The sequence below is a fragment of the Halorientalis pallida genome (assembly GCF_004118325.1).
GTDB lineage: Archaea > Halobacteriota > Halobacteria > Halobacteriales > Haloarculaceae > Halorientalis > Halorientalis pallida.
Genome location: NZ_RDFA01000009.1, coordinates 54228 through 111632, shown reverse-complemented (window position 1 = coordinate 111632; position 57405 = coordinate 54228). Strand labels below are relative to the sequence as shown.

Below are 57405 nucleotides of genomic sequence, written 5' to 3'. Positions count from 1 at the left end.
CACGTCGTCGATCAGGTCGACCGGATGGAGGACGTCGACCCGGTAGGGCGGGACCTCGATCCGGTAGGCCGCCGCACCGTCGTCGGTCTCGGTGGGTTCGGCGTCCATCCCCGCCCGCTCGATCAGGTCGACCACGTCCCGTTCGTCCAGGTCGACGCCGAGCATGGTCTCGATGTCGCCGTGGACGACGGTCTTGGTCTTGGTCACCAGATCCGGCCGGAGCAGTTCGCTCCCTGCCTCGGGCGTCACCGGCGCGTCGTCGGTGTACTCCACGTTGACTTCCTCGACTCGCCCGCCCCGGGCGTCCAGGGCGTAGCAGACGATGTTCAACATCTTGTCGACCGTCCACTGGTCGGTGCCGGTCATCTCGATGAACAGGTCCCGCGAGTCGGCCGAGACTTCCGTCCGGCGGCCGTTGACCACCGGCGGGAACGAGAACAGCCCGATCTCGTCGTAGATCGCGGGCATCGACTCGTAGTCGGCCACGAGGTCGGCGTACTCCTGCCCGATGTGGTGAACGTCGAGCACTTCCCGCAGTGTCAGTTCCTGGTCGCCTTCGAGGGGCACCATCGTCTCCTCGTCCGCGTCGACGCCGGTGTAGGTGACCGACTTCGCGCTGTCGTCGTCTTCTTTCAGCGTCTCACCCTTCAGCATGGTCAGGTCGTGGACGCCGATGGCCCCCTTCGCACGCTGGCGGCCCATCGTCGCGTGGAGCTTCTCCTGGACCTGGATCAGCGATTCGAGGGCCGCGTCGTCCATGTCCAGCCCCCGGACGATGGCACCCGTCACGTACGGGCGGTCCTCGGGCACGTCCGCGACGCGAATCGTCCACTCGGCGTCGTTCGTGCTGGGGACGTACACCCCGCGGTCGTCGCCGTACTGGTAGCGCAGCGAGCGGGCGACACCCTCCACGGAGAGGCGGTCGAGTCGGTCGGGGGCGAACTCCAGTTCGAACTCGCCGTCGTCGGTCTCACCCTCGAATTCGAGGCCGAGGCCGAACAGGTCCTCTCTCAACGCTGCGTCGTCTTTCTCGTCGTGGCCGGTCAGGCGGCGGAGTTCGTCGGGATCGATTTCGACGGTTGGCATCAGTAGGTCACCTCCTCTTCCCGCAGGAATTCGAGATCGACCAGCGTCCCGTGCACGTCGCGGATGTCTTCGGCTCCAGTCGCGAGCATGAACAGCCGTTCCAGCGCCAGTCCCCACGCCATCACGTCGCAGTCGACGCCGAGCGGTTCCAGCATCTCGGGCCGGAAGAGGCCCGAGTTGCCGATCTCGATCATCTCGCCCGTCTCCGGGTGGCGGCCGAACAGCTCGAAGCTGGGCTCCGTGTAGGGGTTGTAGTGGGGCTTGAACTCGATGTCCGTGATCCCGAACTGCTCGTAGAACTCGGTGAACGTCCCCATCAGGTCACGCACCGAGAGGTCCTCGGCCATCACCCAGCCCTCGATCTGGAAGAACTCCAGCAGGTGGGTCGCGTCCAGCGTGTCGTTGCGGTAGGCCTTCTCGATGGAGAAAAAGCGCTGGGGCGGCTCCAGGTCGCCCATCGCCTCGCCCGAGAGGTGCCGAGCGGTGAGCGAGGTGGTGTGACCCCGCAGGGCCAGCGCCTTGGCGAAGTCCAGATCCCACGGCGAGTGGTAGCCCTCGCCGTCCGGCCCGACGCCCTCGCGGTGGGCGCTCTCGACGCGCTCGACGAGGTCTTCGGGGAGTTCGTCGATGGCTTCCGGACTCTCCAGCGCGAACCGGTCCCAGTGGTTGCGCGCCGGGTGGTCCTGGGGCATGAACAGGCAGTCGTTGATCCAGAAGTCGGCGTCGACGTGGGGGCCCTGCATCTCCTGGAAACCCATCCCCACCAGCACGTCCGTGACGCGTTCGGCCATCTCCCGGAGGGCGTGCTTGCGGCCGGGGACGACCCGCTCGGCGTCGGCCTCGACGTTGTACTCGGCGAACTCCACCTCGGCCCACTCGCCGCTGGTGAGCATCTCGGAGGTGACCTGGCCGACGGTCTCGGCCGTCTCGATGCCGGCCATCAACTCGGTGACCCCGTCGTCGGTCAGCGTCACCGACCGGATCACGGTCTCGGTCTGCTCGATCAATCCGCGGTTGTCCAGATCCTCCAGTGCCGTCTCGCGAGCGTACGCGCCGGCACCCTCGGCGAGGGCGTCCAGCGCGGTCGCCTCGTCGTCGGCGTCGGGGTCGGCCTCGGGGTCGGCAGCGATCTCGCCGCTGTCGATCTCGCCGTATCCCTTCCGGGCGTAGTTCGACAGCGCGATGTCGACGGCGTCGCCTTCCAGCCCGGACGCGCCGATGACCTGCCCCATCCCGACGGGTTCCTCGTCGGCCCCGGCCTCGACGGCGGCCTCGTAGAGTCGGAGTTCCGGCAGCCCCGCCTCGACGTAGCGCTCGGCCTCCTCGGTCAGTTCCACGTCGCTCGTGGTGCGTTCGGTCACCTCCAGCAGGCCCGCGTCGTCGAGTTCGAAGGCCGCGCGCGTGGCGGTCTCGGGCTTGAGGTCGGTGGCCTCGGCGATGCGGTCGATGGTTCGTTGCTCGTCTGCGCTCGCGGCCTCCAACACCGCGACCTGTGCCTGTGGCAGTTTCATGCGTGGGTAGTCGTTGTTACGTACCGCGCGGGTCGGTCAGTTAACGGTTCTCACTCGTGGCTCGCGGGTCACACCGCTAGAAACGCGTCCCGCGTGCGACCGGTTTCGTTCGCCCGGCGGGTCCCCCCGCCGCCCGAACTCCGCCGGACTCAGGCGGCGAAAAAGAAGTCGAACCCCGCTCTCGGGACTCCCTGGCGCACGACCGACCGGCAGTGGGGCTCGGATGCCATGTGCGAGCGATTGTGATGGGGCGCCAAAAACGTACCGTTGTCGCCCGCGAGCGCAAGACCTAAGCGATATTCTGTAGCCACAGTCACACATGGGAGATCGTGACTCACGGGACCGGAACCGGGACACCGTCGTCGACCTGCTGTCGGAGGCGGTGCCGCTGGCCGACCCGACGCCGCTGACCGACGTGGCCATCGAACTGCAGGACGGACTGGCGGACTTCGGACTGGGACCGTCGGCCATCGAGCGCGTCCTCGACGGCACCAGCCTCCCGGAGGCCGGCGAACTGGACGTGTCGACAGTCACGCAACCGGACGCGAGCATCGCCGAAGAACGGGCCGACGCAGTCGTCGACGTCGGCGGACAGGCCGCCGAGGTGATGATCGAGGGCAGCGGCGAGGCGGCGAGAGTCCTCGTCGACACCGGCGGTGACGTGGTCGAGATCACGACCGAGGGCGGCGAGGTGGCCGCCGAGGCGACCGCGGAGTTGCTCGTCGCGGCGCTGGACGGCGTGTGAGGGGCAACGACGGCCTACCCCGTCAGTCGCCGCTCGCTCGCTTCCGATCCGAGTCGAACTCGAAGTCCAGCTCGTCCAGCTTGTCTTCCCACTCCTCGCGTTTCTCCTGGTGGTCCTCCAGGAACTGCTCCATCAACTCGGCGGCCTGCTCTTTGCACCCGCCACAGAGGCGTTCGCCGCCGACGCACTCCTCGTAGACCTCCTTGGCGAACTCGTCGTCGTCGCCCGACAGCAGGTAGGCGTACAGTTCGTAGACCGGACACTCGTCGGCCTTGCCGCCTTTCTCGCGCTGTTCCTCGGCCGTCTCCCGGCCACCGGTGGTCGCCGCCTTCACCTTGTCGTACCCCTCCTCGGGGTCGTCGAGCAGGCTGATGTGACTCGCCGGGATCGACGAGGACATCTTCCCGCCCGTCAGCCCCGTCATGAACCGGTGGTAGATCGAGGACGGTGGGATGAACCCGTAGCCGCCGTGGTCGACCTCGACCTGCCGGGCGAGTTCCTCGGCTTCGGCGTGATCCAGGTCGAACGCGTCGACGTGGGCCTCGTAGCGGCGCTTCTCGCCGTCGATCTCCTCGACCAGCGCGTCGAAGGCCGCGTCGGTGGCGTTGCGGTCGAGGAAACGGGTCCGGGGCCGGAGGGGTTCCTTGCCGGCGTTGTCGAGTTTCTCGACCGCCGCATCGCGGGCCTCGCCGGCGCTCGTCTCGTAGTCGGCCAGCCACTCGCCGGCCTCGCCACACCGGGGCTGGTCGAGGTCCTCGGCGTACTCCTCGCGGTGGTCGTAGGCGATGGCAACCAGTTCCCGCTCGGTGTCGGTCAACTCGAAACTGGCGAACGCGTCTGTCACCTTGAAGTAGCGCATCCGGGTCGACAGGTCCCGCGCGAACCGCATGTGCGGGTCCTGGTCCGGTCCGACCGGGATGACGGTGGGTTTGGGCTCGTCCAGCTGGGGATAGAGGATGTCGGCCATCTGGGTGACGACCGACTGCATGTGGGACACGTCGGTCTCCCCGTCGAAGCCGTAGATGGCCTGGAACTCCGAGAAGTTCGCCTCGATGCCGAGTTCGAAAGCCAGGTCCTGGACTTCGCGGTTGGTCGACTGTCGATAGAGGTCGCCCGCCTCGGGGTCGAACCCCAGCGCGAGCAGGCTCAGGATGTAGTTGCGCGTGTGCTCGTCGATCTCGTCCCAGGAGAGCCCGCGAGCGCTGTGGGCCTCCAGATCCGCGATCAGGGCGTAGGCGTCCCCGCCCTGCTGCTGGTGCCAGATGATCTCGTCGAAGACCATCTTGTGGCCGATGTGGGGATCGCCGGTCGGCATGAACCCCGAGAGGGCGGCCCAGGGGTCGTCGTCTCGCATGGCGCGAGCGACGGCGCGATAGTCGCGGTGGCCGAAGATCACGCCCCGGCGCATCAGGTAGTGCGGGTCGGGCACCTCGTCTAAGACTTCCTCGAACTGCTCGATGCCGAACTCCTCGAACAGTTTGCGGTAGTCCGAAACCGTGGAGGAGCCCCACGGGTCCAGCGCCACGTCGTCGGCGCCAGTGGCGCCACCGTCCGGCAGCGGGTCCTGTCGAGTCGCGTCAGTGTCCGCGCCGTCCGCGGTCGGTTCGTCCGTGTCGGTGTCGGGTTCGCGTGTCATCTGTATCGTATCCAGTGTCTGTCTGTCGGGCACTCGAAAAGCGAAGGGAGCAACGCCACCGCGGCCGCCGTCACCGGGCGGCCGGGGTCACGAGACTGTCCGCTTCCGGAGGGTTCTGCCAGCGCCAGCGCCATCCGTCGGAAGCGGCCATCTTGGGTGAACGTAACCGCGAGCAGGTGTTTAACCGTTTCCACTCACGGCGTCAGCCGTTCGGCCGAGAGCCACTCGATCCCCGCGGCCGTGAGCGCGAACACCATCCGCTTGCGCACGCCGCCGGCCAGCCGCACGTCCAGCGCGAGGTCCCGCGGCGCGAACCCGTGGCCGTCGGGCACCACCCGCACCAGCAACTCCGAGTGGCTGAGTTCCGACACCGACTCCACGTCCGCGTAGGTCCGGAAGTCCGCGCCGAACTTGTAGCCGGTCTTTGGCACCACGCCGGCCTCCCGGAGCGCCGAGTAGACCCGGAGTCGTCGGTCGAACCGGTCGCCTTCGACGGTTCGGCCCCTGTCGAGGACAGCCGTCTCGTCGTCCCCGTCGGTCGCCAGTACGAGCGCATTCTGTCGAACGAGGTAGGCGGCTTCTACCAGCGAGAGCTGGAGAGTCTCGACGGTCTCGCCGTCCCGGTCCAGCGGCTGGCCGTAGAACCCCCGCTCGTAGAGGTCGGCAGGTGGGTCCCAGACCAGTACGCGGTCGTCCAAGAGGGAGCCCGGCGTGTCGCCGGGCGGGCCGTAGTCGGTCGCTCCCGACACGTCGGGCCGGTCGGTTTCGAGGTAGGTGATCTCGCTCTCCTCGTCGACGACCGCAAGCACCACGTCGCCCAGGTCGGCGGCGGGCACCGTCGCGCGCTCGCTGACGACCCGCACGCGGTAGGCGATCTCGTCGTCCCAGGGCCCCTTTCCGCGCGGGTAGACCACCAGGTCGGTCTGTCCGTAGTCCTCGACCCAGTCGACGCCGGTCGGCGAGAGGTAGAAGCCCCGGTCCCGGAGGTCCTTGTACACGAGAAAGTGCAGGTCCGGGCAGGCCGCCGAGGCCAGGAATTCCCGAAATCCCATGCCGTCGACTGCATCGAGGTCGCCGCGGTAGAGCAGGTGGGCGGCCTCGACCGGTGCGAGGCGAACCCCCTCGCCGTCGGGGTCGCCGTAGCCACGAGCGTCGTGGAACTGCTCGCGGGCCTGGCGACCGGCACGAACCACGCCCGAAGACAGCGTCGCGTCCATACCGCTTCTCGCCCGCGCGGCGACAAAGCCCCCACGGTCTCGACGGCACAGTCACGACGGGGATGCCTTCGCTCGGTCCGTCTCTTGACAGCCGCTGTCCAGACACCGCTGGCCGCCCGCCGTCTCGAAGACCGGCAGGCCACAGGCACACTCGTCGACGACGGTGCCGGTCGGGATGCCCCACCCAGTCTCGCAGTCGGGGTAGTGCTCACAGCCAGCGAGGAGGCCGCCCCGTCGGAGAATCCGGAGGTCGCCGTCGCAGTTCGGACAGTTCCACTGGCGGTCGAAGGCGGTCCGTACCGCCTCGTCCAGCGACTCGCACTCCCTGTTGATGCAGACCTCGAACGCGCGCCCGCGTCGGACGCGCATCCGCGGGCACCCACAGTCGCACGCCGACTCGGTCAGTATCGTCGCGTCCCGCGGGAATCCGTACGCCGTCCGGCAGTCGAGGCAGGTCACCGTCCCGTCGTCCCGAACCAGACGGCCGTCACAGTCCGGGCAGTCACCGACCGGAATCCCGACGTTCGCGAGGGGATAGCCGTCGTCGGCGTACGTCTCGTGGATTTCGACGCGGAGCAACTGGTCGCCGTCGGTGGCGGTGAGGACGCCGTCGGCGGCGGTCACGGTCTCGGCGCGGGTGAGCCACGCGACCGGCTGGTACCCCTCGGCCCCGTGAACCAGCACGGTATCGTCGGGCTTGCGGACGACGATTACGTCGCCACGGCGGTCGTCGGGTTCGGTGTCGTCGCGGATGGTACACTCGCCGGCCAGCACGCGGGTTTCTTCGGGCATACTCCGGGCTGGTCGTGGTCTGGTACATAAATATCCGGACGCGTCGGTGGGAGAGACGGATCGGGCGGGCGGCCCGATCCGGAGGGTGGGGGAGTGGGGGTGGTCCCGTCGGCTTCGGCGTCGGCGGAGACGGGTGGAGGGCAGTGGAGACGGGTTCGGGGACCGTGGGGCAGGCGAGCCCACGCGTCCACGGCGTCAGTCGCGGTTGTAGTCCCGGCCCAGGACCGCGCCGGCGAGGTTCGCGACGACCAGCGCCGCGAACAGCGGGAGGTACTCGCCGGCCAGTCCCGAGACCATCATCGGGAACAACACGAGCGGGAGGACGACCGCGCTCCAGAAGCCCAGAAACCGCACTGGCGCCAGGAGCTTGCGGCCGGCATCTTTGCGGGCGGTCCAGTCGGCGAAGCCGTCGAACGTGGAGGTCGATTGCGTGGACATCGTGGGGTCTCCCTGCACTCACTCCTTGGACGGATACCTCCATATAACGGGTCGACGCTTGCCGAGAATTCGCCTCGTTTTTGCGAGTTTCCCCTTCTTCAGTCGCGTTTTACCGGCGGACTGTCTCCGGTCGTGGGACGCTCTAACGTTTTAGGACGTGTCGAGAGACATTTAGAACTTTTATCGGCTGCTCTACAACCGTTTCGGTGAATCGATCACTCGATGCGGACCGTACGGGAGGCAGAAACCGGCGCGAGCGGCAGATCCGGGAAGTGGACTTCGGTGGTGTAGGTCAGCGTGTCGGCGTCGCCGCCGAACACGCCGACCGGGAGCGTCGTCGTGCCGAGGTACCCGTCGGTCGTGGTCATCTCGTGCCCGTTGACGGTGACGCGGACGCCCGCCCGCGCGCCGTCGCCCTGGTTGGTGACGGTCACCTCACACATCTCGTTGCCGCCGCTCGCGACCGATTCGGGGAACTCGCCCCAGTCGAACCGGAGGTCGGGCAGTGACTGGGCGCTCCCGACGACCTGTTTCGCGACGCCCTCGGAGAGGCCGGCCTCGACGAGCCCCGACACGCCAGCCTCGCGCACGTCGGCCGGAGACTGCAGCCCCTTCGTGGCCAGCCGGGACGCGCGGCCGGAGCCGACGCCGTCGAGCGCGGTCAGCCCGACCGCGTCTTCGCTGACGCCGTGTTCGATGCGGGCCTCGACCCGGGCGGCGAGGTTGGCCGCGGCGGCGGTCCCCAGGTGATCGAGGAAGGCCCGGAGCGCCGCGAGCAGGCGGAGCGCGTTCTGTCGGATCACCCACGCGTCGCTCCGGAGTTCCGCCGGCGTGGCCGAGTCCATGCTCGAATCCAAAATCGCGAGGACCTTCCGCGGGCCGGGGTCGAGGTCGCGCTCGCGGTCGCCCAGCACGGCGCGCACGGCGTCGCGTTCGTCCTTGCGGGCGCTCGCGCTGTCGAACTCCGCGGCCGTCGCGACCGCCCGCAACACGTCGTCGGTCGTGAGTTCCGTCGCGGTCCCGTCGCCGCCGTCGGCCCGGCGCGCCAGGTCGGCGAACTCCCGGGCGGTGTCCAGCCGCAGGTAGAACTTCGAGGCGAGGCGGCCGAGACGAGTCGGCGAGAGCGACAGGCCGTCGCGCTCGACGAACCCGCGGTCGACCAGTTGCTCTAGCGTGTCGCTAACGCGGTCGCGCAACTGGCCGTCCGAATCGTAGCGGTCGGGCGCCGACCGGGCCCGCACGGCGTAGAAGGTCGTCTCGATCCAGTCGAGTACGTCGTCGATGTCCCGAACCGTGCCCAGCACGATCTCGGCGTTGAGGTGGGCGTCCAGGTCCGTGGCCAGCCGCGACTCGATCTCTTTGCCGTCCCGGAGCAACTGGCGGTACTTGTCGGCGTCCGACCGGTCACAGACGACCCAGGCATAGCCCTGATCGTCGTATCCCGGCCGCCCCGCTCGCCCGAGCATCTGGAGCACGTCCAGCGGGCTCATGTCCACCTCCCCTTCCAGCGGGTCGTGGAGCTTCGTGTCCCGGATCACGACACAGCGGGCGGGGAGGTTGACACCCCACGCCAGCGTCGAGGTCGAAAAGAGGAGGCCCAGCGTTCCCTCGCGGAACCAGCGCTCGACGAGGGTCTTGTCGTCCTTCGAGAGCCCGGCGTGGTGAAAGCCCACGCCGTCCAGCACGGACTTCCGGAGGGTCTCGTTTTGCAGTTGTTCGGCTTCCTGATGGAAGTCGTAGTCCCCGCGGGCACCCATCGGCACGTCCCGCTCGGCCAACTCGTCGCGGGTCTTCTTCGCGGCCTGTACCGTGTCCTGGCGCGAGGAGACGAAGACGAGTCCCTGACCGTCCTCGCGGAGGTGCGGTTCCACCAGATCCAGCGCCCGGTAGAGCCGGCGGTACTTGTCGGCGAAGGCGTTCTCGCCGTGGCTGTAGGTCTTGACGCCGGCCTCCAGCGGGACGGGGCGGTACTCCTCGCCGAAGGCGAAGGTCGTCTCGGCGGGGGCGTCGAGCCACTCGGCCACGTCGTCCACGTTGGGCATCGTCGCCGAGAGCGCGACGATGCGGGGGTCACAGAGCCGTCGGAGTCGCGAAATCGTGACTTCCAGCACCGAGCCACGGCGGTCCGAGTCCAGCAGGTGGACCTCGTCGATGATACAGCAGTCCACGTCGGTGACGAAGCCGTAACGTGGCGAATCGTGTTTGCGGGTGGCCGAGTCGGCCTTCTCCGGGGTCATCACGAGGATGTCGGCCCGCTCCGCTCGTCTGGGGTTCAGGTCGCGCTCGCCGGTGACGACGTACACCGAGTAGCCCAGGTCCTCGAAGCGCTCCCACTCGCTTTCCTTCTCGTTGGTGAGGGCTCGCAGCGGAGCGAGAAAGAGGGCGGTCCCGTCGGCCTCGAGGGCCCGGCAGATCGCGACCTCGGCGATCGCGGTCTTGCCGCTGGCGGTCGGCGCGCTGACGACGACGTTGTCGTCGCGCTCCAGAAGCGCCGGCAGGGCCTCCGACTGCATCCGGTTGAACGACTCGAACGGAAAGGCGTCGGCGAACTCGGGGAGGACCTCGTCGATGGCCACCTGCGGCTCGTGATCTACGCTCCCTGGCACGACAGCAACCGGGGGTGCCGAGAGTATAGGCGTTTCCGTCGCGGCCGACACCGTGGCTCGGCCGCCAGGGCGACAGGAAGTGCACTACACTTTCCTTAGTCAAGCGACGTGTCGGTAGTATGCGACGACGGACGTACGTAGCGACGGTGGGGACCGCGCTGTTCGGCGGCTGTCTCGGCTCCGGCGGGCGTGAGGGCAGGAAGAGCGACGCCGGCACGGGGACGCCGACCGGGACAGCCGGATCCGGTGGGGACCGGCCGGTCGGGTTCGAGCGCCAGTGGAAGGCCGATCTCGGGATCGACCGGATCGGCGGCGTCGACATTCCGTTGGCGATGCAGGACGAGACCGTCTATACGACGTACGAACGCGGGCTGGCGGCACTCGGACTGGCCGACGGGACGAAACGCTGGTCGGGCCCGACACCCGAGCGCCTGGACGGGCTGACTGCCGACGCGGACGGTCTCTACGCCATGGACACGACGGGACAGTTGATACGGATCGACGCGGGAGACGGCAGCGTCAGGTGGGAGCGTGATGGTGGCGGGCAGGAGACGCTGGCCTACAGCCAACTATTCACGACGAGCGATCACGTCGGGGCGAAGACGCCGGATGGGATCGTCGTCCACGAGAAGGCGGGTGGACGCCGGACCGCGACGCTCGCCGAGAGCGGTCACCTGCTCGGGGCGTACGACGGGCAGTTCGTCGTCGACGACGGGTTCGACCTCGCGGCGTCCGGTCCCGACGGCACGACTTCCTGGCGTATCGACTCGGTCGGCCTCTCGTCGACCGCGACCACGACCGAGTCGACACTCCTCGGCCCGGGGTACGACGGAGTCGTGGCCGTCGACCTGGCGGCCGGCGAGAAACGGTGGGAGACACCGGTCGACGCCGACTTGCTCAACGCCGACGCGGTCTCGACCAACGAGACTGCGCTCGTCAACGCCGGCTTCGAGGGGGAGCCGATGTACGCCTTCGACGTGACTTCGGGGGACGTACTGTGGCAACACAGCAACGAAGGCCTGGAATCGTTCCCGAGCGTGGCGCTGGACTCCGCGTTCGTCGTCGAGGACGGCGGAGAGGCACAGGCCCGGGACCACCGGACCGGCGAGGTCCGCGATTCGTTCTCGACGAGGGGATTCGCCGGGACAGTGGGTCGAGGCCGCACGTTCGTGGGTACCGACTTCGACGTCGAAGCGTACCGCGTTTGACCGACACTGCCGCTGTCGGGTCAGAGCCTGACCGGCCCCGGAACCCCAGGCTTTTCTCCCGACGGCCCCTTCTGTCTGGTAATGAGTCGCGCCCGCAAACCCGACTGGCTCAAGATGGCGCCCCCGTCGGGCGAGCGCTTCACCGATATCAAAGAGACCCTGCGCGAGCACGACCTCCACACCGTCTGCGAGGAGGCCAACTGCCCCAATCTCGGGGAGTGCTGGTCGGGCAGAGACGGTCCGGGCACCGCGACATTCATGCTCATGGGCGAGCGCTGTTCGCGGGGCTGTAACTTCTGTGACGTGCAGACTGGCGGGATGGAGCCGCTGGACCCCGAGGAACCCCAGCAGGTCGCCGACGCCGTCGCCGAGATCGGACTGGACTACGTCGTCCTCACCTCCGTCGACCGCGACGACCTGCCCGATCAGGGCGCGGGCCACTTCGCCGAGACGATCCGTGCGATCAAAGAGCGCCACCCCGGCATCCTGGTGGAGTGTCTAATTCCCGATTTCCAGGGCGACCCCGAGCTGGTCCAGAAGATCGTCGACGCCGAACCCGACGTGATCGCTCACAATATCGAGACCGTCGACCGCCTCCAGTGGCCCGTCCGGGACCGTCGGGCCGGCTACGAGCAATCCCTCTCGGTCCTCCGGCAGGTCGATCGGGAATCGGACATCTACACCAAGACCAGCCTCATGCTCGGTGTCGGCGAGTACGACCACGAGATCTACCAGACCCTGCGGGACCTCAAGACGGTCGGCGTCGACGTGGTGACACTCGGCCAGTACCTCCAGCCCTCGCGCTCGCACCTGGAAGTGAGCGAGTACGTCCACCCCGACGCCTTCGACACCTGGCAGCGCGTCGCCGAGGAGGAACTGGGCTTTCTCTACTGTGCCTCGGGGCCGATGGTCCGGTCGTCGTATCGAGCCGGCGAGTTGTTCGTCGAGGCCGTGCTGGATGGCAAGGACCCGGCCGCGGCGCGCGAGCGGGCGCGAGCGAGCGAGTAGTTAGTGTTCGTCGTCGGGAACCAGCCCCAGCGCCGGCACGCGCCGCGAAACGTTCGTCCACTTCTGCACCCAGTCCACACCTGAAAGTTCCAGAATACACAGCCCTGAGCGCCCGAGCGCGGAGTCGCGCGGGCAAGATTGCGTGGTAACGAAAGCTATTTGGCAAAAGCCTATTACCGAGCGACGCGACGTGTATGGTATGTGTTGTCGGAGGTCAGTATGAGTACCCTACAGCGTGACCCGGGTGATCGGGTCGAGATCCTCGACGAGGACGGGCAGGTCCGGGAGGGCGCGACGGTGCCGGATCTGGGTGACGAGGAACTCGTCGAAATGTACCGTGAGATCAGATTAGCCCGCCACTTCGACCAGCGGGCTGTGTCCCTCCAGCGGCAGGGTCGGATGGGTACGTACCCACCACTGTCGGGCCAGGAGGCCTCGCAGGTCGGGAGCGCCCACGCGCTGGACGCCGAGGACTGGCTGTTCCCGAGCTACCGGGAGGCCGGGGCGGCGCTGATCCGTGGCGTCCCCCTCAAACGGATCCTGCTGTTCTGGATGGGCCACGAGGGTGGCAACGCCGTCCCCGAGGAGATCAACATGTTCACGATGGCGGTCCCCATCGCCACGCAGGTCCCTCACGCGACGGGGGCGGCCTGGGCCTCGAAGCTGAAGGGCGAGCGCAAGGCCTTCCTCTGTTACTTCGGGGACGGCGCGACCAGCGAGGGCGACTTCCACGAGGGCATGAACTTCGCCGGCGTGTTCGACACACCCACCGTCTTCTTCTGTAACAACAACCAGTGGGCGATCTCGGTGCCCCGCGAGCGTCAGACCGCGAGCGCGACGCTGGCCCAGAAGGCCCACGCCTACGGCTTCGAGGGCGTGCAGGTCGACGGGATGGACCCGCTGGCCGTCTACCAGGTCACCCGCGATGCCGTCGAGAAGGCAAAAGACCCCGGCGAGGGCGAGTTGCGGCCGACGATGATCGAGGCCGTCCAGTACCGCTTCGGGGCCCACACCACCGCCGACGATCCCTCGGTCTACCGGGACGACGACGAGGTCGAGGAGTGGAAGCGCAGAGACTCCATCCCGCGGCTGGAGACGTTCCTCCGGGAGCGCGGCCTGCTGGACGACGAAGCCGTCAGCGCCATCGAGCAGGCGAACACCGATGCGGTGGCCGAAGCCATCGACGCGGCGGAGTCGGTCGAGCGCCCCGAACCCGAAGAGCTGTTCGCCCACGTCTACGCGGAGATGCCCCAACGCTTACAGCAACAGCTCGAGTACTTCGATCGCATCAGGGAGCGACACGGCGACGACGCCCTCCTCGAATAACATGAGTCAGGCAACCGACACCGAGACTGAGGCACAGGATCTCACGCTGGTACAGGCCGTTCGGGACGGCCTCTACGGCGAGATGCAACGGGACGACGACGTCCTCGTGATGGGCGAGGACGTGGGCGAGAACGGCGGCGTCTTCCGGGCCACGCAGGGCCTCATCGAAGAGTTCGGCGACGACCGAGTGATCGACACGCCGCTGGCCGAATCCGGCATCGTCGGCACCGCCGTCGGCATGGCCGCCTACGGCCTCCGCCCGGTGACCGAGATCCAGTTCATGGGGTTCATCTACCCCGCGTTCGACCAGATCGTTTCCCACGCCGCACGCCTGCGCACCCGAAGCCGGGGGCGCTTTACCTGCCCGCTCGTGGTGCGGGCCCCCTACGGTGGCGGCATCCGTGCACCCGAACACCACTCCGAGTCCAAGGAGGCCTTCTTCGTCCACGAGGCCGGCCTCAAGGTCGTCATCCCCTCGACCCCCTACGACACGAAGGGACTGCTCGCGAGCGCCATCCGCGATCCGGACCCGGTGATCTTCCTCGAACCCAAACTCATCTACCGGGCGTTCCGCGAGGAAGTGCCCGACGAGCCCTACACCGTGCCGCTGGGCGAGGCCGCGGTCCGCCGGGAGGGGACGGACGTGTCCGTGTTCACCTGGGGCGCGATGACTCGGCCGACGATGGAGGCCGCCGAGAACCTGGCCGAGGAGGGGATCGACTGCGAGGTGGTCGACCTCCGGACGCTCTCGCCGATGGACGAAGCGGCCATCGTCGAGTCGTTCAAGAAGACCGGGCGCGCGGTCGTCGTCCACGAGGCCCCCAAGACGGGCGGCCTCGCGGGGGAGATCATCGCCACCATCCAGGAGGACGTCCTGCTCTACCAGGAGGCCCCCATCAACCGGGTGACGGGCTTCGACACGCCCTACCCGCTGTACGCGCTGGAGGATTACTACCTGCCCGAGGCCGCGCGCATCGAGGACGGCATCCGCGAGACCGTGGAGTTCTAGGATGGTCCGCGAGTTCAAACTCCCCGACGTGGGCGAGGGCGTCGCCGAGGGCGAGATCGTCCAGTGGCTCGTCGGCCCCGGCGATCCCGTCTCGGAGGACCAGCCCGTCGCCGAGGTCGAGACCGACAAGGCCGTCGTCGAGGTCCCCTCGCCGGTGAACGGGACGGTCAAAGAACTGCGCGCCGAGGCCGGCGACGTGGTCCCCGTCGGCGAGGTCATCATCGTGTTCAACGTCGAGGGTGAGGCCGCCGAGGAGGCCGGCGAGGCGGCGGCACCCGAGCCAGCGGAGGGCGGTGAAACAGCCGAGGACCCCGCAGCCCCGAGTACGAACGGCGAGTCGGGCGGTCGGGTGTTCGCCGCGCCCAGCGCCCGGCGACTGGCCCGCGAACTCGGCGTCGATCTCGCCGCCGTCGACGGGTCGGGCCCCGGCGGTCGCATCACGGAGATGGACGTGCACACCGCGGCCGAGGCCGACGCGGACGAACCCGAGGAAGCCGAACCGACCGCCGAGAGGGAGACAGCCGATGCCGACGCGACGGCTGTCGGCGACGAAGCCGAGGCCGCCATCGCCGAGGCGGAGGAACCGCTGGGTGGCGCACAGCCGACCGTCGTCGAGGGAAGTCAGCCGACGACGGAGAGCGCGGCGGCCCCGACGGAGACCGAGCCGGTCGACCGCGACCGGACGCTGGCGACTCCGGCGACCCGTGGCGTGGCCGAGGAACTCGACGTGGACATCGACGCGGTGCCCGCGACCGAGGAACGCGACGGCGAGGCCGTCGTGACGACCGAGGCCGTCCAGCAGTACGCCGAGTCCCAGCGGGCGGCCCAGCGAGCGGACGCCGAGGCGGTTTCGGCGGGCGGCGGGGGCGGGGCGGCCCAGGCGGCCGAGCCGGATCGCGCCGAAGTCGCGGCCGGCACCGAAGAGCGGGTGCCCTACCGCGGGGTGCGCCGGACCATCGGCCAGCAGATGGAGCAGTCGAAGTTCACCGCGCCCCACGTGACCCACCACGATCAGGTCGACGTGACCCGGCTGGTCGAGACCCGCGAGGATCTCGCGGAGCGAGCCGAAGAGCGGGGTATCAAACTCACGTACCTGCCCTTCGTCGTGAAGGCCGTCGTCGCCGCGCTCCGGGAGTACCCGATTCTCAACTCCCAACTGGACGAAGACAATGAGGAGATCGTCAAGCGGGGCGACTACAACGTCGGCATCGCCACCGCCACCGACGCCGGGCTGATGGTTCCGGTCCTGGACGGGGCGGGCGAGAAGTCGCTCCTGTCCATCGCCAGCGAGGCCAACGAACTCGTCGCGCGGGCGCGCGACCGCTCGATCGCCCGCGAGGAGATGCAGGGCGGCACCTTCACCATCACCAACTTCGGGGCCATCGGCGGCGAGTACGCCACACCGATCATCAACTACCCCGAGACCGCCATCCTCGGACTCGGAGCCATCGAGAAACGGCCGTGGGTCGTGGAGCGCGAGGACGGTGAGGACGAAGTCGTCCCCCGCCACGTCATGACCCTCTCGCTCTCGATCGACCACCGCGTGATCGACGGCGCGGAGGCCGCCCGGTTCACGAACACGCTGAAGGAGTACCTGCGGGACCCGACCCTGCTCCTGCTGGAGTAGCGATCCCGCGGATCGACGCTACTCCTCGATCTCCACGTCGGCACCGGGTGCGTTGCGCTGGACGCTCTCCAGGCCGTTCACCGCGTCCTTGCGGCGGGCGTATCCCTCCCCGCTGTCGGCGACGATGTTGCCGTTGCGGTGGCGGAGCCGCCAGCGCCACTCGTCGGCCTTGTCCCGGAACAACTCGAAGGTGGCCTGCGAGGCGGGCCCGGGTTCGGCGGCCGCCCGGCCCGTCGGATTCGTGGTCGAGTCGGTGGTGACCGTGCCGTCCGGGTCGTTGGTTCCGGTGCTCTCGCCGGACTCGTCGGTCCGTCCCGCGGTCACGGGGCGCTCGTCGTCGGGGCCCCACACCAGTTCGACCTCCAGTTCGAGTTGCTCGGCGTCGGTGTCGCGGTCGAGTTCGACGTCGACGGTCATCCCGGTCGGGACGCCGACGTCGAGGGTTTCGCCGGCAAGCGCGTCGAAGCCGGTCCCCGATTCGAGGTCGTCGGCGAGCGAGCGCAACAGGGCGGCCGTCTCGGCGGCGTCGCGCTCGTCGGTCTGTTTGAACAGGCGTTCCTCCATACTCCGATTCGTCGGCCCGGCGAGGAATAAAGCCAACCCGCACACTCAAAGTCCGGGGGTGCGTTGCCGTGGTATGGTCGTCGGCGATATCGCGACTGGCACCGACGTACTGGTAATCGGCGCGGGCCCCGGCGGGTACGTGGCGGCGATCCGGGCCGCCCAGCTCGATCTGGACGTGACCCTCGTCGAAAAGGACGCCTACGGCGGGACCTGTCTCAATCACGGCTGTATTCCCTCGAAGGCACTCGTCTCGGCAACGGACGTGGCCCACGAGGCCCGCGAGGCCGAACACATGGGCGTCCACGCCGACCCCGCCATCGACATGGCCGGCATGACCGCCTGGAAAGACGGGGTGGTCGACCAGCTCACCACCGGCGTCGAACGGCTCTGCAAGGGCAACGGCGTCAACCTCGTGGACGGCACCGCCGAATTCGCCGACGAGAATACAGCGAGAGTGGCCCACGGTGGTGAGGGGCAGGGTTCGGAATCCATCGAGTTCGAACACGCCGTCGTCGCGACGGGGAGCCGGCCGGTCGAACTCCCCGCCCTGCCGTTCGACGGCGACCTGATCCTCTCCTCCCGGCACGCGCTCGCGCTGGAGTCGGTGCCCGACGAGTTGCTCGTGGTCGGGGCAGGCTACATCGGCATGGAACTGGCGACGGTCTTCGCGAAGGCCGGGAGCGACGTCACGGTCGTCGAAGCGCTGGATCAGGCGCTTCCGGGGTACGAGGCCGACGTGACCCGCGTGGTCACCCAGCGCGCGAAGTCACTCGGCGTCGACTTCCACTTCGAGGAGGCCGCCGCCGACTGGGAGGAACGTGAGGAGGGACTGACGGTCGTCACCGAGGGCGAGGACGGCACGGTTTCGGAGTACGAGGCTACGAAGGCACTGGTCGCGGTGGGTCGCGAACCGGTGACCGACACCGTGGATCTGGACGCGGCGGGCGTCGAGACCGACGAGAACGGGTTCGTGCCGACGGACGACCGCGCGCGCACGAACGTGGATCACGTCTTCGCCGTCGGCGACGTGGCCGGCGAGCCGATGCTCGCCCACGAGGGAATGAAAGCCGGCGAGGTCGCGGCGGAGGTGATCGCGGGCGAACCGGCCGCGCTGGACCAGCAGGCGATCCCCGCGGCAGTGTTCACCGACCCCGAGATCGGGACGGTCGGGTTGACCGAGAGCGAGGCCGAGGACGCGGGCTTTTCGCCCGTCGTCGGGGAGTTACCCCTCCGGGCGTCCGGGCGGGCGCTGACACACGACGACACCGACGGGTTCGTCCGGATCGTCGCCGACGAGACCGACGGCTTCGTCCTCGGGGCACAGATCGTGAGCCCGGAAGCGTCGGAGTTGATCGCCGAGGTCGGGCTGGCCATCGAGATGGGGGCCACGCTGGAGGATCTGGTCGCGACCGTGCACACCCACCCGACGCTCTCGGAGGCGGTGATGGAGGCGGCTGCCAACGCGATGGGGCAGGCGATCCACACGCTGAACCGTTGAATCCGACCCGCCCGCTGTCGGGCGGAAATCGTGCACGTGTTCCGACAATCGTGGACCCCTGTTGCGGTCGACTCGGTGGTGGAGGTGACCAAAAGATTTATACCTACAATTTCGAAATTCCGGAACGCGAGACGACCGAATAGCCATGACAGACGATACGGACGACACGGACGACGCCGACGACGCCGCCGCCGACGACATCACGAGTGCGATTCTCTCGGGATCGATGTACGACCAGTTACGTCTCCAGCGGCGGACGTACTTCTCCCAGCCGACGATCACGAAGCTGACCTGGCAGAGCCTCCTCCTGGGTGGTCTCACACTGCTCTTGCCGATCTATCTGCTCTTTCCGGCGACGGTTCTAGAGTACGTGCCGTCGGCCGATCCGGCGACGGCCTCGCCGAAGGTGTTGATCCTGGGACTCGTCGGTGCGGGTATCGTGACGTTCACCGCCCTCCTGCTCGTCGGCGCTGCGCTGTACCGCATCCGGAACCATCCGCTCGACGAGACGGAGGCACAGGCGATCCTCAACGTCGAGGACTTCGCGTCCTACCTGGCGTTCGGTACCGGCGGCCTGGCCATCGGGCTGACCGTCGTCTACTTCCTGCTCGGCCTCGGCGGCGGTGCGGCCGTCGGGACCTACGTGCAGGCGATGGACGGCGTCAACCCCTTCGCAGCCTCGGGCACTGGCCTGTCCGTCGTCGAACTGGCCGTCGCCTCCTTCCTCGGCTGTATCGTCCTGCTCATGATCCGACTGTATCTCAAGCTCCGACTGTTCGAACTCGACGGCGTCTGAGCGGCCAGCTACCGGACGTAGCTGTCGCGTGATCGCTGTCGGACATATATTATCGAATATATTTTATGTGATTGCATACAGGAATACGGCATGGAACAGACACGTCGGCGGTTTCTGACCGCCAGTGCGGCACTCGGGACAGGTGCACTCGCGGGTTGCAGTGCGGTCACGGACGCGATTCCGTTCGTCGGCGGTGGCGGGCTGGGTGACTACCAGGACTGGGTCTACGAGCCGGATCGGTTCGCCAGTTCCGACAGTGGCGGGGACTTCGGGGACGAGAACGTCGCGTTGAGTATCTTCGCGATCAACCAGCAGGCAGTCTACGAGAACCGCAAGGAACTGTTCCCCAGCACGTACAACTCCCTGTCGACGAACTTCGCGTCGAACACGGGGATTCTCCCGCGGAACGTCTCGATGCTGCTCAGCGTGCCCGAAGGACTGGTCCTCACCGGGTCGTTCGAGCGGAGCGAGGTCACCGCCGAACTCGAAGACGACTCGAGCACCGAGTACGAGAGCGACGGCAGCCACAGCGGGTTCGACCTGTACGTCCAGTCCGACGTCGGGGAGTCACCGGACGCGTTCGGCGTCTCCGGTGACGCCGTCGTCCAGGGCCAGCGAGTCGACAACTTCGGCTCCGACTCGGATTCGGTCGCGGCCACGGACGTGGTGCAGGGCATCGTCGACACGAAAGCCGGCAGCGCCAACCGCTACGTGAACGCGAACGACGACTTCGGAGCCCTGGTCAGTTCACTCAGCGGCAGCAGTTTCCTCACCGCGACCGTCCGGGACGAACCGGTCAGTTCCGACGACGCAGACGAAGACAGTGGCGAGTTCGAGGGACTCGTCGCCAACGGGCAGGCCTCCACGATCAACGGCGCGACGACCGAATCCCAGTCGGTGTTCGTCTTCGACTCGGAGAGCGACGCCGACACCGGCGCAGTCGACGACTACGTCGAGTTCAACGACAACAGCGGCCAGTTCGCCCGTGCCAGGGACGTCCAGGTCGAACAGAGCGGCCGAACGATCACGATCACCGCCACGTCGGACACCTACACCTCACCCAACCTCGGGACCGGCGGCGAGTGACGCCGTAGGGCCGCCGACCCGACCTCGATTCCCCGCAACGATCCGCTCTCCCGCCTCACGGGCGGCCTACCGCGTACGTCTGGTAGTTACTATCGAATATATTTTATGTGATACCATACAGAAAGAGTACATGGAACAGACACGTCGGCGGTTTCTGACCGCCAGTGCTGTGATGGGTACAGGTGCACTCGCGGGTTGTGGTGCGGTCACGGACGCCATCCCGTTCGTCGGCGGTGGCGGACTGGGTGACTACCAGCAGTGGGCCTACCCGGCCGACCAGTTCGACCAGGACGCCGACAGTCTGGACTTCGACGCGACGAACCAGAAGGAAATCTACGACAGTCGCAAGTCGTTCTATCCGAGTACCTACAGTTCGCTCGCCACGAACTACGGCGCGGTCGGACTCACTGACCGGTCCGTGACCATGGACCTCGATCTGCCCGAGGGGCGCGTCCTGACGGGGTCGTACGACACGGCCGAGGTCGTCGCCGAACTCGAAGACGACGCCAGCACGGAGTACGAGAGCGACGGGAGCTACAGCGGGTACGAACTGTACGTCCCGGCCGACCGCGACACGCCCTCACAGGCGGTGGCCGTCTCGGACAGTGCGATCGTGTTCGGCCAGCGCGTCGAGCCAGGGTTCGGTGCCGACTGGGACGCGGTCGCGGCCACCGACGTGGTCGAAGGAATCATCGACACCAAGGGTGGGAGTGGGACCCGGGCCGTCAACGAGAACGAAGACCTGTCGACGCTCGTGAACACGCTGAACAGCGGAACCAACGTCAGTGGTGGGACCCGCGACGAGGTCGGTTCGGGCCGGGCCGGCGCGGAAACGGGCGTCTTCGAGGGACAGGTCGCCAGCGGTCAGTCCTGGACCGTCGACGGAGACACGACGAGTCGCCAGTGGGTGTTCGTCTTCGACTCCGAGGGCGACGTGGACACCGGCGACGTCGACGACTGGATCGAGGCCAACGACACGGGCGGCGCGTTCACCCGGGCCCGGAACGTCAACGTGAACCAGAACGGGCGCACGGCCGTCGTCACTGCCGAGATCGACACCTACGACCTCTTCCGGTAACCCGGACTCGCCCGCCGACTGGAGCCGACACTGGCTGTTTTTCCGACCCGACACCACGACGCTTTTCACCGGCAGGAGCGAACACGCCGGCGATGAAGGCACTCACGCTCGGGCCGGCGGGGACCTACTCACACCGGGCCGCGACGGCCGTCGCCGACGAGGTAGCCTTTACCGAGTCGGTCACGGCCATCGTACAGGCGGTCGCCGCGGGCGAGTACGACCGCGGCGTCGTCCCGGTCGAGAACAGCATCGAGGGCAGCGTCACCGAGTCGCTCGACGCCTTCGCCGAACACGACGTGGCGGTCGTCAAGGAACTGATCACGCCCATCCGCCACGCCCTGCTCGCCCAGGGCCCGAAGTTCGAGTTGATCGCCAGTCACGCCCAGGCGCTGGCCCAGTGTCGGGACTACCTCGACGCCGAGTACCCCGACGCCGACCTCGAAGCGGTCGCCTCGACCGCTCGCGGCGTCGAACGCGCCCGTGAGGACTCGTCGGTCGCGGCCATCGGCCACCCCGAGAACGCGACCAACGGCACGGACCTCGACGTGCTCGCGACCGACATTCAGGACCAGTCCTCGAACGCGACCCGGTTTCTGGTCGTCGCGCCCGAGAGCGAGCGCTCCGAGGGCGGCGGCAAGACCTCGCTGATCGTCTACCCCAACGTCGACTACCCCGGGCTCCTGCTGGAGATGCTGGAACCCTTTGCCGACCGGGACATCAACATGACCCGTGTCGAGTCCCGGCCCAGCGGCGAACGCCTGGGCGACTACGTCTTCCACATCGACATCTCGGCCGGCCTCTACGAGGAGCGCACACAGGAGGCGCTCGCGGAGATCGACGACATCGCCGAGGACGGGTGGGTCCGACGGCTGGGGTCGTACGATACCGAGCACGTGGTAGAATAGCGAGGATAGCGTTTTCACCCGTCGGCGCGACGGACCGAACGGATGCTCGACACAGGCGACGCGGCACCCGAGGTGGAGGCACAGAACCAGGACGGGGAGACGGTCACGCCGGCGTTTTCGGCGCCGATGGTCGTCTACTTCTATCCGCGGGACGGGACGCCGGGCTGTCAACTCGAGGCGCGACAGTTTCAGGACGAACTCCCGGAGTTCCAGGATCTGGGCGCGACCGTCTACGGCGTCTCCACCGACGACGTCGACTCCCACCGCGAGTTCGCCGACGAGGAGGCGCTGGCGTTCGATCTGCTGGCCGATCCCGACGGCGAGGTGGCGGCGGCGTTCGGCCTCGACACCGAGGGCGGGTACGTGAACCGGATCACGTTCGTGCTGGCCGACGGGACGGTGCAGGCGGTGGTCGACGCCGACGACGTGAACCCGGACGGTCACGCCGCGGCGGTCCGCGAGCGGGTCGCAGACCTGTAGCCCGTTATCGCGTTCGATAACCCCGCCGAAACGTTCAGGCAGTAGGTGTGAGAACGTGAGGCAGAGATGTCAGAGCAACAGCGGCGCGGGGTAGCGGCAGGCGTCTACGCCGACTTCGACGACGCCGAGATGATGTGGGTGCAGGCGCTGCTTGATCTGCCCGTTCCCATCGTCGTCACCGACGCCGAGCCGGACATTCTGCTTTTCAACCCGGCCATGCAGGAGTTGATGGCGCTTCCCCCCGAACGCGTCCCCGAGATGGAGGGGTACGAGGTGTTCCGGACCGAGCAGACACACGGGACACAGACGACGACGGCCCAGCGGACGATGGCCAACGAGACACAGATCAGGGGCGTCGAGTCGACACTGTTGAACCACGACGACGAAGAGCGGACGGTCAAGATCACGAGTACGCCGATGTACGACGCCGACGGCGAACTCACGGGATCGGTGACGGCACTCCAGGACGTGACCGAGTTGCGCGAGAAGGAGCGCCGCCTCCAGGAGAGCCAGGAACAGGTCGCCGAGCGGCTGACGGACGTGATCGCGCGCCTGGAGACGGTCGCGGGCGACGTGGCCGACAACGCGGCCGACATCGAGGACCGGGCGGTCGCTCAGGACGACCGGCTCGACGATATCAGCGCGGAGATGGAGTCGCTGAGCGCCAACATGGAGGAGATCGCGGCGACGACCGACGAGGTGGCCGAGACGGCGGCGAGCGCCCGCGAGGCCGCCCGGCGCGGGCAGGAGGCGGGGACGGAAGCGGAGTCGGCAGCCGACGACATCCTCGCGACCAGCGAGAGTCTCGAAGCGACCGTCGACCGGCTGGCCGACCGGATGGACGACATCGAGGCGGTCGCCGAGATCATCGCGGACATCGCCGAGCAGACGAACATCCTGGCGCTGAACGCCAACATCGAAGCGGCCCGCGCCGGCGAGTCCGGCGAGGGGTTCGCCGTCGTCGCCGACGAGGTGAAAGACCTCGCGGACCAGACCCGCGAGTACACCGACGAGATCGGCGACGAGATCGAGGCGATCACCGACGAGACCGACCGCACGGTCGACGAGGTCGAGCGGGCCCACGAACGCGCCGTCGAGGTCAGCGACCGGGTGGACGAGACCCTCGACGCGCTGGAGGAGATCGTCGACCACGTCACCGACGCCGCCGCGGGGGCCGAAGAGATCGCGACGGCCAACGACGACCAGGCGGCCCACATCGAGGAGGTCACCGCGTCGGTCGAGCAGAGCGCCACCGAAGCGGGGGAGATCCACGAGACCGCCACCGAGACGGCCGACCTGACCGAACGCCAGCACGACATCGTCGAGGAGGTGCGCGAGGCCGTCGAGGAACTCTCCGAGGACCTCGCCGAGGAGGACGACTGACGGGCGGTGGCCGTCGCCGACAGACAGTTTTAGCAGGCCGTCGTAGTTCCGGTGGGGTGAGCCCATGGATCGACAGAACCCATTCGAGGAGATCGACCGCCTGTTCGACCGGATCAGCAGCGAATTCGCCGATTTCGAGCCGGCGACGGGCCTGAGCGGAGAGGTCGCCGTCGACGTGGCCGACACGGGCGAGGCCTTCGAGGTGACTGCCGACGTGCCCGGTTACACCAGCGACGACATCGACGTGACCCTGCCGGACCCGCGGACGGTGCGGATCGCCGCCAGCCAAGAGACGACGACGGAGACCGGGGACGAAGACGAAGATCACCAGTACCTCCGCCAGGAGCGGACCCGTCGCTCGACGAGCCGCACAGTGGCGCTCCCCGACCGCGTCCGGAAGGAAGACGCCGAAGCGAGCTACGACAACGGCGTCCTGACCATCCGGCTCCCGAAACAGGAGGCCAGCGAGGGAACGGACATCCCGGTGAACTAGCACAACGACCTTCCGGCCGGCCGTCGAACCGCCGGGTATGCTCGAACCTGGCGACCCGGCACCCGACGTGACGGCACGGAATCAACACGGCGAGTCCGTCTCGCCGACGTTCGCCGCCCCGACGGTCGTCTACTTCTACCCCGAGGACGGAACGCCTGGCTGTACGACCGAGGCCGAGCAGTTCGCACGCGAGCGCGAGACGTACGACGACGCCGGCGTCACGGTGTACGGTGTCTCGACCGACGACGCCGAGTCCCACCGGGAGTTCGCCGACGAGACCGGCGTCGAGTTCGACCTGCTGGCCGACCCCGACGGCGAGGTGGCCGCGGCGTTCGGCGTGCCCCGCGACGCGCCCGGCGACGCGACGCTCCGGACGACGTTCGTCCTCGTGGACGGCGTCGTCGAACGCGTCCACACCGGCGTGAACCCGGACGGGCACGCCCGCGAGCTGTTGCTCGAACTGCTCGACGACGGGGTGGTCACGCTCGGGTGACCGGGGCCGGTACGGTACGAGTGAGGATAAAGTTTCCAAGCTGGTAGTTTTTTTGTTAGTGGATATCGAAACGGTAGGTTATGGTCGACGAGAGGTCGCCGGCGGACGCTGCTGGGCACGACGTGGGCGAGCGGGACAGGGAACCGGCGGCGGGAGACGGGGTGACTGGGCGCTACCAGTTGGCCGCAGACGGGACGGTCGTCGCGGTCGACGACGGGTTCTGCCGGCTCACGGGGTACAGACACGCGGAGGTCGTCGGCGAACACGTCTCGACGCTGTTCGGCGACGACGGGAGCGAGCGATACGGCGCCGCGCTCGGTAAGGTGCGCCAGCGCGGCGAGTTGTGCCGGACCGACGTCGCCGTCACGCTCGACACCGCCGGCGGCGACCGGATTCCCTGCACCGTCCACGTGCAGGCGCTCGGTGGCGAGTCCGGAATGTGGTCGAGTGTCGGCGAATTCGACCCGCAGGAGACAGACGAGACGCCGGCGGCGAGCACGGCAGGACAGGACGGACCGACGGCTGGCGGGGCCGAACCGTCGTCGTCGCTCACCGACCGCATCCGCGCGCTCAGCCGGGAACTCGGCACGGCCTCGACCCGGGCCGAACTGGCGGAGTGTGTCTGTGAGTGGCTGGTGGCCCTCCCGCAGTACGGTGCGGCCTGGGTCGGTCGGAGCCACTGCAGCGACGCGGTCCTCGAACCGGAGGCGACGGCCGAGGTCGAGGGCGTGACCCTCCGGACCGACGGGGACGGTCCGGTCGGGCGTGCCGTCGCCACCGCGGAGGTACAGGTCACCGCCACCGACGCGGCCGCGGACCTCCCGGCCGCACTGGCAGACACGGGCACGACGGTCGCGGCCGTGCCGCTCGTCCACGGGGAGACGGTGTACGGACTGCTCGTCGTGACGGCGACGGCGGAGGGCGCCCTCGGTCCGGCCGAACGGGCGGCGTTCGCGGACGTCGGGACCGTCGTCGGGCACGCCCTCTGCTGTCTCCGGGCGCGGCGGACGCTGATGACCGGGCGCGTGACCGAGGTGACGCTGCGGGTCCGGGACGGTGGTTCGGTCCTGTCCGCGCTGTCGGAGCGACTCGACTGTCGCGTCACGGTCGAGGGCGTCGTCTCGACGCCGGACGGGCGGCCTCGACACTACGTCACCGTCCACGCTCCGGCGACCGACCGGATCCGTGCGGTCGGCGCGGACTGGCCGGCGGTCGAGCGGTTCGAGATCGTCAGCGAACACGACGACGCGTGCGTGGTGACGGTCGAACCGCCGGAGCCGACGCTCCACCGGGTGACCGCCGAACACGGCGGGTCGGTGCGCGACCTCGTCTTCGAGTGTGGCGACGCGCGAGTCACGATCGAGTTGCCCGACGCCGACGGGACGCGGGAGTTGCTGGCGGCGCTACGGGCGAAGTTCGAGACGGTGACGCTGGCGGCCCAGCGGGAGACCGACCGGTCGATCCAGACGCGACGGCAGTTCCGGTCGGCGCTGCTCGACCGGCTCTCGGACCGCCAGCAGACGGCGCTTCGACTGGCCTATCGGGCCGGCTACTTCAACTGGCCACGCGAGAGCACCGGCGAGGACATCGCGGCGTCGATGGACGTCTCGGCGCCGACGTTCCACAAGCACCTCAGACACGCCGAGGAGAAACTCGCCAGTGCGGTGGTCGCGCCCGAGGAAGGGTATTAATTCTTTACCCGTCTCACTGATAGGCGAAGAGCAGAGACGTATACACAATGGGTAAGAACGGACCCTCCGGAGAGCGAAGCGGCGGTCCACTCGGGTGGTCGGTCCGGGGGAACGCCACCAGGGACGAGTTGTTCAGAGCGCTCGCCCACGCCCGTCGACGCCGCGTCCTCGCGTACCTCCGGAGCGAGCAGCGCGCAGCAGCGGTCGAGCACGTCGCGACGTACGTCGCCACGGCCGAAACGACGGGCAACGACGACGCGCCCTACACCGAGGTCGAGACCTCCCTCTACCACGTCCACCTGCCGAAACTGATCGACGTGGGATTGGTCACCTGGGCCGACCCCGACCGACGGGAAGCCATCCAGTTGACCACGCTGGGCGAGGAGTTGCCGACGACACTCGGATGGGTACCCGTCGACCTGAAGAGTGGGGACTGAACGGGGTCAGAAGTCGGATAGGGAGTTCTTTTAGGCTCGCCGCGGGAACCGTATCATATGGATTACGAGCCCCAGAAACTCGAAGCGAGGTGGCGCGACCGCTGGGCCGAGGCGGGACGGTACGAGGCCGATCCCGACGGCGAGGCCGAGCCGACGTTCATCACCGTCCCTTACCCCTACCCGAGCGGCGGCATGCACATCGGGCACTGCCGAACCTACACCGTGCCCGACGTGTACGCCCGCTACCGCCGGCTCCAGGGCGACGAAGTTCTCTTTCCGATCGCCTGGCACGTCACCGGCACGCCGATCATCGGCGCCGTCGAGCGCCTGAAGAAAGGCGAGGAAGACCAGCTGTCGGTCCTGCGTGACACCTACAACGTCCCCGAGGACACGCTCGAAGACCTCGAAACCCCGATGGGCTTCGCCCGCTACTTCATCGAGAACCACTACAAGTCGGGGATGAAGCAACTCGGACTCTCCATCGACTGGCGGCGGGAGTTCACCACCAACGACGATCGCTACTCGAAGTTCATCACCTGGCAGTACGAGACGCTCAAGGAGCGGGGCCTGCTGGAGAAGGGGCTCCACCCCGTGAAGTTCTGCACCGACGAGGAGAACCCGGTCACCACCCACGACCTGCTCGAAGGGGAAGAGGCCGAGTTCCAGGAGTACACGCTCGTGAAGTTCGAGGCCGACATCGACGGCGAGCGCGGGGCGCGAAGCGCCTCGGACGGGTCGAGCGGCGACGAGCCGCGAGACGTGATCGCCCCGATGGCCACCCTCCGACCCGAGACCGTCCGGGGCGTCACGAACGCCTACGCCCACCCCGACGGGGAGTACGTGCGGGCGACGGTCGACGACGAGACGTGGATCGTCTCCAGCGCGGCCGTCGAGAAACTGCGACTGCAGGAGCGGGAGATCGAGATCGACGAAGAACTCACCGGCGCGGACCTGATCGGCGAGACGGTGACGAATCCGATCACCGGCGACGAGGTGGTGATCCTGCCGGCGACTTTCGTCGACACCGACAACGCCACCGGCGTCGTGATGTCCGTCCCGGCCCACTCGCCGGACGACTACCTGGCCTTACAGGAGGCCAAGGCCGACGACGAGCGCATGCGCGAGTACGGGATCGACCCGGCCGACGTGGCCGACATCGAGCCGATCCCGATCCTCGACATCGAGGGCTACGGTGACGTTCCCGCGAAGACGGCCGTCGAGGACGCCGGCATCGAGTCCTCGGACGACCCCGACCTGGAGGACGTGACGGCCGACCTCTACCAGGCCGAGTTCCACCAGGGGATCATGCACGACGACTACGGCGAGTTCGCGGGCATGACCGTCGAGAACGTCCGCGAGGAGTTCCGCGCCCACTACCAGGACGAGGGTGCGTTCGACGAGATGTACGAGTTCACCGAGGACGTCGTCTGTCGCTGTGGCGGCGACGTGGAAGTCGCCAAACAGGACACCTGGTTCCTCCGCTACAACGACGCCGAGTGGAAGCGGAAGGCCCACCAGGTGCTGGACGGCATCGACACGATCCCCGAGAACACCCGCGACCAGTACGATCACACCATCGACTGGCTCAACGAGTGGCCCTGCATCCGCAACTACGGGCTGGGCACCCGCCTGCCGTGGGACGAGGACTTCGTGATCGAGCCCCTGTCGGACTCGACGATCTACATGTCCTACTACACCGTCGCCCACCGGCTGGACGAGATTCCGCCCGAGGACCTCGATCCCGACTTCTTCGACGCGCTGTTCTACGGCGAAGACGCGGTCGACGACCCCGACGAGCGCGCGCTCGAACTGCGCGAGGAGTGGAACCACTGGTACCCCGTCGACTGGCGCTGTTCCGGCAACGACCTCATCAACAACCACCTCACCTTCTTCCAGTTCCACCACGGCGAACTGTTCGACGAGAGCGAGTGGCCCCAGGGCATCACCATCATGGGTATGGGCCTGCTCGAAGGGGAAGCGATGTCCTCCTCGAAGGGCCACGTCGTCCTGCCCTCGAAGGCGATCGACGAGTACGGGGCCGACACCGTCCGCTTCTTCCTGCTGAACTCGGCGGAGCCGTGGCAGGACTACGACTGGCGCGACGACCTCGTGGGGAGCACGCGCGACCAGCTCGAACGGTTCTGGAGCCGGGCCCAGGCGGTCATCGACTACGACATCGAGGAGATGGTCGAGATCACCCTCGAAGCCGAGGGCGAGGAGACGACCGACGTGGCCATCGACGAGGACGCGCGACCCGACCTCGAACACGTCGACCGCTGGCTGCTCTCGAAACTGCAGGGCACCATCCGGGAGGCGACCGAGGCCATGGACGGCTTCGAGACCCGGACGGCGAGCCAGGCGATCTTCTACAGCTTCGAGGAACACCTGAAGTGGTACCGGCGGCGGGCCGACCTCGACCGCGAGGGCGCCCAGTGGACCCTGCGTGAGGTCCTGCGGACGCGGCTGCGCCTGCTCGCACCCTTCGTCCCGTTCATGGCGAACGAGCTCCACGAGGAACTGACCGGCGAGCCGGCCGAAGACGCCGACTGGCCCGAACCCGCTCCCGAATTCGAGGACGAGACCGTCGAACGCCGGGAGCGACTGGTCGAGAGCGTCACCGACGACATCCACGACATCGTCGACGTGACCGGGACCGACCCCGACACGGTGCGGGTGTACGTCGCGGCCGACTGGAAGCGCGACGTGTTCGAGACGGTCCGGGAGACCGGCACCGACGTCGGCGCGGTGATGGGCCAGGTCATGGAGGACCCAGAGCTCCGCGAGAAAGGCGACGCCGTCAACGACCTCGTGCAGGATCTGGTGGAACTGGTTCGCGAACGCGACGACGACGAACTCGCAGCGATGGCCGACGTCGACGAGCAGGCCGTCTACGCGGACGCCGAGGCCTTCCTCGAGTCCGAGTTCGACGCCACCGTCGAGGTCTACGACGAATCGGACCCCGACGCCGTCGATCCCGACGGGAAAGCCGACAGCGCGGTTCCGTTCCGACCGGCCATCCATCTGGAGTAACTCACTCCAACGAGAGCCGGCTGCCCACCAGGCGTCCGTCGGTCCCCGTGTAGTACCAGCCGTCCCGGAGGGGGTGGGCCGCGTTCCGCTCGTCGAGACACCCGTCCATCACGGTCGGGCCACCCACCAAGACGGTGCCGTCCTCGGACAGCGCCAGTTCGGTTCCCGCCACCGGCGTCCCGACGGTCCCGGGCTGGAACGACGCGGCGCGGTTCAGCGTCGCCACGCCGGCCGTCTCGGCCGGGCCGTACAGTTCCGTCAGCGGCACGCCGATCCCGCGGAAGAACTGTATCAGGTGGTCGTCGAGTCGTTCCAGTCCCGAGAGGGCGTACGTCAGGTCGTCCAGACCGAACTCCTCGCGGAGCGGGCGGAAGACGAGTCGCTTCGCGGCGCGGTACTTCAGGGGCGTCCCCTCGCCGGCGAGGATGCCTCGGCCGTACGCGGCCGCACGCCCGGCGAGTTTCCGTTTCATCCAGCCGAGGTCGCCGATCCGGTCCTGCAGGGTGCCGTAGAGTTGCTGGTAGAGTTTGGGTACGCCGACGAGGACGTCGGGGTCGATCTCGCCGAGGCGGGTCGTGGCCTCCTCGAAGGCGGCGTACGCGACCGCGCCGCCGGACGACCAGAGGTGGTACGCGAGGACGCGCTGGTAGACGTGTGCCAGCGGCAGGAAACAGGTGCCGGTCGCGCCGGGGTCCAGGGGTACCTCGGCGTCCAGCGCGGCGACGGCCGCCCGCAGGTTCCGTCCGGTCAGTACACAGCCCCGGTCGGTCGGCGTGCCGACGTCGAAGACGATCGTCGCCGGGTCGTCGGGATCGGCGTCGAGCCCGGGGAGCGTCCGCGGATCGGCGGTCGGGAGGTCGTCGACGTGGACGACCGTCTCTGCTACTTCCTGGACCGCGACGGGCGTGTCCACGTCCGCGACCAACCCGTCCACGTCGGCCCGCTCGGCACGCTCACACGTTCGGTCGTCGGCGGCGGAGGGGTACAGCGGCACCGACACCAGCCCGGCCAGCTGACAGGCCAGGTCGACGACCGACCACTCGTAGCCCGACGGGAGCGGAACGGCGACCCGGTCGCCCGGCGTGAGGTCGGTCGTGAGGAGGCCGCCGGCGACGGCCCGCGCCCGCTCGTAGAGGTCGTCGAAGGTGCGCTCGGCGTAGCCGTCACTCTCGGGAACGAGCGCTGCCGTCCGGTCGCCGTGGGTCGCCGCGAGGTCCGCGAACCAGGCCGCGACCGACTCGTCGGGGACCGCGAGCGGCCCCCCGTCTTCGACCTCGCTCCCGAGTGTGACCGACTGGTCCTCGACGGCGTCGGTCTCCTCGGCCTCGCCAGCGGGTTCGTCGGCGGTGGTCTCGGCGTCGTCGGTCGTGCGGTCGCGTTTCAGCGTCCCCGGGCTGTACTCGTAGTCGTCGTCGACCTCGGCGTCGTAGTAGTCGCCGTATCGCTGGTCCTCGTCGGCCGCGGCGATGTGTGAGTCCAGCCAGTCCCGGGCGAACACCAGCACGTCCATCGTGACGTACTCGCCGTTCTCGTGTCGCTCGCGGAGTTCGCGCACCTTCTCCTCGAACTGCTCGTGCATCTCCCGGTGGTCGAAAAAGCAGTCCGCACAGTCCATGGCGTACCCGCAGTCCTGCATGAACTCCTCCTCGTCGCCGAAGTGGTACTCGGTGTACCGCTCCAGTTCCCGCAGAATGTCCCCCACACGTTCCTCCGAGTGCCCCTCGTCCATCGCGGTGTGCAGGTCGTTCAACAGCCCGAACAACCGCTTGTGCTGTTCGTCGAACCGCTCGATACCGGTGCTGTACCGATCGTCGTCCCACTCGGCGAAGGCCTCGCTCGAACGAGAGGTCATACCCGAGATAGCCCGCAGTGTGTGAAAAATGAGCCCACGGGTTCCCGTCCTGTGAAAATGCGCCCGACAGTCATTACGTCGGCGTGTGTGGTGCCGGCAGCATGCGACAGCTCAGCGACGCGGAGATCGTCGAGGTCCTCACCGGGAACCGTGTCGGCGTCCTCGCCCTGGACGGCGGCGACCACCCGTACCCACTCCCGGTGTCGTTCGGGTACGATCCCGACGCGGACCTGTTCGTCCTCCAGCTCGAAGGGGAGGAGGACACGCGCAAGCGGCGCTGTCTGGACCGCGACGACACCGTCGGCTTCACCGTCTACGAGGAGACCGAACCGGGACGGCGGTGGCGCAGCGTCGTCGTCAGCGGCCGGCTGGTCGAGACGACCTACCAGGCGGCCGAATCGGCGCTCGCCACGCTCGCCCGGAGCGCACAGTCCGTCCCCAACCCCGTCACGTGGAGCGACGCGTCGGCGGTGACGCCATTCGAGCTACGGATCGAAGACTGGAGCGGGCGGGCGTTCGACGTCGGCGGCCCCTGAGCGAGTCCACGCCGGCGACACGACGGAGCCGGAACCAGGACGGACCGAGCGGCCGCTACACCTCTGCCAGCGAGTCGTACTCGTCCCAGCAGTCACAGTCGAGGTCGTCCAGCGAGTTCACCTCGTCGGGCAGGTCCGACAGCGGCATCCACCCCGACTCCTGTTTCGCGCAGTCGTCGGCGTGAACGGTGAAGTCGTCACCCGACATGTATGGCATATCGCCAAGTATGGCCACAAGATTGAAAACAGTACCGTCGCCCCTGCGAGGGGAGAGCCGATACTCCCGACCGCCAGCGACCCCGACGTAGGCGGAACTTACCGCGGCGACGGCGGCCGCCGTCGGAGGACGATCACGGCGTTTTATCACGCGGTTCGTGGAGCGGACGGGCATGAGCGAGCGAGAGGCCGATTCGCCGCTGCCCGAGCCGCTTCGCACCGTGACGCCGCCGTACGGCGGGCGACCGGACCTGGAGATGGACGTGATCGGCTGGGGCATCTTCCTCGTGATGGCCGTCGTCGTCCTCCCGCTGTTGCCGTTCGTGCTCCTGCTCTGGCTCGCGGCCAAAGTGGTCGGGTTCGTCGCCCGGCAGATGCGCTAGTCGTCGGTCCCGACGAGTTCCATGGACTCGCCCACGTCGTGGTCGCGGGCGTACTCGTAGACGACGTGGGCGCTGGCCACGTCCTGGATGGCCAGGCCCGTGGAGTCGAAGACGGTGATGCCGTCGTCGTCGGTCCGGCCACTCGCCTCGCCGATCACGACCGCGCCCAGCTCGGCGTGAACGTCGTCGTCGTCGAGCGTCCCGGCGGCGTAGGGGACGTTGATCTCCCCGGAGTGCGTACACTGAGCGTGGTCGTCGATGACGAGTTTCGCGTCCAGCAAAACCTCGTCTTCGAGTTCGTGTTTCCCCTCGGCGTCGGCCCCCATCGCGTTGATGTGGGTGTGGTCACCGACGGCCTCACGGGGGACGATCGGCTCGCGGACCGGCGTCGTCGTCGACACCACGTCACAGCCGACGGCGTCGGCGATGGAGCCTTCCCGCACGTCGAACGCGTCGCCGGCGTCGCCCCGAAAGTCCGCGACTGCGTCGGGGTCTTTGTCGGCCACGACCACGGTCTCGATGTCCCGGACGGTGGCGATGGCGTCGAGCTGGGCGTGGGCCTGGACGCCGGCCCCGACCAGTCCCAGTGAGGTGGCGTCGGGAACGGCGAGGTGATCGGTGGCGACGGCGGCGGCCGCGCCGGTCCGTTTGCGGGTGAGCGTGGTCCCGTCGATGATCGCCAGTGGCACCGCAGTCTCGGGGTCGGAGTAGATCATCGTCCCCATCACGGTCGGTAGGCCGTGGTCCTCGGGGTTGTTCGGGTGGGAGTTGACCCACTTGATGCCTGCACCGTCCCAGTCGTCTGCCGCGAGATAGGCGGGCATCGACCGGAAGTCCCCGTCGTACTGCGGGAGATCGATGTAGGACTTGGCGGGCATCTGGGCGTCGCCACGGGCGTAGGCGGCGAAGGCGGCCTCGACGGCGTCGACGACCGCCGGCACCTGGGCACTCTCCTCGACGGCGGCCGGGTTCAACAACAGCGTCTCCATACCGGAATCTGGTCGGCCGGGTGACTTAGTTCCAACCCCGCGCACGGCCGAGCCCGGCCGGAGGTTTATGCCGAAACGGCCCCACGAGTGGCTATGTCCCGCCTCGCGCCGGTCCTTCTGTGCTGTGCCCTCCTCGCGACCGGCTGTGCCGGGTTCGCCGCCGACGACCCCGAGACACCCGGCCCCGTCTCCGTGCCCGAGGTCACGGTCCCGACGCCGGAGGCGACGCCGATCCCGACAGCCCGCCCGCAGATCGCCGCCGGTGTGACCCGCGAGCGCGTCGTCGACCCGGATGCACTGGTGACCGCCCACGTCGCGACCCTCCGGAACGCCTCCGTCCTGTTCACCTACGAGCGGACGGTCACTGCCGAGAACGGGACGGTCCAGCGACGTGTGGTCGACGGGCGCGTCGACCGCGGTGCGAACGACACGACGACCTGGACCGTGACGAACACGAGCGACACCACCGCCGGGACGGAGACCGAGACCGAGACGCGGTCTGGTCAGAATCGGTCGCTCTCGCCCTCGTTCCGGGACCGACTGCGACCGGTCCTCTCGGCGGTCGAGCTGGTCCGGGCCGACGATCCGAGTGGGGTGCCCCTGCGGACGACGACGTACTACTACCGGGCCAACGCGACGACGGCGACGCTGTTCGGGGAGCATGTGCGGAACGTCTCGATCCTGCTCGAGGTCGAGCCCAGCGGCGTCGTCATGTCCTACGAACTGCGCTACGAGCGAGTCGGGACCGGCGAGGAGGTCGTCGAGCGCCTGAACTACGGCGCGGTCTGGTTCGGGAGCGACTGAGGGCCGTCGCTGACGAGCGGTCACGAAAGAAAGCGTCGTCGCGTTCGACGGAGCGATGCGGGTGCGGTGTGGGTGAGTTGTAGTACCGCACGCGAGCGGCCGGAGGCCGCGAGCGCGCGGAACCGGCGCGCCCGACGAACGGGAGGGCGCGCCGATTTTTCCCACGTTTTTGCCTGACCGAGCGCGCCGAAGGCGCGCGAGGGAAGTGCAAAAAGTGGGCTTACATCATGCCGCCCATGCCACCGCCCATGCCGCCCATGCCGCCGCCCATACCGCCGGGCGCGCCGCCGGGGCCGCCTGCGGGTGGTCCTTCGTCGTCGTCGTCGGAGCCGCCGCCCTTGAGGTCGCCGGCCGCGATGACGTCGTCGATGCGCAGGATCATCACGGCTGCCTCGGTGGCAGACTCGACGGCCTGGGTCTTGACACGGAGGGGTTCGACGACGCCGTCCTCCTCCATGTCGACGACTTCGCCGGTGTAGGCGTCCAGCCCGGACGTGGTCGCGCCGCCGTCGTGCTTGCTGCGCAGGTCGACCAGCGAGTCGATGGGGTCGAGCCCGGCGTTCTCGGCGAGCGTGCGCGGAACGACGTCGATGGCGTCGGCGAACGCTTCGACGGCGAGCTGTTCGCGGCCACCCACGGAGTCGGCGTAGTCACGCAGACCGAGCGCGAGCTGGGTCTCCGGGGCACCGCCGCCGGGGAGGACCTGCCCGTCTTCGAGCGTGACGGAGACGACGCCCAGCGAGTCCTCGATGGCGCGTTCGACCTCGTCGACGACGTGGTCGGTGCCGCCGCGCAGGATCATCGTGACGGCCTTGGCGTCCTCGACGTCCTCGACGAAGATGCGCTGGTCGCCGCCGATGTCCTTCTCCGCGACGGAGCCGGCGAAGCCGAGGTCCTCCTCGGTGACGTCGTCGATGTTGGAGACGACGCGAGCGCCCGTCGAGCGGGCGAGCGCCTTGATGTCGGACTTCTTGGCCCGACGGACCGCGAGGATGCCCTCCTGGGCGAGGTAGTGCTGGGCCATGTCGTCGATGCCCTTCTGACAGAAGACGACGTCGGCACCGGCCTCGGCGAGGTTGTCGACCATCTCCTTGAGCTGTTTCTCCTCTTGGTCGAGGAACTGCTGGAGCTGGTCGGGGTCGGTGACGTTGACCTCGGTGTCGAGTTCGGTCTCGGGGACCTCGATGGCCGTGTCGAGCAGGGCCACGTCGGCGTCCTCGACGGCGTAGGGCATGTTGTCGTGGACGCGTTCCTTGTCGACGATGACGCCCTCGACGAGTTCGGACTCGTCGATGGAGCCGCCGACGACCTTCTCGACTTTGATGTTGTCCGTGTCGATACCCTCGTCGTCGGCGACGGCGCGGACCGAGTCGACGACGAGCGAGGCCAGCGTGTCCTTGGCGTTCTCGGCGCCCTTGCCGGTCATGGCGGTGGCGGCGATCTGCTCGAGGATGTCGGTGTCGTCCTCGTCGACCTCGATGGCCATGTCTTCGAGGATCTCCTTGGCCTTCTCGGCGGCCTGGCGGTACCCCTGGGCCAGGATTGTGGCGTGGATGTCCTGATCCAGCAGGTCCTCGGCCTTCGCGAGGAGTTCACCGGAGATGACGACGGCGGTCGTGGTGCCGTCGCCGACCTCGTCTTCCTGGGTCTGGGCGACCTCGACGATCATGTTGGCCGCGGGGTGCTCGATGTCCATCTCGTCGAGGATGGTGACGCCGTCGTTCGTGACGACGACGCTACCCGTGTCGCCCACGAGCATCTTGTCCATCCCCTTCGGACCGAGCGTGGTCCGAACGGACTCGGCGACGGCCTTGCCGGCCGTGATGTTCATCGACTGTGCGTCTTTTCCGGATGTCCGCTGACTCTCCTCCGAGAGTACGATGAGGGGCTGGTTACCCATCTGCTGAGCCATAGTCAAGCAAAAGGTTGTATTGCCATTCTATATAAGTGTTGTGTTACCCACAGCCCAAACCGCCAACGGGCGACGCGTCCGAACGGGGTGTCACCGGATACCAAGACAGGGTTTAAACAGCCCGAGGGCGGCCGGAAGGGGGTCGGCGGCCGGTTCGGCACCGGGATTTACGTGACCCGTTCACATACGTTCGGGCGATGGAGATTCGCCTACGTCTTGACGACGATCTTGTCGCCGAGTTGGACGAGGAGGCACAGCTCCAGGGGTTCGACGACCGGGGTGCGTACCTCCGGTGGATCGTCGCCAACCGTCCGATGTCGGACCTGGCGACGACGCAGGCACCGGCGGTCGCGAGCCGCGTCTCGGAGCTGGAAGAGCGCGTGAAACTGCTCGAACGCCAGCTGGACCTGGACGAGCCGACGAGCCCCGACGCCGACCTCGGGCAGACCAGCGGGGCGGAGACGGCGACGACGAGTGCCGACACGGGCGGTGCGGAGCTGGAGCCCAGCGACACGAGCGAGCCGGACGACACCGCGGGCGGCGAGCCCGCGAGTCTGGACGGCGACATCGAACCCGAACGGGAAGCGATGGACCTCGACGGCGAGGAGACCGAGGAGGCGGCCGCCGCCGACGACGACATCGCCGAGGCTATCGGGGACGTGTCGCTGGAAGACGAGGAAGAGGAAGAGGAAGAGGGGTGAGCGCCGGCGGAGACCGACGGGGCTTCGCCCGCTAAGCCACAGCCCCGACCGATGGGTGCTGAGGCCGAGGCCGACGACGGTTCGGAGGTGTCGTTCGTTGAGTACGGGGTCGACGACTGGCCGGGGCTGGCGCCGTCGATACTGCTCGGACTTCAGCACTACCTGACGATGGTCGGGGCGAACGTCGCGGTCCCACTGATCCTCGCGGGCGCGATGGGGATGCCGACCGACGTCACCGCGCGGTTCGTCGGCAGCTTCTTCGGCGTCTCCGGCGTGGCGACGCTGGCCCAGACCACCCTGGGGACCCGTTATCCGATCGTCCAGGGCGCGCCCCTCTCGATGCTCGCGCCGGCGATCGCCATCGTGACCACCGTGACCGCCACGGGCGGACTCCCGGGCTGGCAGGCCAAACTCCAGGTCCTCCAGGGCGCGATCATCGTCGCCGCCATCGGCTATCTCGGGATCGTCGGAACGCTCGGAGCCTCCCTCTCGCCGGTCGTCGTCGCCCCCACGATCACCCTCATCGGACTGGCGCTGTTTGGCACCCCACAGGTCACCGCCGCTACCACGAACTGGTGGTTGCCCGGACTCACCCTGGGCCTGATCGTCCTGTTCTCGCAGTACCTCGACCGCAGTCACCGCGTGTTCAGTCTGTTTCCCGTCCTGCTGGGCGTGGTGATCGCCTGGGTCGTCGCGGCCGTCCTCTCGGTGGCCGGGGTCTACACCCCGAGTGCGGCCGGCTTCGTCGATCCGGGCGCAGTCACCGAGGGCCAGCCGCTGTTCCCGATCTATCCGCTCCAGTGGGGGCTGCCACGTTTCGAGCTGGCCTTCGCCATCGGCATGTTCGCCGGCGTCCTCGCCTCCATCGTCGAGAGCTTCCGCGACTACCACGCCGTCGGGCGCCTGACCGGGCGCGGCATGCCCAGCGAGCGCCGCATCAACCGCGGGATCGGCATGGAGGGACTCACCAACGTCTTCTCCGGGGTCGTGGGAACCGAGGGCGCGACCTCCTACTCCGAGAACATCGGGGCCATCGGCCTGACGGGCGTGGCCTCGCGTACGGTCGTCCGGATCGGCGCGCTCGTGATGCTGGTGGTCGGGTTCGTCGGCTACTTCGGCCGGCTCGTCGCGACCGTGCCCGACCCCATCGTCGGTGGCCTGTTCGTCGCTATGTTCGGTCAGATCGTCGCCGTCGGTCTCTCGAAGCTCAAGTACGTCGATCTGGACTCCTCACGGAACGTGTTCGTCCTCGGCCTGGCGCTTTTCGTCGGGCTCGCCGTCCCCGAGTACATGGCCAACGTCGGCGACGTGGCCACCTTCCAGGCAGGGCTGGCCGGGATCCCCCTCGCCGGCCCGGTTCTGGGCACGGAAGCGGTCGCCAACACGGTCTACGTGATCGGCACGACCGGCATGGCCGTCGGCGGCCTCACGGCGCTGGTGTTCGACAACACGATCCCCGGGAGTGACGAGGAGCGCGGCCTCACCGAGTGGGACCGGATCTCCGAGGCCGAGGACGCCTTCCAGTCAGTGTGGACCCGTGTTCGGGCGGGAGTCGACGGAGTCGGCCGAGATGGACGAAAAGCGGTAGAACGGTCAGCCCGTGAACTGGTGGTACTCCATGCCCTTCTGTTTCATCTCGTTGTGGCGACGCTCCAGGAACGAGTAGACCGAGCCGTGGGGCGCGCCGTCGAGGATCATCTCGGCGGCCTCCCGGACGGTGTCGACCTGCTCGGGTTCGCCGATGATCGACAGCGTGGAGCCGTAGATGACGACGGCCGCGCCGGACAGTTCCTCCATCAGCTCCCGCGTCCGGCCGTCCTCACCGATGAGGCGGCCCTTCTTCCGCCGCATGTCTTTCTTGTTCCGGGAGGCGGCCTTGAGATCGACCACGTCGAACATCATCAGGTCGTCCTCGAGCAGTTCCAGTGCGTCCTCGGGGGCGAACCCACGGCCGATGGCCTTCACGATGTCCGGGCCGTTCAGCCCCACGATGGGGTCGCCGACCGTCTCGACTTTTACCGAGCCACTCTCGGAGTCGATGTCGAGTCGCACCTCCGCGCGCTCTTCGATCTCGCGCATCGTCTCCCCACCCTCGCCGATGAGCACGCCGATGCGGTCCTGCGGTATCTTCACGTGCTGCATAATATGCTCGCCACTACGGCACCGCGTGGTTTTAAGGCTTCGCACGGTGGGCGTCACTGAGCCGCCCGGTCGCCGGCCGTCCCTGTACCGCCGTGTCGACCGCTGACGAGACGATCCGGCCACTGCGTTGCACGTGCCGGGCCCGAGGTTATGGACGCGGCGACCGACGGTGTGTTCACCATGCGGCGTGATCGACCGTGACCGCGGTTGGCTTCGCGCTGTCGAGCGAACTCCACGGCCCCGACGAGTTGATCGCGCAGGCACGGCCGGCGGAGGCCGCCGGCTTCGACTTCGTCGCCCTCTCCGATCACTTCCACCCCTGGCTCCCCGAACAGGGGGAGAGCCCCTTCGCCTGGACGGTGCTGGGTGGGGTCGCCGAAGCGACCGACGAGATCGACGTCGGGACGGGCGTCACCTGCCCGATCCAGCGCTACCACCCCGCGATCCTCGCGCAGGCGACCGCGACCGCTGCCGACCGACTCGGGGAGCGGTTCTGCTTCGGCGTCGGCGCCGGCGAGCGACTCAACGAACACGTCGTCGGGGACTACTGGCCCCCGGCGACCGTTCGCCACGAAATGCTCGACGAAGCCGTCCGGGTCATCCGGGCGCTCTGTCGCGGCGAGGAGAGCACCCACCACGGCACCCACTACACCGTCGAGAACGCCCGATTGTTCACCCTGCCCGACGATCCGCCCCCGGTCTACGTCTCCGCGTACGGCCCGAAGGCCGCGAGGCTGGCCGCCGACATCGGGGACGGGTTCTACACCGTCGGCCCGCGGGAGACCACCCTCCAGCGGTTCCACGACGAAGGGGGCGAGGGGCCGGCCTACACCCAGCTGACGATCTCCTACGCCGAGACCGAGGCCGTCGCGGACGCCTACGAGCGCTGGCCCAACACTGCCCTGCCCGGCGATCTCGCCTCGGAACTGGCGACGCCGGTCCACTTCCGGCAGGCCAGCGAGGCGGTCGAAAAAGATGACATCGCGGAGGGCAGTACCGTCACCGATCCCGATCCGACGACCCACGTCGAGACCGTCGAGGAGTTCGCGGACGCGGGGTTCGACCACGTCGTGGTCCATCAGGTCGGCGCGGACGTGGACGGGTTCTTCGAGACCTACGCGGACGAAGTGCTGCCCGAGATCCGGTAGCTCAGTCGTCCTCGCCGGCCGTCACGAACGCCAGCAGCTCGTCGTCCCCGACCTCCAGCCCCTGCCGGCGGAAGAACGCGGCGACGTTGTGGCAGTCCCGTTCGAGGAAGTCACGGCTGTTGGGGTGGTGGACGGTGACCGCCTGGCCCAGGTCGATGACGACCAGTTCCTCGCCGTGGAGGATGATGTTGTACTCCGAGAGGTCGCCGTGGACCAGTCCGGCGCTGTGGAGGCGGCGCATGTACTCCCGGACGACCTCGAAGGCGGTCTCGGGGTTCTCGACGTGGACCTCGGCCAGCCGTTTCGCGCGGCCCTCGTCGATCCCCAGCAGTTCCATCACGAGGACGTTGCGCTCGACGGCGATGGGTTCGGGGACCCGGACGCCGGCTTTCCGCGCGCGTTCGAGGTTGGCGAACTCCTTGCGGACCCACGCCTTGACGATGTCGCTCTTTTTCGAGCCGATGCCGTCGAACCGGGGATCGCCGTCGAGGTAGCCCCGCATGTCCCGGAAGTCGGAGGCGTTGATCCGGTAGACCTTGACGGCGACCTCGGGCGACTCCGCGGTGTCCAGCGTGTCGGCGGCCGCCCGGCCGCCCAGCGCCGAGTAGACGTTGGCTTCCTTGCCCGTCGAGATCGGCCCGCCGAAGGCGTCGATGTGGCCGTCCTGGACGAGTTTGTAGAGGGCACCGAAGGTCGCGTCGTCGAAAACTGAAGCTTCGACCTTGAACTGGTCGGCGTCCTTGATTCGCTCGCGGAACTGACTGAACTCCCGGTCGCGACTCCGGGCGATGCGGTCGGCTTCGGTGTCGGCGACGTCGATCTCCTCCCACTCGTCGCCGGGTGAGTCCACGTCGTCGGTGTCGACGAGGTCGAACTCGGTGGTCACCGGACCACCCCGTCACCGTCGTAGCCGCGTGTCCTCCCGATGAGCCACTCGGCGGGTTCGGAGGTCACTCTTGGATGTGGCCCTCCTGTCGAAGCTGGTCGGCTTCCTGTTTCTCGTAGCGCCACGTGATGTCCGCCTTCTCGTCCTGCCAGTCCCACGGTTCGACCAGCACCACGTCGTCTTCACGGATCCAGATGCGTTTCTGCATCTTTCCAGGGATGCGCGCTGTGCGTTCGACACCGTCCATACACCTGACGCGTACCCGGTTCGCACCGAGCATGTTCGTAACGACCGCAAAGACCTCGTCGTCGTCGGGCATCCGGAGGTCTTTGCGTCCCTCGTTGTCGCTCATAGTCGCCCCTTCGGCGGGCAGACGGTTTAAGTTTTTCAAGATTGAGAGGCGGTCACGACGCCCGTGGGCTCGGCGATCCCAGCCCCGAACGCGTGATACCACACCCCATGAACTACGGCCCCATATAACCGGGCAGACCTCAAAAATTGGGGGTATGAAAAGGCCTACCAATGTTTTATTACGGAGTCTCTATTGATAGGGGCTGTATGAAAGCAGCAGTCTTTCAGGGGGTAGAGGAGCCCCTTGAGATTCAGGACGTCGAGGAGCCGACGGCCGACGAGGATCAGGTGGTCGTCGAGACAGAGGCCTGCGGGATCTGCCGGAGCGACTGGCACGCCTGGAAGGGGGACTGGGGGCACATCGGCGTGGTCCCGACGGAGGGGCTGGTCTTCGGCCACGAACCGGCCGGCCGCGTCGTCGAGGTGGGGGACAACGTCGAGCGGTTCCGCGAGGGCGACATGGTGACCGTCCCGTTCAACCTCTCGGACGGCACCTGTCAGCACTGCCGTGACGGTCGCGGGAACATCTGTGACCGGATGGTCCCGCTGGGCTTCCTCCAGATGGCCCCCGGGGCCTTCGCCGAGCGGTTCCCCGTCCGGGAGGCCGACCACAACGTCGTGAAACTCCCCGACGACGTCGAGCCCGTCAACGTCGCCGGGCTGGGCTGTCGGTTCGCCACCGCGTTCCACGGCCTGGTCAGCCGCGTCGACGTCACGCCCGGCGACTGGGTGGCCGTCCACGGTTGTGGTGGCGTGGGGCTCTCGGCGGTCCACATCGCCGACGCGCTCGGTGCCAACGTGATCGCCGTCGACATCAAGGACGAACAGCTCTGGGCCGCCGAGGAACTCGGCGCCGACGAGATCATCAACGCCACCGAGGTCAAGGACACGCCCCAGGCGGTCAAGGCCCACACCGAGTCCTCCCACGGCGTCGACGTGGCCGTGGACGCGCTGGGCGTCGCCGAAACCTGCAAGAACGCGGTCAACTCCCTCGGGAAGGCCGGTCAGCACCTCCAGATCGGCCTCACGACCGGTGAGAACGACGGGAACGTCGAACTGCCGGTCGACAACATGGTCATGGACGAGCGCGAGTTCTACGGCTCCTTCGGCATGCCCCCGAACGAGTACGACCAGATCTTCCGCATGATGTCCCGCGGCAAGATCGACCCCGGACAGATCGTCACCGAGACCGTCTCCCTCGAAGAAGTGCCGGACGTGATCGGGAACATGGGGAACTACGAGACCGTCGGCATCCCCGTCTGCAACGAGTTCTAACGGTTTCTGCGTCCACCTTCCGTCACGAAAACGAGTTCCCGCCTAGTCCGACGGGAAGTCGAACGTCGGTGCGTCCGAGTCGGTGTCGAACGCGAAGTCCGCGCCACCCGAGTCGGTCCCGAAGTCGAATCCGGACCCGCCGGTCTCGTTACCGAACTCGAACGTCGGCGCGCCCGACCGGGTCTCGAACCCGAACCCGGAGTCGCCGGTGTCGTTGCCGAACTCGAAGGCCGGTCCGCCCGAGTCGGTCTCGAAGTCGAAGCCCGAGCCGCCGGTCTCGGTGTCGAACTCGAACGTCGGCGCACCCGAGCCGTTCGTCTCGAACCCGCCGAACGGTTGGCTCGTGTCGTTCCCGATCCCCGCGAACAGATCGCCGCTGGAATCGTTGCCTGCCTCGAACGTCGGGTCGGAGTCGGTCGAGTCGTTGCCCGGTTCGAACGTCGAGTCCGAACCGTCCGAATCGTTGCCGGTCCCGAACGTCGGCCCGGAGTCGCCGGTGTCGTTGTCGGACCCGTCGTCGGTTCCACCCCCGTCGGAGGTGTTCAACGACGGATCGACGGTGAGGACGGTCGAGGCGGCCGCGTCGCCGCTCTGGACGGTCGCCGTGTAACTCCCGTCGGTGTCGGAGCGGGCCGTCCACACGAGCGTGACCGACTGGCTCGCACCGGCGGGCACCGAGACGAACGTGTCGTCGACGGTCGTCCCGTCGACGACGAGCGACACGGACTGGCTGACCGTCTCCTCACGCTGGTTGGTCAGCGACGCGTCGACGGCGACCGTTCCACCCGGCGCGACCGGGCTGGACGTGTCGGTGATCGCGACCACGAGCGGTGCCTGGGACGCGTTCCGTTCGGTGAGCGCGACGTCGATCTCCGCGGTCTGCCCCGCTTGCACGGTGACCTCGCTGGTGGTGGGCTGGTAGCCGTCGGCGTCGACGACGACCGTGTACGTGCCTTCCGCCATCGTGAGATCGAAGGTCCCGTCAGCACCGGTCGAGGCGGACGCCGTGCCGTTCAGCGTCGTCACGGTCGCGTTCGGGATCGGCGCCCCGCTCTCGTCGGTGACAGTCCCAGCGATCCCGCCGTCGGCCCGGTCGAGCGTGAAGTTCCGGGTCAGCGTCTCACCCGGCGAGAGCGAGACGTTCGCCACGCCGAGTTCGTACTCGACGCTGCCGGCTCCGAGGTCGTACTCACCCGGGTCGACCGAGAGCTGGTATCGCCCGTCTGCGTCCGGTTGCGTGCGAGCCACGTACTCGTCGGGGAACCCGGCCGTGTCCGCGAACCCGCCGGGCTGGCGCAGGTCGACGAACACCGAACTGATCGGCTGGCCGTCGGTGTCGGTCACCGTCCCCTGGATGGTCGTGGTCACCGCGACGGACACGTCGGCGGTCGTCGTCGCGTTCGCCGTCACGTTCACCGACCGCGTGGCAACCTGCTCGCCGGCGACCGACACCGCGAGCGTGTACGTCCCTGTCGGGACCGTGACCGCGTACCCCCCGGTCGCGTTCGTCGTCGCCGACGCCGACCCGACCGTGACGGTCGCGTCCGCCACCGCCGCGCCACTGCCGTCCGTCACCGTCCCGGCGACGGTCCCCGTGGCAGTCTCGTTCGTCGAATCGGTGGTGTTCGTCGTGTTCGTCTGTATCGTCCCGAGCGACGCGTCCGCCGCGCTGGCCCCTGCCGCAGTACCGCCGCCGACTGCACCCGTGACCCCCACAACTGCGACGCCGAGTGCGACGACGGCAACCACTGCTGCGATCCGTATTTCCCCCATAGTACTCGCTTAATTTCTATATGTTTGCCTTAAAATTTTATTGGCTGTTTTAATTATAAATTCGTGTCCAGTTCCCGTCGCTGGGTTCGTCGGCGCAGTCGCCGCCGTCGGCGCTGTCGTGCCGAGTCACCGTGTTTAAGCTACCCGAGATGGGAAGGGCGTGTATGCTGGACAAGATTGGGACGGCGGGGGTTCTGGGGCTGGTGCTCCTGCTCGGTGGAATCGGCGTCGTCGCGATAGAGAGTCTGTACGTCGCGGCCGGCTTCGCGTTCGCGATCGCCGGGCTGTTGCTGGTGGCGTACGGATTCGTGACGACCGTACTGGGCGCGATCGGGATGGGGCTGGGCGACGTGACCTAGCTCTCCGGTCGGTCCGCCCGGTGTTCGCTGATCAGTCGATCCACCATCTGCTCGTTGTTCTGTTTCTCGCGTTCCTCGGCCCGCTCTTCCCAGTCGTCGATCACGGTCTCGACCTCGCTCTCGCGGGCCACCGCGAGTTCGTCCACCTCCTGAATCCGCACGCCATCGGTGGGACCGACGGGCACGTCGTGTTCGAAGAGCAAATCGTCGGCGGCGTCGGAGAGTTGCCCGCCGTCCCGCAGGACGACCCGCGGGTTCACGTTCGCGAGTCGCTGAGCGGTCGATCGCCCGGCACCGCTCCCATCCCGGAGGTAGATCACGTCACCCTCGGCCAGTCCGTAGGCCTCGTCGGCGTGTTCGATGGCGTCCCTGGTGAACTCCTCGATCACCTTCACCGGCACGAGATCGGCCCGTTTCTCCGACACGTCCGCGAAGTTCGAGTGGTCGAGTTTCCACAGCGACTTCAGCCGTTCGAGTTTGTTCTCTAGCTCCTCGACTCGCTCGCGCTCCTCGTCGAGTTCCCGTTCGAGCCGTTCGTTCTCCCGCTCCAACCGGGTGATCTCCCGGCGCTCGCGGGCCTCGCGGCGTTCCTCGCGGCGGGCCTCCGAGAGCTCCTGTTCGTACTCCTCGATCCGGTCGTCCTTGCGTGCGATGGTGTCTTTCAGGTCCTCGTTGTGGTCCTCCAGCCGGTCGACCCGCGCTTCGAGTCGCTTGATCTTCTTCTCCTCTGCGGTGAGTTCCCGGGCGGTGTGTTCGGTCGTCTCCTCTTCTTCGTCGGGGTCCCGCTCCAGATCCGAGATCACCGCCTCGACGGACTCCTCGCCGGCGACGACGCGGGCCAGCACCTCGCCGAGGTCGAACTGGGGCGGCACCTTCTCGGCGACACGTTCGAACTGATCCTCGTGGGCGTCGAAGGCAGACAGCGCCGCCGCCAGGGCGTCGCGCTGGTGGTCGTCGTCGTACCCCTCCTCGCGGGTGCGGTGTTTCTTCTCGTCGACCGGGAGGTCCCGGGCGGGCACCCACGCGGCGGCCTCGAAGCTCCGCCGGATCTTCTCGACGGTCTCGGGCATCGGTTCCACGTCGGCGGCGACGACGATGGGCCGGCCGCGCTCGATGATCCACTCGATCACGTCCGCGGTGTCCGCAGTACGAGTACTGAACACGTCCAGCACGTCGCCGTGCACGTCGACGACCGCGGCCGCGGTCGTCGTTCCCGGATCGATGCCGACGATGACGTGATCCCGGCGCTTGACCAGCGGCTGGAACTCGATGCCGTCGCGACGCTCGCGCTCGATCTCGACACGCACGTCGCCCGAGCGGTGCGCCGAGACGGGGATGTCGGCGGGTCGCCCCTCCACTTCGAAGATTGCGTTGGAAAAGCCGCCGTACTTCTCGGTCGCGTCCCGCTCGTAGTCGAGGCCGGCGTCGTCCAGTTCGGACTCGACCTCGCGGGTCCGCTTCTTGACCGCGCCGTGGATGCGGCGAGTGTAGCGGTCCTCAGACCAGCCGCCTTTCCCGGTCGAGCGCCCGCGAGCGACCTTCACGCGGGTGGTATTCGTGAAGGCCGACACCTCCTGGCCGACGTTCATCGCGGCGAGGCGGGCGGCGGCCTCGGCTTCCTTCATCGGGTCCTTGCCGTAGGGCACGTTGTGCCGGCCGGCGACCCGCGAGAGCGGTTCCGGCCGCTCCGCGCCGGTGACCTGGACGAGCTTCGTCTCGTCGGGGAGTTGCCCGAGGAAGTGGATCAGGGCGTCCTTGTTCTCGGCGAGTTCGTACATGTTGTCCGTCGCGACGATGGCCGGCTCCCGGTCGTCGATCAGCCGATTGAGTTTCCGCCGGGAGACCACGTCGCGGTCGACGGACTCCCCGTCGAAGACGACCAGCGCGTAGGACGGAGCCGACCCCCTCACGTCCCCGCTCTGGATGTCCACCCCGAAGACGACTGCATCGAGCGCGCTCGTACGGGCGTTCACAACTACCACGGACTAGGGACCTGGCCGGCATAAACTTCGTGCCGGGCCACCCGCCGGACAGGGCACGGCGGCCCGACGGAACGACGGCGCGCGGTTACAGTTCCGCGGCGACCGCGTCGGCAATGGTGTCCAGCCGGTCGCGCCCGGGTTCCGACCGCTCGAACCCGAGCGTGACGCCGTCGTCTCCCGTCCGGGGAATGACGTGCAGGTGGACGTGGAGTCCTTCCTGGCCCGCGATCTCGCCGTCCGCCAGGAAGAGGTTGATCCCCTCGGTCGGCACGTCCGACGCTCGCAACGCCGCGGCGATCTCCTGGCCCACCCGAAACAGTTGCCCACCGGTGCCGGGGTCCAGACCGGCGAGCCCCGACGAGTGGGCCGTCGGGATCACCAGCGTGTGGCCCTCGGTGACGGGCGCGATGTCCGCGAACGCGATCGTGTCGTCGGTCTCGTAGACGACGCTGGCCGGCGCGTCGCCACTGACGATGGCACAGAACGGGCAGTCGTCGGTCACACCGGCCACTGGGCGGGCGGTGGGAAAAATTCAGTCCCCGTCCTCTCCGTCCGGGAACGGCACGTCGAGTTCGTCGCCGTCGTCGGGGAGGACGGCCTCGCCGTCGAACACCTCGCGGGCTTCGTCCTCCAGTCGGCCGGACTGGCCGGCGTAGCGCGTCGAGACGTGGGTCAGCGCCAGCCGTTTGGCCCCCGCGCGGTTGGCGATCTCGGCGGCCTGTTTCGCCGTCGAGTGGCCGGTCTGACCCGCCCGCTCGCGGCGGTCCTCGGCGAAAGTGGCGTCGTGGATCAACAGGTCCGCGTCGACGGCGGCTTCGACGACCCCCTCGGTGGGACAGGTGTCGCCGGTGTAGACGACCCGCCGACCGGGCCGGGGCGGGCCGACGACCTGCTCGGGCTGGACGACCGTCCCGTCGTCGAGTTCCACGGACTCGCCGTTGTGGAGTTTGCTGTACTCGGGACCGGGTTCGATGCCGAGTTCCTCCTCTGCCTTCTCACGGTCGAACCGGCCCTTGCGGTCGTCCTCGACGATGGCGTAGCCGACCGACGTGGCCCGGTGGTCGGTCTCGAACGCTCGGACCTCGAACTCCCCGCCGTCGAGTGCCACGTCGCCGGGCGAGACTTCGTTGACGCGGACGGGAAAGGAGGGTTCGTTGCCGGTGACGGTTATCAGGTCCCGGATCCGGCGGCGGGTACCCGCGGGCGTGTGGATCGCCACGGGTTCCTCGCGGTCGTTGAAGTCCCAGGTCTGGATCAGGCCGGGGAGGCCGAGGACGTGGTCGCCGTGGAGATGGGAGACGAAGACGTGCGAGACGGCGAAACCGGTGGAAAAGCGCATCATCTGACGCTGGGTCCCCTCGCCGGCGTCGAAGAGGAAGCGCTCACCTTCCCGGCGGACCATCACCGCGCTCGGGTTGCGCATCGTCGTCGGAACGGCCCCGCTGGTCCCGAGAAAGGTCACGTGCATATCCGTCCGGTCGGCAGGCGGCCGTAAACCCGCTTCGAAAGGGTTCAGTCGGGCTCGACGCAAGACGGCAGCGCCGGCCTGCGGTTACGGCGGTCGGGTCGCGGCTTACCACCGCCGGTCCGGGACCCAGGGTGCCTGAAATCCGGGCCTACCCGCGGGTAAGGCCGGATTCCAGCTGTTAGCGGGCCGAAATCGGTCCGCAACGGTGCTCGTGATTTAATCGCGTCTCCGTGGAGACTTCGACGCCTATGACACAGCGCACCCTGGCGGCAACGGTCGCCGTCGTCGTCGTGCTGGGACTCGGCGTCGCCGGCGCGGTGGCGGTCAACGCCGGCGCGAGCGGTCCCTCGGCGGCCCAGAACGCACAGGTCGCACAGCAGACACCACCGGACGATCCGGGCGTCACCTTCGACGACCAGGAGAGCGACGGCGAGACGGTCACGGTCGAGCAGGTACGCCTCCCCGACGGCGGGTACGTGGTGATCCACGACCGGGGGCTCCTCGACGGTGACGCGGTCGGGAGCGTCGTCGGCGTGTCCGAGTACCTCGAATCCGGCACCTACGAGGACGTGACGATCCGGCTGTTCGACGTTCGGGGCGCACAGTTCGACCAGGACGAACTCGACAGCGATCAGACCCTGATCGCAATGGCCCACCGGGACTCGAACGACAACGAGACCTTCGACTACGTGACCAGCGACGGGGACGAGGACCCACCCTACAGGAGCGACGACGGCACGCTGGTCCTCGACGGCGCGTTCGTGACCATCGACGACGGCGATGGTGACGGCGACGGCGACGGCGATGGCGATGGCGATGGCCAAGAAGAGTTCGAGGAGGACGACGACGAAGACACCACGACGACGCCCAACAATACGACAACCACGACGGACACACCCACGACTACCACGACGACGGACACGCCCACGACTACCACGATAACCGACTCCCCGGGCGTGACCACGACCGAAACCGAGACCGAGACGCCCGAACCGGTGGCGCCCGGTGACGAGGGGACGCCCGAACCGGACACTCCCGAGGACGTGACCGGAACGCCGGATATCGACGTCACGCCCGACGAGGCCGACGAGACGCCCGAAGACGACGTCGACACCCCCGAGGACGAAGACGGGGAGCAAGAACCGGCAGGGGAGAACGGCGATGCCGGCGATGTGGACGAACCCGACGAAGGTGACGGAGACGGAGCCGACGGCGAGGCGGCCGAAGACGGCGACGAGGACGGCGCAGACGGCGGTGAACGGAACGGAGCCGAAGACGAAGGTGACGGTGAGAACGGCGCGGACGGGGGCGACGAAAACGGCAGCGGAGACGACGGCAACGGGAACGGCAGCGGAGACGGCGGCAACGGGAACGGCGGCGACGGGGAGTCCTGACGGCCCACGGTTCACTTTTTGGGCGGCCGCCGACCGACCGATTCTTACCCTCGGTCCCCGAAGCCGAGGCAAATGGATGCCCCCCTGTGGACCGAGGTGCACGCGCCGGAGATCGACGATCTCCCACAGTCCGGGGTCCGCGAGTCGCTGTGGCGGGCGGTCGACGAACCGCTCAACCTGGTCGTCCACGGCCCGCGTGGCAGTGGCAAGACTGCCGCCGTGCGCGCGCTGGCCCGCGAGACCCACGCCGACCCCGACAACGACTTCGTGGAGATCAACGTCGACGACTTCTTCGGGATGACGAAAAAGGAGGTGAGCGAGGACCCACGCTTCGCATCCTTCATCACGCCCAAGCGCCGCCGCAACTCCTCGAAGGCCGACCTCATCAACCACGTCCTCAAGGAGTCGGCCAGCTACTCGCCGGTCTCGGGCGAGTACAAGACGATCCTGCTCGACAACGCCGAGTCGATCCGCGAGGACTTCCAGCAGGCGCTGCGCCGCGTGATGGAGAAGTACTACGAGACCACACAGTTCGTCATCGCGACCCGCCAGCCGTCGGCACTGATCCCGCCGATCCGCTCGCGGTGTTTCCCCGTCCCCGTGCGCGCGCCGAGACACGACGAGATCGTCTCCGTCCTCCGGTCGGTCGTCGAGGCCGAGGGTGTCGAATACGGCGCCGACGGCCTGGAGTACGTCGCCGGCTACGCCGACGGCGACCTCCGGACGGCCCTGCTTTCGGCCCAGACCACCGCCGAGACCGAGGGCGAGATCACCATGGAGGCCGCCTACGAGGCGCTGGGCGAGGTCGGCACCGACGACCGCGTCGAGGAGATGCTCGACGACGCCGAGGCCGGCGACTTCACCGACGCCCGGAAGACACTCGACGACCTGCTGGTCGACGAGGGCTACAGCGGCGAAGAGGTCATGGAAGACCTGCTACGCGTCGCTCGCTCGCGGTACGAGTCCGACCGGCTGGCGCGACTCCACCGGCTCGCCGGCGAGATCGACATGGACCTGAAAGACGGTACCAACGAACGCCTGCACGTCTCCCACCTGCTGTCGAAGCTGGCACAGGCCCAGTGACTCAGTCGAGCCGGCCGACGCCGGTGAACTCGAAGCGCGCGCCGCCTTCGTCGCTCTCGGTGACTGTCAACTCCCAGCCGTGGGCCTTTGCGATCTCCCGGACGATTGCGAGGCCGAACCCGGTCCCGTCGTCGGAGGTCGAGTACCCCAGTTCGGTCACCACGTCGCGTTCGTCTTCGGGGATGCCGGGGCCGTCGTCCGCGACGTAGAACCCGGATTCGAGGGCGCCGACGGTGACCGAGACGGGCCCGCCGGCGTGCTCGACCGCATTGCGAAAGAAGTTCTCCAGGAGCGTGACGATCCGGTCCGGATCGGCGCGGATGCGGGCGTCCTCGGCGACCGTCAGCGTCGCGTCGGTCCGCTCGACGCACTCCCACGCCCGGTCGCTCGCCGTCGAGAGCGCGACCGGTTCGGGGTCGGTATCGGACTGGCCTTCGCGGGCCAGGGTCAGCACGTCGTCGATGAGGCGGTCCATCCGGTCGAGACTGCCGGCGGTAGTGTCGAGGTGGTCGTCGACCTCGCCGTCGGGGTCGGCGACGGTTCGCGCGGCGTCGACCCGCGAGACGGCGACCTGAAGGGGGTTTCGCAGGTCGTGGGAGACGAGTGTCGCGAACCGGTCGAGGCGTTCGTTCTGGGCCGTCAGTTCCCGCTCGCGCGCTTTCAACTCGGTGATGTCGTCGATGATGCCGACGTACCGCCGGGTGACGCCGTCCTCGTCCCGGACGGGGTAGGCGTCGGTCTCGACCCAGCGGACGGTCCCGTCGGGTCGCTGGATGCGGTGTTCGATGCTGTAACTGTCGGCGTCGTCGTCGGGGTCGTGGACGGTGAGCATCCAGTCGCGGACGCGCCTGCGGTCGTCTGGATGGACCGCGTCGAGAAAGCCCACGGGGTCGTCGCCGACGGCGGGACCGCTCCGGTCGACGAGTTCGCCGAAGCCGGGGCTGAGATACACCAGTTCGTCCGTCGTCGGGTCGGTCATCCAGATGACCTCGTGGACGCTGTCGGCGATCTGGTTGAACCGCTGTTCGCTCTCGCGGAGCTGGGCCTCCATCTCTTTGCGCTCGGTCACGTCCCGCAACGCCGAGAGGTGCCGCCCCGGCAGGATGTCCGTGGTCGCGCTGAACTCGACGACGCGTTCCTCGCCGTCGGCCCGGACCAGCGGGAACTCGCCCCGCTGTCGGTCGCTCTCCTGGAACCGCTGCCATGCCGCCTCGAAGTCGAAGTCCGGCGGCGCGAAGTCGGCGATCGACATCCCGATCAGCTCGTCGCGGTCGACGCCGAGCAGGTCCGCGGCGGCGGGGTTCGCGTCGAAACACCGGCCGTCATCGTTGGCGATCAGGAGACCGTCGTGCGCGTTCTCGAAGACCGCCCGGAATCGCGTCTCGCTCTCTTCGAGTTCCCGCTCGCGTTTGCGGCGCTCGGTCACGTCCCGCATGATGACGACCGCGTCGTCGCGGTCGCCGGCGTCGATGCTGTTGACCGTGATCTCGGCGAACCGTTCGGTTCCGTCGGGCCCTCGGTAGGTGACCGTCTCGGGGCCCGTCTCCCGCCCGTCGAGCATGGTCGCCACCTCGCCCTCGACGGTGGTCGCCGTCTCGGTCGGGAACGCCGACAGATCGCCCAGCGAGCCGTCGAGTGCCGTCTCGCGAGTCAGGTCGAACTGCTCGCAGAAGGCGTCGTTGACGTATTGAATCGTCGAGTCCGTCGAGAGGACGAACACGGGGTCGGGTGTTCCGTCGAACAGCGTCCGAAACCGCTCGCGTGAGCGCTCCAGCCGACCGGAGAGTCGCTGTGAGAGCCGACGGCGTTCGAGCAGGTTCTCCAGCCGGCGGTACAGTACCGACTTCTCGACCGGGACCGAGACGATCTCGTCGATGACGTACAGGCCGTCGATCGACGACCACGCCGACGGGTCGAGCTCTTCGCTGGGCGGCTCGTTGCTGACCAGCAACGCCGGCAGGAAGACCGGATGAGCGCCCTCTTTCCGCTCCCGGAGCCACTCGCGGTGCCGGGCGAACGACGCCGCGTCGAGGACACAGAGGTCGAACCCGCCGTCGGGGTCGGTCCCGACCTGTCCCCTGTAGGCCTCCGCCAGCCAGTCGCTCAGCAGTTCGCGGTTGCGTCGGTCCGCGACGAGGAGGCGGATCCGGGCCTCGTCGTCCGTCGTGACGCCGTGCGTGAAGCCGGCGTCACTCGTCATGCGGTCCCCGGTCCTGCGTGGTGGTCGTTCCACGCAACACGCCCTGGTGCCCCGAGAGGTGGTCGCCCACGACCACACCGTCGCCCGTGATCTCGAACGCCCGGAGCGCGTTCTCGAAGTCGCTGAGCCGCTTTTTCAGGACGCCGATGGCCTTCCGGAGTTCCCCGTTGATCTCGTGGTACCGCAGGAAGAGGACGTTGTCCGCCAGGTAGCTGATGCCAGCGTCGGTCGCCTGGAACTCGCCGGTGACGCCGTCGACCTCGTCGACGAGGATCACGGTCACGCCCACGTTCTTGAGATACCGACAGAGCGCGTGGAGCTTGCGTCTGAGCGCCGTCTGTTCGCCCTGGATCGAGAGGGTGTAGCCGTCGATCCCGTCGATCATCACCACCTCGGTGCCGTTTTCCTCGACCTCGCGCCGAACGCGCTGGGCGAACTCCTCGGCCGACTGTGCCAGGGGCTCGACCTGTTCGAGCGTGAGCGTCCCCCCCCCGTTCCATCTTCGAGATCGGAACGCCGATCGACTCCAGTCGGCGCGTGAAGATGGCGCGACTCTCCTCGAACAGATAGATCGCGGTGCGCTCGCCGCGGCTGGCGGCGCCCTCTGCGAACAGCGCGCCGGTTGTCGTCTTGCCCACGCCGGTCGGGCCGCTGATGGCCGTCGTCGTCCCGCGTTCGAGGCCGCCACCCAGCAGCGAGTCCAGTGCCGGGACGCCCGAGGTGATCGTCTCCTCCCTGACCGTCTGACTGTAGTCTTCGGGAACCAGTTCGGGGAACACCGTCAGGCCGTCGCCGTCGATCCGGAGCGAGTGGGTCCCGCCCTCCCGGTCGGACCCGCGGAACTTCGGTACCGAGAGCGTCCGGCGATCGTCCTCGTGGTCGAGTTCGACGATGCCGTCGCTCAGAAACTGCAGGTCCACGTCCGAACTCGTCGGCGTCTGCTGGGCGGTGTACAGCACCGTCGCACCACCGTCCTTGAGATAGCGCATGAAGGATAGGGTCTGCTTGCGGAACTGGTACTCGTCGGGCGCGAGGTAGCGCAACTGGGTGAGTGGATCGACGAACACGCGGTCGGGGTCCACCGCGTCGACGCGTTCACGGATCCGTTCGGTCACTGGATCACGCTCGACCTCGTTGGGTGCGAACACGTCGTAGGACCCGTCTTCACCGAAAAACGACGACTCCGGCGAGAGATCCAGCGTCTCGACGCCGTCGAGGTCGAACCCCAGTGTCCCGGCGTTTGCCTGCACGTCGCTGGTCGACTCCTCGATGTTGATCACGAGCGCCGTCTCGTCGTCGCCCCCGGCCGTCAGGAAGTGAAACCCGAGGATCGTCTTGCCCGTCCCGGGCGGGCCACGGATCAGGTAGTGTCGCCCCGAGACGAACCCACCGTGGAGAATCTCGTCGAGTCCGGGAATACCCGAACTCACCCGCGCCAGCGAACGCTCTGTCATGGCCATCAGTAGACCGCCACCGGAGATGTACTTTCCCGCCCGATTTCAGTCACTGAGACTCACGGCCGACTACCCGTGGCTGTTCAGAGCCGACGATCACGGCGTGCTGCCGCGCCCGTCACCGACCACCGCGACTGCACTGCCGCGGTGGTCAGCGCGGCACCGTCAAATCCTCCAGATACCCACCGCAGTCGGGACAGAGCCGGTCGTCGACTTCCTCGGTGATGCGCTGATCACAGTCCAGACACTCGTAGTAGGGATCCGTGTCCGGTACCGGTTCGGTCAGTGGCATCCCTTCGACTCCACCATCGTCACCGGTCCTTGTTAATCCCGTGCACGGTTCAGCGGTCGGCGCGAGCCAGCACGAGGACGTGCCGGGTCAGCGAGCGATGGACGCGGCGCTCGAACCGATCGGTCACGCGCCAGCCGGCCTCGCGGGCGGCGTCGTCCCAGGCCCGGTCGGCGACGACGACGGCTCGCGGGGCGACCCGGCAGGCCTCCGCGAGCGCGCCGGTCACGAGATCGTCGAGTGGCTGGTTAGCGATCTTCGACTGGCGGCCGTAGGGTGCGTCGAAGACCACGCCGTCGACCGCGTCGTCGGGGAGGGGAAGCGCCGTCGCGTCCCCGCGAACCGTGTGCCAGCTCCCCGGGTCGGGCAGGCCCTCGGCCGACCGTGCGGGCGTGAGGCAGTGCCCGAGGTTCTCGGCCGCGCCACGGACCATCTTCGACTGGGCGTCGACGCCCAGCACGTCCGCCCCGACTAGCCCGGCCTCGATCAGGCCGCCGCCGGTGCCACACATCGGGTCCAGGATCGTCGCTTCGGGCCCCGCACCCGCGACGTTCGCCAGGGCACGGGCCAGGAGCGGGTCCATACTCCCGGGCTGGAAGAAAGGGCGGTCGGTCGGCTGGCGGTCGCCGAAGTCACGGACGCTCTCGAACGCGAGCCACCCCAGCGCGCACGCGTCGGTGGAGAATACCGCCCGGAGTTCGTGGTCGGGGTCGTCGAGGTCGACCGCGAACCCGCGGTCCACGAGGACGGCGCCGAGTTCCCGCTCGGCCGCCTGCGTATCGACGCTGGAGCGGCCACGCACGTCGCGGGCGCGAACCGCGACCGTCCCCGAGCGCTCGACGGTGGCAGCCGAAAGCAACGCCCGGGCGCTCGCCACGTCGGGGTCGGTCCGGCCGACGTACTCGCTTGCGCGGTGGGTGTAGGCGAGCCCGCGTGTCCGCGCGTCGACGCCGCGCGCCGTCGCCAGGCCCGGTGCGAGCCGGGCCACGTCCGTCGCGACGGCCGCGGCCTCCCGCACGGCGAAGGCGTCGTCCTCGCCGGCCAGTTCCAGCAGGTACACGCCCGTAGGTGCCCGCCTGTGGCCTATACGCCTTCCGGTCGGGCGCGCCCACGCCGCCGAACCGAGCGACCGTGAGGCCCCCCGCCGAGACTGGTAAGCACAGCGACCTATCATCGACAGGTACCAAGCTTTATAAACCTTAAATACGTGCTTTAAGTCGAGACATGGTTGACCCCAAGGAAACAATCAATATTGAGAACGTCGTCGCCTCGACCGGCATCGGGCAGGAGCTGGACCTCCAGAGCGTGGCAATGGACCTGGAGGGGGCGGATTACGACCCCGAGCAGTTCCCTGGTCTCGTCTACCGGACCCAGGAGCCCAAGTCGGCGGCACTCATCTTCCGGTCGGGAAAGATCGTCTGTACGGGCGCGAAGAGCACGGACGACGTGCACGAGAGCCTGCGGATCGTCTTCGACAAATTGCGTGATCTGAACATCCAGGTCGACGAGGACCCCGAGATCGTCGTGCAGAACATCGTCACCTCTGCCGACCTCGGCCGCAACCTCAACCTCAACGCCATCGCCATCGGCCTCGGACTGGAGAACATCGAGTACGAGCCCGAGCAGTTCCCCGGACTGGTCTACCGGCTGGACGACCCCGACGTGGTCGCGCTCCTCTTCGGCTCGGGCAAGCTCGTGATCACGGGCGGCAAGCAGCCCGAAGACGCCGAGGAAGCCGTCGACCGGATCGTCTCCCGGCTCGAAGAACTCGGCCTCCTCGACGGATAGCGCAGGCTACATACCCGCGCCACACCAAGCGCGGGTATGCTACCGCTACAGGTCGACGTGACGGGTGGTGGGCCGCTGGCAATCGTCGTGACCTTCCTGCTTCTCGCCGCCTTCTACGCCGTCACCCTCCACCTGGCGGCGACCTTCTTCATCGGCGACGTGCCGAGCCAACGCGCCGCCTACGTCGCCCCCGCCCCGGCGCTCACCTCGCTGTTGCTCGGCCGGTGGGGGGTACAGGGCGTCGGGCCCATCTCACCGAGTCTCGGAGTCGGCATCG

51 protein-coding genes and 2 pseudogenes (2 of these 53 running past the window's edge) are annotated in these 57405 nt (G+C 68.0%); 30 read left to right on the top strand and 23 right to left on the bottom strand.

What is annotated here, in order from left to right; genetic code table 11:
- Both pheT and pheS read right to left on the bottom strand, forming a co-directional pair.
- On the bottom strand, positions 1–1086 hold the 5' portion of the coding sequence (pheT, locus tag EAF64_RS19525) for a phenylalanine--tRNA ligase subunit beta (RefSeq protein ID WP_129070657.1). 660 nt of this gene lie to the left of the window's left edge; 1086 of the gene's 1746 nt are visible here — the first part of the coding sequence; it begins with the start codon at positions 1084–1086; the stop codon falls past the left edge of the window.
- On the bottom strand, positions 1086–2597 hold the full coding sequence (pheS, locus tag EAF64_RS19520) for a phenylalanine--tRNA ligase subunit alpha (protein WP_129070656.1): 1512 nt from the start codon (positions 2595–2597) through the stop codon (positions 1086–1088). The genes pheT and pheS overlap by 1 nt, the downstream gene beginning before the upstream one ends.
- A 319-nt stretch (positions 2598–2916) precedes the next feature.
- Here pheS and EAF64_RS19515 point away from each other — a divergent pair, with 319 nt between their 5' ends.
- Positions 2917–3342, top strand: coding sequence for a hypothetical protein (locus EAF64_RS19515; protein ID WP_129070655.1), 426 nt, complete (start codon positions 2917–2919; stop codon positions 3340–3342).
- 22 nt (positions 3343–3364) lie between these two features.
- Here the strand turns inward: EAF64_RS19515 and EAF64_RS19510 are convergent, their stop codons facing one another.
- The 5 genes from EAF64_RS19510 to EAF64_RS19490 form a co-directional block, all read right to left on the bottom strand.
- Positions 3365–4978 carry a tryptophan--tRNA ligase gene (locus EAF64_RS19510; RefSeq protein WP_129070654.1) on the bottom strand — a complete coding sequence of 538 codons (1614 nt, stop codon included), beginning with the start codon at positions 4976–4978 and terminating at the stop codon, positions 3365–3367.
- A gap of 194 nt (positions 4979–5172) precedes the next feature.
- The gene (gene endA, locus EAF64_RS19505; protein ID WP_129070653.1) at positions 5173–6195 is read right to left on the bottom strand and encodes a tRNA-intron lyase; all 1023 of its coding nucleotides are present in this window, start codon (positions 6193–6195) and stop codon (positions 5173–5175) included.
- A gap of 51 nt (positions 6196–6246) precedes the next feature.
- Positions 6247–6987: a DUF91 domain-containing protein gene (locus EAF64_RS19500; RefSeq protein ID WP_129070652.1), complete on the bottom strand. Its 741-nt coding sequence runs from the start codon at positions 6985–6987 to the stop codon at positions 6247–6249.
- Positions 6988–7182: 195 nt separating this feature from the next.
- Positions 7183–7425 carry a hypothetical protein gene (locus EAF64_RS19495; RefSeq protein ID WP_129070651.1) on the bottom strand — a complete coding sequence of 81 codons (243 nt, stop codon included), beginning with the start codon at positions 7423–7425 and terminating at the stop codon, positions 7183–7185.
- A gap of 215 nt (positions 7426–7640) precedes the next feature.
- Positions 7641–10001 carry a DEAD/DEAH box helicase gene (locus EAF64_RS19490; protein ID WP_129070666.1) on the bottom strand — a complete coding sequence of 787 codons (2361 nt, stop codon included), beginning with the start codon at positions 9999–10001 and terminating at the stop codon, positions 7641–7643.
- 149 nt (positions 10002–10150) lie between these two features.
- On the opposite strand from EAF64_RS19490, the gene EAF64_RS19485 reads away from it, so the two are divergent.
- From EAF64_RS19485 to EAF64_RS19465, 5 genes are all read left to right on the top strand, one after another.
- Positions 10151–11239, top strand: coding sequence for an outer membrane protein assembly factor BamB family protein (locus EAF64_RS19485; protein ID WP_129070650.1), 1089 nt, complete (start codon positions 10151–10153; stop codon positions 11237–11239).
- 81 nt (positions 11240–11320) lie between these two features.
- Positions 11321–12247, top strand: a complete 927-nt coding sequence (lipA, locus tag EAF64_RS19480; protein WP_129070649.1) for a lipoyl synthase — start codon at positions 11321–11323, stop codon at positions 12245–12247.
- A 219-nt stretch (positions 12248–12466) separates the two neighbouring features.
- The gene (gene pdhA / locus EAF64_RS19475; RefSeq protein ID WP_129070648.1) at positions 12467–13573 is read left to right on the top strand and encodes a pyruvate dehydrogenase (acetyl-transferring) E1 component subunit alpha; all 1107 of its coding nucleotides are present in this window, start codon (positions 12467–12469) and stop codon (positions 13571–13573) included.
- 1 nt (position 13574) lies between these two features.
- A complete protein-coding gene (locus EAF64_RS19470) occupies positions 13575–14582 on the top strand; it encodes an alpha-ketoacid dehydrogenase subunit beta (RefSeq protein ID WP_129070647.1) in 1008 nt (335 codons plus the stop codon).
- A 1-nt stretch (position 14583) separates the two neighbouring features.
- Positions 14584–16209, top strand: coding sequence for a dihydrolipoamide acetyltransferase family protein (locus tag EAF64_RS19465; protein ID WP_129070646.1), 1626 nt, complete (start codon positions 14584–14586; stop codon positions 16207–16209).
- A gap of 18 nt (positions 16210–16227) precedes the next feature.
- On the opposite strand, the gene EAF64_RS19460 is transcribed toward EAF64_RS19465, so the two are convergent.
- Positions 16228–16773, bottom strand: a complete 546-nt coding sequence (locus EAF64_RS19460) for an HVO_2922 family protein (protein WP_129070645.1) — start codon at positions 16771–16773, stop codon at positions 16228–16230.
- Positions 16774–16846: 73 nt separating this feature from the next.
- Between EAF64_RS19460 and lpdA the strand changes: the two genes are divergently transcribed.
- The 12 genes from lpdA to leuS all read left to right on the top strand — a co-directional run bounded on the left by lpdA (position 16847) and on the right by leuS (position 30143).
- Positions 16847–18271, top strand: a complete 1425-nt coding sequence (lpdA, locus tag EAF64_RS19455) for a dihydrolipoyl dehydrogenase (protein ID WP_129070644.1) — start codon at positions 16847–16849, stop codon at positions 18269–18271.
- A 145-nt stretch (positions 18272–18416) separates the two neighbouring features.
- The gene (locus EAF64_RS19450) at positions 18417–19067 is read left to right on the top strand and encodes a hypothetical protein (RefSeq protein ID WP_129070643.1); all 651 of its coding nucleotides are present in this window, start codon (positions 18417–18419) and stop codon (positions 19065–19067) included.
- Positions 19068–19157: 90 nt separating this feature from the next.
- On the top strand, positions 19158–20153 hold the full coding sequence (locus EAF64_RS19445) for a hypothetical protein (RefSeq protein WP_129070642.1): 996 nt from the start codon (positions 19158–19160) through the stop codon (positions 20151–20153).
- 130 nt (positions 20154–20283) lie between these two features.
- Entirely contained in the window at positions 20284–21231 is a 948-nt protein-coding gene (locus EAF64_RS19440) for a hypothetical protein (RefSeq protein ID WP_129070641.1), read from the top strand.
- Between the two features lie 92 nt (positions 21232–21323).
- Positions 21324–22136 (top strand): prephenate dehydratase, encoded by an 813-nt coding sequence (pheA, locus tag EAF64_RS19435; RefSeq protein ID WP_129070640.1) that lies wholly within the window; start codon positions 21324–21326, stop codon positions 22134–22136.
- A gap of 42 nt (positions 22137–22178) precedes the next feature.
- Positions 22179–22616: a peroxiredoxin gene (locus EAF64_RS19430; protein ID WP_129070639.1), complete on the top strand. Its 438-nt coding sequence runs from the start codon at positions 22179–22181 to the stop codon at positions 22614–22616.
- Between the two features lie 66 nt (positions 22617–22682).
- Positions 22683–23999, top strand: coding sequence for a methyl-accepting chemotaxis protein (locus EAF64_RS19425; RefSeq protein WP_129070638.1), 1317 nt, complete (start codon positions 22683–22685; stop codon positions 23997–23999).
- Positions 24000–24063: 64 nt separating this feature from the next.
- Entirely contained in the window at positions 24064–24492 is a 429-nt protein-coding gene (locus tag EAF64_RS19420) for an Hsp20/alpha crystallin family protein (RefSeq protein ID WP_129070637.1), read from the top strand.
- A 37-nt stretch (positions 24493–24529) separates the two neighbouring features.
- A complete protein-coding gene (locus EAF64_RS19415) occupies positions 24530–24985 on the top strand; it encodes a peroxiredoxin (RefSeq protein ID WP_129070636.1) in 456 nt (151 codons plus the stop codon).
- A gap of 80 nt (positions 24986–25065) precedes the next feature.
- Positions 25066–26676, top strand: coding sequence for a bacterio-opsin activator domain-containing protein (locus tag EAF64_RS19410; RefSeq protein WP_129070635.1), 1611 nt, complete (start codon positions 25066–25068; stop codon positions 26674–26676).
- A gap of 47 nt (positions 26677–26723) precedes the next feature.
- The gene (locus EAF64_RS19405; RefSeq protein WP_129070634.1) at positions 26724–27113 is read left to right on the top strand and encodes a DUF7344 domain-containing protein; all 390 of its coding nucleotides are present in this window, start codon (positions 26724–26726) and stop codon (positions 27111–27113) included.
- A gap of 57 nt (positions 27114–27170) precedes the next feature.
- On the top strand, positions 27171–30143 hold the full coding sequence (gene leuS / locus EAF64_RS19400; protein WP_129070633.1) for a leucine--tRNA ligase: 2973 nt from the start codon (positions 27171–27173) through the stop codon (positions 30141–30143).
- A 1-nt stretch (position 30144) separates the two neighbouring features.
- Here leuS and EAF64_RS19395 read toward each other — a convergent pair whose 3' ends face one another.
- Entirely contained in the window at positions 30145–31995 is a 1851-nt protein-coding gene (locus EAF64_RS19395) for a bacteriohemerythrin (protein ID WP_129070632.1), read from the bottom strand.
- A gap of 101 nt (positions 31996–32096) precedes the next feature.
- On the opposite strand from EAF64_RS19395, the gene EAF64_RS19390 reads away from it, so the two are divergent.
- Complete coding sequence (locus EAF64_RS19390; protein WP_129070631.1) at positions 32097–32531, top strand: pyridoxamine 5'-phosphate oxidase family protein; 435 nt, start codon at positions 32097–32099, stop codon at positions 32529–32531.
- Positions 32532–32586: 55 nt separating this feature from the next.
- Here EAF64_RS19390 and EAF64_RS21230 read toward each other — a convergent pair whose 3' ends face one another.
- Positions 32587–32748 (bottom strand): hypothetical protein, encoded by a 162-nt coding sequence (locus tag EAF64_RS21230; protein ID WP_193767773.1) that lies wholly within the window; start codon positions 32746–32748, stop codon positions 32587–32589.
- Between the two features lie 172 nt (positions 32749–32920).
- On the opposite strand from EAF64_RS21230, the gene EAF64_RS19385 reads away from it, so the two are divergent.
- Positions 32921–33130 carry a DUF7535 family protein gene (locus EAF64_RS19385; RefSeq protein WP_129070630.1) on the top strand — a complete coding sequence of 70 codons (210 nt, stop codon included), beginning with the start codon at positions 32921–32923 and terminating at the stop codon, positions 33128–33130.
- Here the strand turns inward: EAF64_RS19385 and EAF64_RS19380 are convergent.
- The gene (locus EAF64_RS19380) at positions 33127–34119 is read right to left on the bottom strand and encodes an ornithine cyclodeaminase family protein (protein ID WP_129070629.1); all 993 of its coding nucleotides are present in this window, start codon (positions 34117–34119) and stop codon (positions 33127–33129) included. The genes EAF64_RS19385 and EAF64_RS19380 overlap by 4 nt on opposite strands.
- A gap of 93 nt (positions 34120–34212) precedes the next feature.
- Here EAF64_RS19380 and EAF64_RS19375 point away from each other — a divergent pair, with 93 nt between their 5' ends.
- Entirely contained in the window at positions 34213–34923 is a 711-nt protein-coding gene (locus tag EAF64_RS19375) for a hypothetical protein (RefSeq protein ID WP_129070628.1), read from the top strand.
- A 220-nt stretch (positions 34924–35143) separates the two neighbouring features.
- On the opposite strand, the gene thsA is transcribed toward EAF64_RS19375, so the two are convergent.
- The gene (thsA, locus tag EAF64_RS19370; RefSeq protein WP_129070665.1) at positions 35144–36823 is read right to left on the bottom strand and encodes a thermosome subunit alpha; all 1680 of its coding nucleotides are present in this window, start codon (positions 36821–36823) and stop codon (positions 35144–35146) included.
- A 209-nt stretch (positions 36824–37032) separates the two neighbouring features.
- Here thsA and EAF64_RS19365 point away from each other — a divergent pair, with 209 nt between their 5' ends.
- Together EAF64_RS19365 and EAF64_RS19360 are read left to right on the top strand one after the other, a co-directional pair.
- A complete protein-coding gene (locus EAF64_RS19365; protein ID WP_129070627.1) occupies positions 37033–37536 on the top strand; it encodes a hypothetical protein in 504 nt (167 codons plus the stop codon).
- A 51-nt stretch (positions 37537–37587) separates the two neighbouring features.
- Positions 37588–39087, top strand: a pseudogene (locus EAF64_RS19360) (uracil-xanthine permease family protein); the annotation flags it as partial.
- A gap of 42 nt (positions 39088–39129) precedes the next feature.
- On the opposite strand, the gene EAF64_RS19355 reads toward EAF64_RS19360, so the two are convergent.
- A complete protein-coding gene (locus EAF64_RS19355; RefSeq protein ID WP_092688298.1) occupies positions 39130–39678 on the bottom strand; it encodes a KH domain-containing protein in 549 nt (182 codons plus the stop codon).
- Between the two features lie 197 nt (positions 39679–39875).
- Here EAF64_RS19355 and EAF64_RS19350 point away from each other — a divergent pair, with 197 nt between their 5' ends.
- Entirely contained in the window at positions 39876–40826 is a 951-nt protein-coding gene (locus EAF64_RS19350; RefSeq protein WP_129070626.1) for a TIGR03557 family F420-dependent LLM class oxidoreductase, read from the top strand.
- Between the two features lies 1 nt (position 40827).
- Here EAF64_RS19350 and rio1 read toward each other — a convergent pair whose 3' ends face one another.
- Positions 40828–41712, bottom strand: a complete 885-nt coding sequence (gene rio1, locus EAF64_RS19345) for a serine/threonine-protein kinase Rio1 (protein WP_129070625.1) — start codon at positions 41710–41712, stop codon at positions 40828–40830.
- 64 nt (positions 41713–41776) lie between these two features.
- The gene (gene eif1A, locus EAF64_RS19340; RefSeq protein WP_092658708.1) at positions 41777–42064 is read right to left on the bottom strand and encodes a translation initiation factor eIF-1A; all 288 of its coding nucleotides are present in this window, start codon (positions 42062–42064) and stop codon (positions 41777–41779) included.
- 206 nt (positions 42065–42270) lie between these two features.
- Here eif1A and EAF64_RS19335 point away from each other — a divergent pair, with 206 nt between their 5' ends.
- A complete protein-coding gene (locus EAF64_RS19335) occupies positions 42271–43338 on the top strand; it encodes a zinc-dependent alcohol dehydrogenase family protein (RefSeq protein ID WP_129070624.1) in 1068 nt (355 codons plus the stop codon).
- A gap of 42 nt (positions 43339–43380) precedes the next feature.
- On the opposite strand, the gene EAF64_RS19330 is transcribed toward EAF64_RS19335, so the two are convergent.
- Positions 43381–45111, bottom strand: a complete 1731-nt coding sequence (locus tag EAF64_RS19330) for a carboxypeptidase-like regulatory domain-containing protein (protein ID WP_129070623.1) — start codon at positions 45109–45111, stop codon at positions 43381–43383.
- A 164-nt stretch (positions 45112–45275) separates the two neighbouring features.
- On the opposite strand from EAF64_RS19330, the gene EAF64_RS19325 reads away from it, so the two are divergent.
- The gene (locus tag EAF64_RS19325; RefSeq protein WP_129070622.1) at positions 45276–45470 is read left to right on the top strand and encodes a DUF7470 family protein; all 195 of its coding nucleotides are present in this window, start codon (positions 45276–45278) and stop codon (positions 45468–45470) included.
- Here the strand turns inward: EAF64_RS19325 and EAF64_RS19320 are convergent.
- From EAF64_RS19320 to rnz, 3 genes are all read right to left on the bottom strand, one after another.
- Positions 45467–47443: a DUF460 domain-containing protein gene (locus EAF64_RS19320; RefSeq protein ID WP_129070621.1), complete on the bottom strand. Its 1977-nt coding sequence runs from the start codon at positions 47441–47443 to the stop codon at positions 45467–45469. The two genes, EAF64_RS19325 and EAF64_RS19320, sit on opposite strands and share 4 nt — an antisense overlap.
- A gap of 94 nt (positions 47444–47537) precedes the next feature.
- Positions 47538–47954 (bottom strand): HIT family protein, encoded by a 417-nt coding sequence (locus EAF64_RS19315; protein ID WP_129070620.1) that lies wholly within the window; start codon positions 47952–47954, stop codon positions 47538–47540.
- Between the two features lie 30 nt (positions 47955–47984).
- Positions 47985–48920, bottom strand: a complete 936-nt coding sequence (gene rnz, locus EAF64_RS19310; protein WP_129070619.1) for a ribonuclease Z — start codon at positions 48918–48920, stop codon at positions 47985–47987.
- A gap of 248 nt (positions 48921–49168) precedes the next feature.
- Between rnz and EAF64_RS19305 the strand changes: the two genes are divergently transcribed.
- Positions 49169–50314, top strand: a complete 1146-nt coding sequence (locus tag EAF64_RS19305; RefSeq protein ID WP_129070618.1) for a DUF7282 domain-containing protein — start codon at positions 49169–49171, stop codon at positions 50312–50314.
- A 72-nt stretch (positions 50315–50386) separates the two neighbouring features.
- Positions 50387–51397, top strand: coding sequence for an AAA family ATPase (locus tag EAF64_RS19300; RefSeq protein ID WP_129070617.1), 1011 nt, complete (start codon positions 50387–50389; stop codon positions 51395–51397).
- Between the two features lies 1 nt (position 51398).
- Here the strand turns inward: EAF64_RS19300 and EAF64_RS19295 are convergent, their stop codons facing one another.
- From EAF64_RS19295 to EAF64_RS19280, 4 genes and pseudogenes are all read right to left on the bottom strand, one after another.
- Positions 51399–53597: a PAS domain-containing protein gene (locus tag EAF64_RS19295; protein WP_129070616.1), complete on the bottom strand. Its 2199-nt coding sequence runs from the start codon at positions 53595–53597 to the stop codon at positions 51399–51401.
- Positions 53587–55051 (bottom strand): annotated as a pseudogene (locus EAF64_RS21780) (ATPase domain-containing protein). Before EAF64_RS21780 ends, EAF64_RS19295 begins: the two are co-directional and overlap by 11 nt.
- Positions 55052–55202: 151 nt before the next feature.
- Positions 55203–55343 (bottom strand): rubrerythrin-like domain-containing protein, encoded by a 141-nt coding sequence (locus EAF64_RS19285; protein WP_129070615.1) that lies wholly within the window; start codon positions 55341–55343, stop codon positions 55203–55205.
- Positions 55344–55392: 49 nt separating this feature from the next.
- Entirely contained in the window at positions 55393–56400 is a 1008-nt protein-coding gene (locus EAF64_RS19280) for a methyltransferase domain-containing protein (RefSeq protein ID WP_129070614.1), read from the bottom strand.
- Between the two features lie 164 nt (positions 56401–56564).
- Here EAF64_RS19280 and EAF64_RS19275 point away from each other — a divergent pair, with 164 nt between their 5' ends.
- Positions 56565–57128: a TATA-box-binding protein gene (locus tag EAF64_RS19275; protein ID WP_092658697.1), complete on the top strand. Its 564-nt coding sequence runs from the start codon at positions 56565–56567 to the stop codon at positions 57126–57128.
- Between the two features lie 36 nt (positions 57129–57164).
- A protein-coding gene (locus EAF64_RS19270) for a DUF7473 family protein (protein ID WP_129070613.1) crosses the window boundary here: on the top strand, positions 57165–57405 show its 5' portion. The gene runs 149 nt beyond the window's last position; the window shows 241 of its 390 coding nt (coding positions 1–241); its start codon is at positions 57165–57167; its stop codon lies beyond the right edge, outside the window.

Coding starts and splice junctions, on each gene's coding strand:
- pheS (WP_129070656.1), bottom strand. CDS start 2,597: ATGAAACTGCCACAGGCACAGGTCGCGGTGTTGGAGGCCGCGAGCGCA.
- EAF64_RS19515 (WP_129070655.1), top strand. CDS start 2,917: ATGGGAGATCGTGACTCACGGGACCGGAACCGGGACACCGTCGTCGAC.
- EAF64_RS19510 (WP_129070654.1), bottom strand. CDS start 4,978: ATGACACGCGAACCCGACACCGACACGGACGAACCGACCGCGGACGGC.
- endA (WP_129070653.1), bottom strand. CDS start 6,195: ATGGACGCGACGCTGTCTTCGGGCGTGGTTCGTGCCGGTCGCCAGGCC.
- EAF64_RS19500 (WP_129070652.1), bottom strand. CDS start 6,987: ATGCCCGAAGAAACCCGCGTGCTGGCCGGCGAGTGTACCATCCGCGAC.
- EAF64_RS19495 (WP_129070651.1), bottom strand. CDS start 7,425: ATGTCCACGCAATCGACCTCCACGTTCGACGGCTTCGCCGACTGGACC.
- EAF64_RS19485 (WP_129070650.1), top strand. CDS start 10,151: ATGCGACGACGGACGTACGTAGCGACGGTGGGGACCGCGCTGTTCGGC.
- lipA (WP_129070649.1), top strand. CDS start 11,321: ATGAGTCGCGCCCGCAAACCCGACTGGCTCAAGATGGCGCCCCCGTCG.
- pdhA (WP_129070648.1), top strand. CDS start 12,467: ATGAGTACCCTACAGCGTGACCCGGGTGATCGGGTCGAGATCCTCGAC.
- EAF64_RS19470 (WP_129070647.1), top strand. CDS start 13,575: ATGAGTCAGGCAACCGACACCGAGACTGAGGCACAGGATCTCACGCTG.
- EAF64_RS19465 (WP_129070646.1), top strand. CDS start 14,584: ATGGTCCGCGAGTTCAAACTCCCCGACGTGGGCGAGGGCGTCGCCGAG.
- EAF64_RS19460 (WP_129070645.1), bottom strand. CDS start 16,773: ATGGAGGAACGCCTGTTCAAACAGACCGACGAGCGCGACGCCGCCGAG.
- lpdA (WP_129070644.1), top strand. CDS start 16,847: ATGGTCGTCGGCGATATCGCGACTGGCACCGACGTACTGGTAATCGGC.
- EAF64_RS19450 (WP_129070643.1), top strand. CDS start 18,417: ATGACAGACGATACGGACGACACGGACGACGCCGACGACGCCGCCGCC.
- EAF64_RS19445 (WP_129070642.1), top strand. CDS start 19,158: ATGGAACAGACACGTCGGCGGTTTCTGACCGCCAGTGCGGCACTCGGG.
- EAF64_RS19440 (WP_129070641.1), top strand. CDS start 20,284: ATGGAACAGACACGTCGGCGGTTTCTGACCGCCAGTGCTGTGATGGGT.
- pheA (WP_129070640.1), top strand. CDS start 21,324: ATGAAGGCACTCACGCTCGGGCCGGCGGGGACCTACTCACACCGGGCC.
- EAF64_RS19430 (WP_129070639.1), top strand. CDS start 22,179: ATGCTCGACACAGGCGACGCGGCACCCGAGGTGGAGGCACAGAACCAG.
- EAF64_RS19425 (WP_129070638.1), top strand. CDS start 22,683: ATGTCAGAGCAACAGCGGCGCGGGGTAGCGGCAGGCGTCTACGCCGAC.
- EAF64_RS19420 (WP_129070637.1), top strand. CDS start 24,064: ATGGATCGACAGAACCCATTCGAGGAGATCGACCGCCTGTTCGACCGG.
- EAF64_RS19415 (WP_129070636.1), top strand. CDS start 24,530: ATGCTCGAACCTGGCGACCCGGCACCCGACGTGACGGCACGGAATCAA.
- EAF64_RS19410 (WP_129070635.1), top strand. CDS start 25,066: ATGGTCGACGAGAGGTCGCCGGCGGACGCTGCTGGGCACGACGTGGGC.
- EAF64_RS19405 (WP_129070634.1), top strand. CDS start 26,724: ATGGGTAAGAACGGACCCTCCGGAGAGCGAAGCGGCGGTCCACTCGGG.
- leuS (WP_129070633.1), top strand. CDS start 27,171: ATGGATTACGAGCCCCAGAAACTCGAAGCGAGGTGGCGCGACCGCTGG.
- EAF64_RS19395 (WP_129070632.1), bottom strand. CDS start 31,995: ATGACCTCTCGTTCGAGCGAGGCCTTCGCCGAGTGGGACGACGATCGG.
- EAF64_RS19390 (WP_129070631.1), top strand. CDS start 32,097: ATGCGACAGCTCAGCGACGCGGAGATCGTCGAGGTCCTCACCGGGAAC.
- EAF64_RS21230 (WP_193767773.1), bottom strand. CDS start 32,748: ATGCCATACATGTCGGGTGACGACTTCACCGTTCACGCCGACGACTGC.
- EAF64_RS19385 (WP_129070630.1), top strand. CDS start 32,921: ATGAGCGAGCGAGAGGCCGATTCGCCGCTGCCCGAGCCGCTTCGCACC.
- EAF64_RS19380 (WP_129070629.1), bottom strand. CDS start 34,119: ATGGAGACGCTGTTGTTGAACCCGGCCGCCGTCGAGGAGAGTGCCCAG.
- EAF64_RS19375 (WP_129070628.1), top strand. CDS start 34,213: ATGTCCCGCCTCGCGCCGGTCCTTCTGTGCTGTGCCCTCCTCGCGACC.
- thsA (WP_129070665.1), bottom strand. CDS start 36,823: ATGGGTAACCAGCCCCTCATCGTACTCTCGGAGGAGAGTCAGCGGACA.
- EAF64_RS19365 (WP_129070627.1), top strand. CDS start 37,033: ATGGAGATTCGCCTACGTCTTGACGACGATCTTGTCGCCGAGTTGGAC.
- EAF64_RS19355 (WP_092688298.1), bottom strand. CDS start 39,678: ATGCAGCACGTGAAGATACCGCAGGACCGCATCGGCGTGCTCATCGGC.
- eif1A (WP_092658708.1), bottom strand. CDS start 42,064: ATGAGCGACAACGAGGGACGCAAAGACCTCCGGATGCCCGACGACGAC.
- EAF64_RS19335 (WP_129070624.1), top strand. CDS start 42,271: ATGAAAGCAGCAGTCTTTCAGGGGGTAGAGGAGCCCCTTGAGATTCAG.
- EAF64_RS19330 (WP_129070623.1), bottom strand. CDS start 45,111: ATGGGGGAAATACGGATCGCAGCAGTGGTTGCCGTCGTCGCACTCGGC.
- EAF64_RS19325 (WP_129070622.1), top strand. CDS start 45,276: ATGCTGGACAAGATTGGGACGGCGGGGGTTCTGGGGCTGGTGCTCCTG.
- rnz (WP_129070619.1), bottom strand. CDS start 48,920: ATGCACGTGACCTTTCTCGGGACCAGCGGGGCCGTTCCGACGACGATG.
- EAF64_RS19305 (WP_129070618.1), top strand. CDS start 49,169: ATGACACAGCGCACCCTGGCGGCAACGGTCGCCGTCGTCGTCGTGCTG.
- EAF64_RS19300 (WP_129070617.1), top strand. CDS start 50,387: ATGGATGCCCCCCTGTGGACCGAGGTGCACGCGCCGGAGATCGACGAT.
- EAF64_RS19295 (WP_129070616.1), bottom strand. CDS start 53,597: ATGACGAGTGACGCCGGCTTCACGCACGGCGTCACGACGGACGACGAG.
- EAF64_RS19285 (WP_129070615.1), bottom strand. CDS start 55,343: ATGCCACTGACCGAACCGGTACCGGACACGGATCCCTACTACGAGTGT.
- EAF64_RS19275 (WP_092658697.1), top strand. CDS start 56,565: ATGGTTGACCCCAAGGAAACAATCAATATTGAGAACGTCGTCGCCTCG.